48 protein-coding genes (1 of these 48 running past the window's edge) are annotated in these 57,671 nt (G+C 61.5%); 13 read left to right on the forward strand and 35 right to left on the reverse strand.

The features are described 5' to 3' along the window. Positions 1–176: 176 nt before the first annotated feature. Together MLD24_RS13490 and MLD24_RS13495 are read right to left on the reverse strand one after the other, a co-directional pair. The gene (locus tag MLD24_RS13490) at positions 177–1,712 is read right to left on the reverse strand and encodes a fatty acyl-CoA reductase (RefSeq protein WP_248167121.1); all 1,536 of its coding nucleotides are present in this window, start codon (positions 1,710–1,712) and stop codon (positions 177–179) included. A 377-nt stretch (positions 1,713–2,089) separates the two neighbouring features. Continuing rightward, positions 2,090–3,403, reverse strand: coding sequence for an AAA family ATPase (locus tag MLD24_RS13495; protein WP_227172049.1), 1,314 nt, complete (start codon positions 3,401–3,403; stop codon positions 2,090–2,092). A gap of 411 nt (positions 3,404–3,814) precedes the next feature. Between MLD24_RS13495 and MLD24_RS13500 the strand changes: the two genes are divergently transcribed. Together MLD24_RS13500 and MLD24_RS13505 are read left to right on the forward strand one after the other, a co-directional pair. Continuing rightward, the gene (locus MLD24_RS13500) at positions 3,815–5,776 is read left to right on the forward strand and encodes an HDOD domain-containing protein (RefSeq protein WP_248167123.1); all 1,962 of its coding nucleotides are present in this window, start codon (positions 3,815–3,817) and stop codon (positions 5,774–5,776) included. Then, positions 5,769–7,949, forward strand: a complete 2,181-nt coding sequence (locus MLD24_RS13505) for an EAL domain-containing response regulator (RefSeq protein WP_248167125.1) — start codon at positions 5,769–5,771, stop codon at positions 7,947–7,949. The genes MLD24_RS13500 and MLD24_RS13505 overlap by 8 nt, the downstream gene beginning before the upstream one ends. Positions 7,950–7,977: 28 nt before the next feature. Here MLD24_RS13505 and MLD24_RS13510 read toward each other — a convergent pair whose 3' ends face one another. Next, on the reverse strand, positions 7,978–8,775 hold the full coding sequence (locus MLD24_RS13510; protein WP_227172052.1) for a substrate-binding periplasmic protein: 798 nt from the start codon (positions 8,773–8,775) through the stop codon (positions 7,978–7,980). Between the two features lie 460 nt (positions 8,776–9,235). Between MLD24_RS13510 and MLD24_RS13515 the strand changes: the two genes are divergently transcribed. Both MLD24_RS13515 and MLD24_RS13520 read left to right on the forward strand, forming a co-directional pair. Then, positions 9,236–9,889: a class I SAM-dependent methyltransferase gene (locus MLD24_RS13515; RefSeq protein ID WP_248167127.1), complete on the forward strand. Its 654-nt coding sequence runs from the start codon at positions 9,236–9,238 to the stop codon at positions 9,887–9,889. Between the two features lie 54 nt (positions 9,890–9,943). Continuing rightward, positions 9,944–10,951, forward strand: a complete 1,008-nt coding sequence (locus tag MLD24_RS13520; RefSeq protein WP_248167129.1) for a DUF2156 domain-containing protein — start codon at positions 9,944–9,946, stop codon at positions 10,949–10,951. A 14-nt stretch (positions 10,952–10,965) separates the two neighbouring features. Here MLD24_RS13520 and murI read toward each other — a convergent pair whose 3' ends face one another. Together murI and nudC are read right to left on the reverse strand one after the other, a co-directional pair. Further along, the gene (gene murI, locus MLD24_RS13525) at positions 10,966–11,778 is read right to left on the reverse strand and encodes a glutamate racemase (protein ID WP_248167131.1); all 813 of its coding nucleotides are present in this window, start codon (positions 11,776–11,778) and stop codon (positions 10,966–10,968) included. Next, the gene (gene nudC, locus MLD24_RS13530; protein ID WP_282450652.1) at positions 11,775–12,590 is read right to left on the reverse strand and encodes an NAD(+) diphosphatase; all 816 of its coding nucleotides are present in this window, start codon (positions 12,588–12,590) and stop codon (positions 11,775–11,777) included. Before nudC ends, murI begins: the two co-directional genes overlap by 4 nt. 153 nt (positions 12,591–12,743) lie before the next feature. Here nudC and plsB point away from each other — a divergent pair, with 153 nt between their 5' ends. Beyond that, positions 12,744–15,209: a glycerol-3-phosphate 1-O-acyltransferase PlsB gene (gene plsB / locus MLD24_RS13535; RefSeq protein WP_248167135.1), complete on the forward strand. Its 2,466-nt coding sequence runs from the start codon at positions 12,744–12,746 to the stop codon at positions 15,207–15,209. 19 nt (positions 15,210–15,228) lie between these two features. Here plsB and MLD24_RS13540 read toward each other — a convergent pair whose 3' ends face one another. From MLD24_RS13540 to ppc, 7 genes are all read right to left on the reverse strand, one after another. Beyond that, positions 15,229–16,026: a class I SAM-dependent methyltransferase gene (locus tag MLD24_RS13540; protein ID WP_248167137.1), complete on the reverse strand. Its 798-nt coding sequence runs from the start codon at positions 16,024–16,026 to the stop codon at positions 15,229–15,231. Next, a complete protein-coding gene (locus MLD24_RS13545) occupies positions 16,026–16,385 on the reverse strand; it encodes a UDP pyrophosphate phosphatase (RefSeq protein WP_227172059.1) in 360 nt (119 codons plus the stop codon). Before MLD24_RS13545 ends, MLD24_RS13540 begins: the two co-directional genes overlap by 1 nt. Before the next feature lie 179 nt (positions 16,386–16,564). Beyond that, the gene (locus MLD24_RS13550; RefSeq protein ID WP_248167139.1) at positions 16,565–17,362 is read right to left on the reverse strand and encodes an undecaprenyl-diphosphate phosphatase; all 798 of its coding nucleotides are present in this window, start codon (positions 17,360–17,362) and stop codon (positions 16,565–16,567) included. Positions 17,363–17,391: 29 nt separating this feature from the next. Continuing rightward, complete coding sequence (tsaB, locus tag MLD24_RS13555; RefSeq protein WP_248167262.1) at positions 17,392–18,090, reverse strand: tRNA (adenosine(37)-N6)-threonylcarbamoyltransferase complex dimerization subunit type 1 TsaB; 699 nt, start codon at positions 18,088–18,090, stop codon at positions 17,392–17,394. Positions 18,091–18,106: 16 nt separating this feature from the next. Next, a complete protein-coding gene (adk, locus tag MLD24_RS13560; protein WP_248167141.1) occupies positions 18,107–18,757 on the reverse strand; it encodes an adenylate kinase in 651 nt (216 codons plus the stop codon). Positions 18,758–18,930: 173 nt separating this feature from the next. Further along, positions 18,931–20,295, reverse strand: a complete 1,365-nt coding sequence (locus MLD24_RS13565; protein ID WP_248167143.1) for an HDOD domain-containing protein — start codon at positions 20,293–20,295, stop codon at positions 18,931–18,933. Positions 20,296–20,405: 110 nt separating this feature from the next. Next, entirely contained in the window at positions 20,406–23,051 is a 2,646-nt protein-coding gene (gene ppc, locus MLD24_RS13570; protein WP_248167145.1) for a phosphoenolpyruvate carboxylase, read from the reverse strand. A 168-nt stretch (positions 23,052–23,219) separates the two neighbouring features. Here ppc and MLD24_RS13575 point away from each other — a divergent pair, with 168 nt between their 5' ends. Further along, positions 23,220–23,453 carry a hypothetical protein gene (locus MLD24_RS13575; RefSeq protein ID WP_227172064.1) on the forward strand — a complete coding sequence of 78 codons (234 nt, stop codon included), beginning with the start codon at positions 23,220–23,222 and terminating at the stop codon, positions 23,451–23,453. Between the two features lie 126 nt (positions 23,454–23,579). On the opposite strand, the gene MLD24_RS13580 is transcribed toward MLD24_RS13575, so the two are convergent. The 5 genes from MLD24_RS13580 to cysM form a co-directional block, all read right to left on the reverse strand. Continuing rightward, positions 23,580–23,924, reverse strand: a complete 345-nt coding sequence (locus MLD24_RS13580) for a pilin assembly protein (protein WP_248167147.1) — start codon at positions 23,922–23,924, stop codon at positions 23,580–23,582. 164 nt (positions 23,925–24,088) lie between these two features. Beyond that, positions 24,089–24,943 (reverse strand): nucleoside triphosphate pyrophosphohydrolase, encoded by an 855-nt coding sequence (gene mazG, locus MLD24_RS13585; RefSeq protein WP_248167149.1) that lies wholly within the window; start codon positions 24,941–24,943, stop codon positions 24,089–24,091. Beyond that, positions 24,940–27,177, reverse strand: coding sequence for a GTP diphosphokinase (gene relA / locus MLD24_RS13590; RefSeq protein ID WP_248167151.1), 2,238 nt, complete (start codon positions 27,175–27,177; stop codon positions 24,940–24,942). The genes mazG and relA overlap by 4 nt, the downstream gene beginning before the upstream one ends. A 57-nt stretch (positions 27,178–27,234) precedes the next feature. Further along, the gene (rlmD, locus tag MLD24_RS13595; protein WP_248167152.1) at positions 27,235–28,584 is read right to left on the reverse strand and encodes a 23S rRNA (uracil(1939)-C(5))-methyltransferase RlmD; all 1,350 of its coding nucleotides are present in this window, start codon (positions 28,582–28,584) and stop codon (positions 27,235–27,237) included. A 127-nt stretch (positions 28,585–28,711) separates the two neighbouring features. Continuing rightward, positions 28,712–29,605, reverse strand: a complete 894-nt coding sequence (gene cysM / locus MLD24_RS13600; RefSeq protein WP_227172069.1) for a cysteine synthase CysM — start codon at positions 29,603–29,605, stop codon at positions 28,712–28,714. 321 nt (positions 29,606–29,926) lie between these two features. On the opposite strand from cysM, the gene MLD24_RS13605 reads away from it, so the two are divergent. Then, a complete protein-coding gene (locus MLD24_RS13605; RefSeq protein ID WP_248167154.1) occupies positions 29,927–32,803 on the forward strand; it encodes an ATP-binding protein in 2,877 nt (958 codons plus the stop codon). Between the two features lie 59 nt (positions 32,804–32,862). Here the strand turns inward: MLD24_RS13605 and pdxJ are convergent, their stop codons facing one another. From pdxJ to rpoE, 13 genes are all read right to left on the reverse strand, one after another. Next, positions 32,863–33,615 (reverse strand): pyridoxine 5'-phosphate synthase, encoded by a 753-nt coding sequence (gene pdxJ / locus MLD24_RS13610; protein WP_248167156.1) that lies wholly within the window; start codon positions 33,613–33,615, stop codon positions 32,863–32,865. Between the two features lie 10 nt (positions 33,616–33,625). After that, entirely contained in the window at positions 33,626–34,333 is a 708-nt protein-coding gene (gene recO, locus MLD24_RS13615; RefSeq protein ID WP_248167158.1) for a DNA repair protein RecO, read from the reverse strand. Positions 34,334–34,340: 7 nt separating this feature from the next. After that, a complete protein-coding gene (gene era / locus MLD24_RS13620; protein WP_227176151.1) occupies positions 34,341–35,258 on the reverse strand; it encodes a GTPase Era in 918 nt (305 codons plus the stop codon). Beyond that, positions 35,258–35,950, reverse strand: a complete 693-nt coding sequence (rnc, locus tag MLD24_RS13625; protein WP_227172073.1) for a ribonuclease III — start codon at positions 35,948–35,950, stop codon at positions 35,258–35,260. Before rnc ends, era begins: the two co-directional genes overlap by 1 nt. After that, on the reverse strand, positions 35,947–36,354 hold the full coding sequence (locus MLD24_RS13630; RefSeq protein ID WP_248167160.1) for a DUF4845 domain-containing protein: 408 nt from the start codon (positions 36,352–36,354) through the stop codon (positions 35,947–35,949). Before MLD24_RS13630 ends, rnc begins: the two co-directional genes overlap by 4 nt. A gap of 24 nt (positions 36,355–36,378) precedes the next feature. Then, a complete protein-coding gene (gene lepB, locus MLD24_RS13635) occupies positions 36,379–37,185 on the reverse strand; it encodes a signal peptidase I (RefSeq protein WP_248167162.1) in 807 nt (268 codons plus the stop codon). An 11-nt stretch (positions 37,186–37,196) separates the two neighbouring features. After that, entirely contained in the window at positions 37,197–38,999 is a 1,803-nt protein-coding gene (gene lepA / locus MLD24_RS13640; protein WP_227172076.1) for a translation elongation factor 4, read from the reverse strand. Positions 39,000–39,148: 149 nt separating this feature from the next. Then, complete coding sequence (locus MLD24_RS13645; protein WP_248167164.1) at positions 39,149–41,875, reverse strand: bifunctional diguanylate cyclase/phosphodiesterase; 2,727 nt, start codon at positions 41,873–41,875, stop codon at positions 39,149–39,151. 189 nt (positions 41,876–42,064) lie between these two features. Beyond that, a complete protein-coding gene (locus MLD24_RS13650; RefSeq protein WP_248167265.1) occupies positions 42,065–43,420 on the reverse strand; it encodes a DegQ family serine endoprotease in 1,356 nt (451 codons plus the stop codon). A gap of 155 nt (positions 43,421–43,575) precedes the next feature. After that, positions 43,576–44,043: a SoxR reducing system RseC family protein gene (locus MLD24_RS13655; protein ID WP_248167166.1), complete on the reverse strand. Its 468-nt coding sequence runs from the start codon at positions 44,041–44,043 to the stop codon at positions 43,576–43,578. After that, a complete protein-coding gene (locus tag MLD24_RS13660) occupies positions 44,040–45,074 on the reverse strand; it encodes a MucB/RseB C-terminal domain-containing protein (protein ID WP_344816410.1) in 1,035 nt (344 codons plus the stop codon). Before MLD24_RS13660 ends, MLD24_RS13655 begins: the two co-directional genes overlap by 4 nt. 13 nt (positions 45,075–45,087) lie before the next feature. Then, positions 45,088–45,678: a sigma-E factor negative regulatory protein gene (locus MLD24_RS13665; RefSeq protein ID WP_227172079.1), complete on the reverse strand. Its 591-nt coding sequence runs from the start codon at positions 45,676–45,678 to the stop codon at positions 45,088–45,090. A gap of 56 nt (positions 45,679–45,734) precedes the next feature. Beyond that, positions 45,735–46,346, reverse strand: coding sequence for an RNA polymerase sigma factor RpoE (gene rpoE, locus MLD24_RS13670; protein WP_227172080.1), 612 nt, complete (start codon positions 46,344–46,346; stop codon positions 45,735–45,737). A gap of 215 nt (positions 46,347–46,561) precedes the next feature. Between rpoE and nadB the strand changes: the two genes are divergently transcribed. From nadB to MLD24_RS13695, 5 genes are all read left to right on the forward strand, one after another. Beyond that, positions 46,562–48,166, forward strand: coding sequence for an L-aspartate oxidase (nadB, locus tag MLD24_RS13675; protein WP_248167167.1), 1,605 nt, complete (start codon positions 46,562–46,564; stop codon positions 48,164–48,166). Positions 48,167–48,200: 34 nt separating this feature from the next. Continuing rightward, entirely contained in the window at positions 48,201–48,455 is a 255-nt protein-coding gene (locus MLD24_RS13680; RefSeq protein ID WP_248167169.1) for an FAD assembly factor SdhE, read from the forward strand. Then, positions 48,439–48,879 carry a hypothetical protein gene (locus MLD24_RS13685; protein ID WP_248167171.1) on the forward strand — a complete coding sequence of 147 codons (441 nt, stop codon included), beginning with the start codon at positions 48,439–48,441 and terminating at the stop codon, positions 48,877–48,879. The genes MLD24_RS13680 and MLD24_RS13685 overlap by 17 nt, the downstream gene beginning before the upstream one ends. A gap of 58 nt (positions 48,880–48,937) precedes the next feature. Next, positions 48,938–49,918, forward strand: a complete 981-nt coding sequence (ygfZ, locus tag MLD24_RS13690) for a CAF17-like 4Fe-4S cluster assembly/insertion protein YgfZ (RefSeq protein WP_248167173.1) — start codon at positions 48,938–48,940, stop codon at positions 49,916–49,918. A gap of 154 nt (positions 49,919–50,072) precedes the next feature. Beyond that, the gene (locus tag MLD24_RS13695; RefSeq protein WP_248167174.1) at positions 50,073–50,906 is read left to right on the forward strand and encodes an HDOD domain-containing protein; all 834 of its coding nucleotides are present in this window, start codon (positions 50,073–50,075) and stop codon (positions 50,904–50,906) included. A 78-nt stretch (positions 50,907–50,984) separates the two neighbouring features. Here the strand turns inward: MLD24_RS13695 and ung are convergent, their stop codons facing one another. From ung to prfB, 3 genes are all read right to left on the reverse strand, one after another. After that, positions 50,985–51,725 (reverse strand): uracil-DNA glycosylase, encoded by a 741-nt coding sequence (ung, locus tag MLD24_RS13700; RefSeq protein WP_248167176.1) that lies wholly within the window; start codon positions 51,723–51,725, stop codon positions 50,985–50,987. A gap of 2 nt (positions 51,726–51,727) precedes the next feature. Then, the gene (gene lysS / locus MLD24_RS13705; protein WP_248167178.1) at positions 51,728–53,263 is read right to left on the reverse strand and encodes a lysine--tRNA ligase; all 1,536 of its coding nucleotides are present in this window, start codon (positions 53,261–53,263) and stop codon (positions 51,728–51,730) included. 62 nt (positions 53,264–53,325) lie between these two features. Then, positions 53,326–54,421 (reverse strand): peptide chain release factor 2 gene (gene prfB / locus MLD24_RS13710; protein ID WP_227172088.1). Its coding sequence is split into 2 segments (ribosomal slippage): positions 53,326–54,348 and positions 54,350–54,421, totalling 1,095 coding nucleotides; the frame shifts between segments, so codons are not numbered across the junction. Between prfB and MLD24_RS13715 the strand changes: the two genes are divergently transcribed. Continuing rightward, positions 54,420–54,587 (forward strand): hypothetical protein, encoded by a 168-nt coding sequence (locus MLD24_RS13715; RefSeq protein ID WP_248167180.1) that lies wholly within the window; start codon positions 54,420–54,422, stop codon positions 54,585–54,587. The two genes, prfB and MLD24_RS13715, sit on opposite strands and share 2 nt — an antisense overlap. A gap of 12 nt (positions 54,588–54,599) precedes the next feature. Here the strand turns inward: MLD24_RS13715 and recJ are convergent, their stop codons facing one another. Together recJ and thrC are read right to left on the reverse strand one after the other, a co-directional pair. Next, positions 54,600–56,330: a single-stranded-DNA-specific exonuclease RecJ gene (recJ, locus tag MLD24_RS13720; protein ID WP_248167182.1), complete on the reverse strand. Its 1,731-nt coding sequence runs from the start codon at positions 56,328–56,330 to the stop codon at positions 54,600–54,602. 31 nt (positions 56,331–56,361) lie between these two features. Further along, a protein-coding gene (gene thrC, locus MLD24_RS13725; protein ID WP_248167183.1) for a threonine synthase crosses the window boundary here: on the reverse strand, positions 56,362–57,671 show its 3' portion. Its footprint extends 91 nt past the window's final position; 1,310 of the gene's 1,401 nt are visible here — the last part of the coding sequence; its start codon lies beyond the right edge, outside the window — the gene reads right to left on this strand; it ends in the stop codon at positions 56,362–56,364.

The raw sequence follows: 57,671 nt of genomic DNA on the forward strand, positions 1-57,671 counted from the left end.
TCTTACAGGCATCAATCCTGGCATGGACTCAAAAACGGGTTGATAGGAAGTATCGACGAGGAAGGCTGACTCAAGCGGCCGTCGGCTGAAAACAGAACGACCAAATGCAACAAACCCCGGAAAACCGGGGTTTGTCAGCAGTCTGGGGCCCCCGATAACGGGGGCCTGCCACGGCATCAGGCGGCCTGACGGGTACGGCGGGACTTCAGGCTGTAGAGCTTGCGCTCTTTGAGGGCGTACTGGTTGAGACCGGCAAGATGGATCTTGCGCAGGTAATACTCCCAGTCGATGCGACGGGCATCCACCGGGAACAGGGCCTGATCAGCCAAACCCATGCGCTCGGACAGGGCCAGCAGCTGATCGTTCTGGAAAACGTAGTCAGGTGCCGTGTAGAACCCGAAGATCGTTGCCAGGGATCGGGTGGTGTCCAGATTCTTCAACAGCGTCAGTTCCCGGGTGTGGCCAATGAACCTGAGCAGCCGGCCAGCCACCGACAATGGCAGGCGCGCACCGCTGATCAGGGCATCGAACAGACGCTGATCGATGGCCATGAACGGCTTGCGGGGCTGCCGATAGAACAGTTGATCGTAGGCGGCGTGATTGGTGCGGGCCTCTTCCATCAGGTGGTCAATGAACTCGCCCAGGGTGATGGGATTACGACCGCCGCTGCAGCACTGGTAGATGCGGTGCTGCCCCGGCTCAGCGAGGGCTTCCGCCAGCGACAGGATGATGCTGTTGGCCACCAGATCCACTGGGATGACATCGATGACACCAGTGCGCTTGCCCGGAAATACCGTTACCTTCTCGCGGGCATAGGCCAGGATAATGGCGTCCGCTACCTTAACACCCTCAATCCAGCCCGGCGCCGGCTCTTCCAACGCACTTTCAATAATGGAGGGCCGGAGGATGGTAAGTGACTTTCCGGCCAGGGCTTTCAGCAGCAACTGCTCTCCCAGCCACTTGGTAAAGGTGTAGGTGTCACTCCAGCCGTAGTGGTTTGCTTCGCGGATGCCAAGGTCCACCAGTTTGCGCTCCAGAACCTTGCCGGTGTAGCGGGCGCGGACATCGGCAATCTTGTCCTGCAGCAGTCGCACCAGGTCGTCAATCTCGTAATAGCCATCGTCATGACGCGGGATGTCGTCACCGGCTGGTGCCACCACCTGCTCCAGTGCGCTGCCGCTGTTCTTGCCATAGACATAGCAGGTCGAAACCTGAATCACCGGCACATCGCCACCCGCCTGGGCAAAGGCGGTGATGTTGTTCAGACACAGGGTGTTGATGGCCAGCGCCTTGTCGAGCTCTTCCCGGAAATTGACGCTGGCGGCTGAATTGATCACCGCGTCAACGCGCCCTGCCAGGGCGGTATAATCCTTTTCTGACAGCCCGAAGCGGGGCTCGGTCACTTCTCCGGTGACGCAATGGAGGCGGTTCTCGACAAAGTCGTCAAAGCCGTCCGCATCTTCCAGCCGCAGGCGCTCAAACACCGAAGAGCAGGCAATTTCGTTCAGAAAGCGGTCACGGGCATCGGGGTGACGCTTGTTGCCCCGGATCAGCAGGTGAATGCCACCGATGTCCGGAACCGAGCGGATCAGCTTCTCCAGCACTACCTTGCCAAGAAAGCCGGTGGTGCCTGTGATCAGCACCTGTTTGCCCCGTAGCCGGGTCAGCACGTTGGAACTGGCTTCGTCAATCTCACAGGACGGTTCAGTCATGATGTGGAACTCCTTCTCTATAAGAGGTCAGTGTTTCTGGAAAATCGTCATGCATTCCGGTCATCCCTGAGCGTCGCTCGACCGGAAAGGTTTTGTTATCGCCGGGAGTCTCTTGATGGATCCCTTACTCTCTCGGGAGTGGCGCAGACTGCGGCGACAGGCCGCGGCATTCCGCAACGTTTGCCGGGCGCTTGCCAGAAAAGCGTTTGCAGAAAGCAGGCCAGCCCCGTCAGATCAGACCAATATTTGCACAGTGTGCATGACATTGCGGTGACATACAGCAAAGAAAAGCACCAACCCGGATTAAAGATTGGAGAGCCGTGACAAGTGTCTGAAAATCAAGCGTGGCGGGCCGCAGAGCGGTCAGTGACAGGGTATCAATCCTCGCCCGGCTCGCGATTGCCGGAGGGTGACAGGGTCTGTAGAAACTCATCGAGGGAAACATCCGAAGGCTGCTCCCGCAACGCCCGGGTCAACTGGCTCTGGTCGCCAAAGCGAACCCGGTCATAGCGTGGTTCCAGCGGTTCCGACATTGATTTCGATGCGGTTTCCGGCATTGGCGTCGCCGTCTCGCCCGGGGCCACCCGGTCTGCCAGCTGGCGCAGGTGAACGGCCAGATGGGCGCGCTGATCGGCCGCCAGCGCTTCCCAGTCAAGGGCGGCGAGCCCAGTCTGCACGATCTCGATGGATTCGCTGTCCAGGCTGCGCCCCAACAGGGCAAACACGGCATTGAACGCCTCATAACGAAGCACCGCGGCATCCCCCTCGGCCGCCAGCAGGTCGCCCAACTGGCGCACCAGATCCCGACATTGCGCCTGAGGATCTTGAGGCACAGCGGCAACGTCACGACGCCCACGACTGGAGACCCGATGCCAGTAGGCTGCGACGCCGGCCTTGCGGGCAGGCAACTGGGCAAACCGCACCCCCAGCATGTCGGCCAGTGACCGGAACTGGCGGCACGACGGATCACTCTCCGGCAGCAGTGCTACCGGGCGCTGGGTTTGAATCGATTGCTGCAGGGTCTCATCCCGCCATACCGCCCCCAGGTAATGCAGGCGCACCCCAAGATGACGCTGCGAAGCGGCATCCAGTCGCTGGAACACCGACTGGGCCTGGCTCGCCCCCCGAGCCATATTGACCACCACGCTGGGCGTGCGGCCATAGCCACGACGCTTCAGGACCTTGAGCAGGGAGAAGGCATCTGTCAGTGAGGTCGGGTCCGGCGTCACCACCACACAGGCCAGAGCCGCAGCGGCAATCATGTGCAGGTTGACCGCCTGCAGACCAGCGGCGGTGTCGATCACTACATAGTCGTAGTTACGCTCCAGGCGCGCCAGCCCCTTCAGCAGTCCCAGGCTCTGGTCAGCATTGAGATTGAGGCACTCCTGAACCCCGGACGCCCCGGGGACAATATCGAGACCAAAGGGCCCCGACATCACCACGTCCTCCAGCTCACACTCACCGGCAACCACCTGCGCCAGACTGCGTTCGGGATAGCGCCCCAGCATGATGCTGACATTGGCAAGGTCGGTGTCACCGTCCAGCAACAATACCCGCACCCCCTCCCGGGACAGGGTCAAGGCCAGATTCAGGGCAATCGATGTCTTACCAACCCCACCCTTGCCACCAGTCACCGCCAGGATGCGGGGAATGTGGGTCCTGGTCGCAGAGGGTCTGGAAGATCCAGCCATGAGAGAAAGTCCGTTACCGCGAGTCATAGAACATCCAAAATCAGGTAACCCGTTTCCCGACCGTATGGCCGCGGGCCGCCCGCAACCGAGTGTAACGCGACTTTTTGACAACCGGTAGGCAACCTCAGGCCAGATTAGCGTCAACGCCAAAGAATTGACATGAATTTACAGTTCCGTTGCGCCAGAGTTTTGTTCACATTGTGATCAGATAGGTGGTTATAAGGAATGCAAGTGTCACAACTATAATTTATGATTTGCGGAGCCTCAGATGAAACCAGCACACAATAAAAGTGAACGAAGCGTCACATAAGACGCCAATGGTGAGGGGCGCCACTGACCCTGGCAACACACCCCAGGACCGGCGCATTCCACGCCCTATTTTCTGAAGACTCGGCTGCGCAACCATCAACCATGGATCAGACCACACTGCCCGCTATTGACCTTCCAAGCCTGCCGGAGGTCAGCCTGAAAGCGCTGGAGGCTTGCCGTAATGGTGAAGGCCATCGTGCCATTGCGGCCATTCTGGCCAGCGATACTGGCCTTACGGCAAGGATACTGTCCCTCGCGAACTCATCCCTGTACGGCCGTTGCGGCACCATCCGCAGTCTGGACCAGGCCCTGTTGAGACTGGGCACCCGCCAGATCGAAACCCTGGTGCTGACCGCCGCCCTTCAGCAGCTGATGCAGGAGTTGGGCAGTGAACAATGGCAACAGCTGCGGGATTTCTGGCGCCACTCGCTGACCTCTGCCCTGCTGGCGAAAGCCCTCGCCACCCTGACCCGGTATCCCGAGCCCGCCGAAGCGTTCCTGCTCGGCATGCTGCACAACATCGGTGAACTGGTCGCACTGCGAGAGCCAGACCCGGACCGGCGACAGCGGCTGCTGCAACAACATCCCTTGCTGGCCGCCCGACTGGCCGAGGCCTGGGGGCTTGGTGCCATGGCTGCCGATGCCATGCGTCACCAGCAGGCACCACCAGACGACATTGGCGATGCCAGCCATCTGGTAAAGCTGATCAATCTGTCGACCCGTTTGGCCCTGTCCGACGCCGCCGGACTGCACTCAGCGATGACTGTCTTCGATCTGGGCGAGGAACTGACGCTGGAAATCAAGCGCCGCATCGATCATGAAGTAGACGCATTCGCCTTAACGCTTGATATCCCATTGGATGGCGACTATTCCCCTACGTCTGGCCGCCAGGCACTGCGACAAGCCGTGGCCGAGCAGGCGTTACTGGAACAGGCGCAGCCAGCCGCCAGCCTGCAGCAAGCGGCGGCAACACTGACCCTGATCACCGGCCTGCCAGCCCTGAGCTTTGGTATTCAGGATGACGCTCTGGTGCTACTGGGGCGCAGCCACGGCGACCTGCCCACCATGACGCTGGATGCCGAACCGGCGCACAGCGCGCTCACGCGGGCTTACGCAGACGGCCAGCCCGCCCCGATCAGCCCCGACTCAGCCACCGTGCTGGACCAGCAACTGCTCGGCCTGCTGGGCACTGCCGCGCTTATTGCCCTGCCGGTGGCCACAGAGGGCCAATCCTTCGGCGTCCTGGTTCTGGGTCTGAGCCAGCCAGATCAGCCAGCACCACCGCTGGCGACACGGTATTGCCAGCGCCTGGCTCGAGCCCTGGCCCTGCCCCAGCCAAGCCCGAGCGCTCCCCCTGCGGCAACCTCCGCCCTGCAACGCCAGATTCACGAAATCAGCAACCCGCTGACCATCGTTCGCCAATACGTACACCAGCTACAGCATCGCGCTCTGACGGATGACCTGCAGCAAGATCTTACCGTTATCCGCGAAGAACTTGAGCGCGCCAGCCGGTTACTGTTGCAGATGGGCCAGCCGGATACCCCGGACACCCGACCCGCCACCGACGCGGTGGAACTGAACAGCGAGCTGGTCGCCCTACAGCCACTGTTCCGGGACAGCCTGTTCAGCGGCGACGACCGGGTGCTGGCTCTGGACCTGTGCCCTGTGGCCGCCGATATCACCGTGCCTCGCAGTCAGTTGCGCCAACTGATCATCAACCTGGTCCGCAACGCCGCCGAAGCGCTTGGTGAACGCGGACGGGTGTGGCTGCGCACCATTACCCCGGTCTGGCAGAATGGCCAGCGCTGGGTTGAGTTGTCGGTGGAGGACGATGGCCCGGGGTTGCCGCCGGGCGTTCAGCAACGCTTGTTCCAGCCGGTATCCAGCACCAAGGGCTGCGGCCATAGCGGTCTTGGCCTTAGTATTACCAAACAGCTGGTGGATGACATGGAAGGCCACATCAGTTGCCGAACCGGAGACAGCGGCACTCAATTCCGGATACTGTTACCGGCAGCCGACCTTCCCGACCATTCCCGACAGACACAGGCCAGCGCAGATGACTAGGGACCTGCCCACCCACCTGAGCAGGGCTGATCGCCCCGCCCAACTTCTGGTTGCAGACGATGACCAACGCCTGCTGGCAGGCCTTGCAGATCTGCTACGCGGCGCCGGCCACACCGTCACCGAGGCCCTGGGGGGCCCCGCCGCCTGCGAAGCCCTGGACAACCAGGACTTCGACCTGGCCCTGCTGGATCTGCACATGCCGGAGATTGACGGCTACGAAGTAATGGCCCATGCCCAGGATGTTCAGCCGCACTGCGGAGTCATCGTGATCAGCGGCGAGAGCACCTTTACCTCAGTAAGTCGCGCCCTGCGCCGGGGTGCCCTGGATTACGTAAAGAAGCCCTTCGCCCCGGATGAGCTGCTGGAAACAGTTCGCAACGTGCTGGGGCAGCGCTCACTGATCCGCGACCACGCCAAGGTCCAGCATCGACTGAAAAAATCCGAGGCCCTGCACCGCTACCTGGTCAACAGCTCGCCTGACATCGTCTTTGTGCTCGACAAGGCCGGCCGCATCTGTTTCATCAACAACAAGGTCAACTCACTGCTTGGCTACACCCCGACCGATCTGATCGGCGAGCATTTCGGCCTGCTGCTGGATGACCAGGACATCACTCGCGGCACCTATGCCCTCCAGGACGCCAGCGTCAGTGCCGACAACCCCCGCACGCTGGAGGTGCGGATGAAGACCCGGGGCAGCCGCCGGGCCAACCGCCACTTTGAGGTCACCGCCTTTCCCATCGACCCGGATACCTGGCCTCACACCAACGACCCGGAGGAACGCGCCATTGGCCAACGAGCCCGCATCTACGGCACCGCCCGGGATGTTACGGAACGCAAAGAGGCGGAAGCGTTCATCAATTTCCAGGCCTACCACGACCTGCTGACCCGCTTGCCCAATCGCGCGCTGTTCAAGGACAGGCTGAATCTGGCCATCACTCAGGCCCGACGCAACAGTCAGAAGCTGGCGGTGATGTTTCTCGACCTGGACCGTTTCAAGGTCATTAACGACACTTTGGGCCACGCCATGGGTGACCGGCTGCTGCAGGCGGTCACCCGCCGGCTGGAAGAGTGTTTGCGTCGGGGCGACACCCTGTCCCGGTTTGGTGGTGACGAGTTCACCCTGCTGCTGCCCGCAATTCACGGCAAGGAGGATGCCCGCCAGATTGCCAACAAGCTGATCCGTGCGCTGCAGCCGCCATTCCAGCTGGGCGATCACGAGGTCTTCGTCGGCATCAGCATTGGCATTGCCGTGTTTCCGGATGCCGGCGACTCTCTCGACCAGTTGATCCAGAACGCCGATATCGCGATGTATCACGTCAAGGGGAAAGGCAAGGGAGACTACCGCTTCTACTCCGACACCATGAGCATCGATACCGCCAACCGGCTCAGTCTGGAGCGGGATCTGCGGCTGGCGCTGGACCGGGACGAACTGCGGGTCCATTACCAGCCCCAGGTTTGTGCCAATACCAACCGGATTGTCGGCCTGGAAGCACTGGTTCGATGGCAACATCCAGAGCGCGGCCTGCTGTACCCACCGGATTTCCTGCCCCTCGCGGAGGAGACCAAGCTCATTGACGACCTCAGCGAACGGGTGCTGGCCAAGGCCTGTCATCAGGTGGGCCAGTGGATTCACGATGGTCACGACGACCTGCGGCTGGCCGTCAACCTGTCACCGATCCAGGTTGAACACCCGCGTTTTGTTCATACACTGATGGAGCAGCTGCGCACCTACCAGTTTCCGCCTCACAACCTGGAGATCGAGATCACCGAAAATGTGATCATGAACGATCTGGAACAGATCAGCCAAAAGCTTCGGGAGCTGGCAGACTATGGCGTGCGCATTGCCATTGATGACTTCGGTACCGGCTACTCTTCCCTCAACTACCTGCATCGGCTGCCAATCCACACCCTGAAAGTGGACCAGTCGTTCATCCGGGGCATTCGCAACAGCGAGGACGGCGCCTGCATTGTCAACGCCATCGTCGCCATGGCTCACGGCCTGAAACTGGAGATTGTGGCGGAAGGGGTCGAGACCGATGCCCAGTTGTGCTATCTGCGCCAGTTGGGCTGCCATCAGGTCCAGGGTTTCTTCTACGGCCCGGCCCAGCCGGCGGAGTTCATCCGCCGCAGTCTCAGCAGGGATCGTCTGGCGCAGAACGTCACTGCGGTGTAATGGGCAAAGCAAAGTAGACAGCAGTCGACTAGTCGTGAACCTTGACCTGGATGTCCGAAGGCAGGGTGACCGGCACATAGCGCTGCCAGATCCGCTGCATCTCGCCGGAGGCAACCAACGCCTCCAGGCGGGTGTCCAGCATGGCAATGAGCTCCGCCGGCATGTCCTGATCAACGACGAGGTAGACCGGGTAGTTGGGCACCACCGAGCTGATGTCCACCTCCCGCATGCAATCCCGCTGACCGTCGAAGTGACTCAGGTGATAGCGCAGCCGGGACGCCATTTCGACAAAACCGTCCACCCGCGACAGACTCACCAGTTCCAGTCCGGTCCTGAAGTTATCGGCCGGCACCAGGCGCAGCGTCTCGTCCGCTGACTCCAGCCCTGGGTAGCGGAAGTTCCGTAACGTCACCACAGAACGACCATGGAGATCCCGGACGGATCGAATCGGGCTGTCGATGGTCGGATTGCAGGTCAGCATCACGTGACGGGTAAGGAACAACGGCTCCATCAGGTATCGCCCCTTGCCCCGAAACGAATCCCAGACCGGCGCATCGAAGGCGATCCAGTTCTTGACCCGCCCCCTGGCAACCTCATGAAGCAGGCGATTGACCGGAAAGACATGATGGCGAACGGTTATCCCGGAACCTTCCACCAGCCGATCCACCACATCCGAGATAACCCCGCCGTGGCTTTGTCCTTCATGAACCACCTGAAAAGGCCCAGTCTTGTCCGCCACCACCAGATAATTGATGGTTGACTCAGAGCCCGCGTCATCGGGGAAAGTGCCCTCATCATCAGCAAAAACTCCCGCGGCGGCCATCATTCCGACCAGCGCCCAGCAAAACAATCTGTTTCCGGCTCGACTCACACAACGCCTCCAACGGCTCAGCAATCCTCCCGGATTGCCTTGCGCCTGGTAATTTCGGGGTCGGTCAGCCTCACCTGGCCGCAGTCAATGCCTGGAGCGCCCGCCCACTCCGAGTATAGTTGGCCTGATCGCCGATCACACACGGCACAGAGGCTCTGGCACATCTCACCCGGATTGTCGGACACTTGGAGTGCAAACGTTGAAGCAGTTTGCAAAGCGTAGCGAAACGTAACGCAATGTATCCGAAAATGAGGCCTGCTACACAAAACTCCTGCCATTGCTTCTCTAAGCTGCCAGCAGACACTCGCCACAATGGCAGAAAAAACCCGTATCCCAGACAACGCCGATACGGATCTGGCGCCAACGAAACCCTAGGCGCCACTGCTACTAACCACAACAACAGGCGGACACCAACATGCGCGACAAGTACAAATACATTGGCCCGGTCTACGACTTCCTGAGCAACCTGTACAGCGGCAAGAACATCCACCATTGCAAAACCGCGATGCTGGATGTGGAAACCGTCAAACCGGGCGACCGGATTCTGTTTGCCGGCGTAGGCCATGGCCGTGACGCCATTCGCGCCGCGGAGCTGGGCGCAGAGGTCACCGTGGTGGACCTGTCCGAAACCATGCTGCGCAAGTTTGCCGATGCACTCCAGACCGACGCTCCCAATCTCAAGATACGCCGGGTCCATGGCGACATCATGAAAGTGGACGAGGTGGGACAGTACGACATGGTCGTGGCCAACTTCTTCCTCAACGTGTTCGACGAGGAGATGATGGTCAAGGTCCTCGAGCATCTGATCAAACTGGGCAAGGCCGACGCCAAGGTCGTCGTTGGGGACTTCTGTTACCCCACGGGCAACCTGTTGTCACGCCTGTTCAAGAAAGCCTACTGGTATCTGGCGGTGTTCATTTTCTGGCTGTTCGCCAACAACGCCTTCCACAAGATCTACAACTACCCCGAGCACATGCAGCGCCTGGGACTGCAGGTCACCACCAAGAAACACTTCAAACTGCTGAACATGGACTGCTACTGGTCAATATTGGGTCAGAAACAGGCCTAACCGACCGCCTCCCCTTCCCATCCAACAACAAGAGACACCGTGGGGACAGCAACAATGACGAATCAGATCCTGACGCTTGAAGCCGCGGACGGGCTTCAGGAGGGTAAGCTGAGTTTCACCGAGCGGGTGGACTACCTCAAGAAGTTCGGCACCCACTCCCAGTCCTTTTCAACCCTGCAACCGGACATGGATTACTTTGACCTGCCCGGGATTGGCTACATCGGCTTCATGCGCAAGTGGGGAATGACCTTTGTCCTGTCCGACCCGGTGACGGCTCCAGAGCATTTCGAGCTGATACTGGAACGCTTTCACCAGCGGTATCCGAATGCCTCCTACGTTCAGGTCACCGAGCCGGTGGTGGAGATCCTTCATCGACGCTTCGGACTCTATGGCACCCAGTTCGGCAGTGAATCACGGATCGACCTGGCCGCCTGGAGCCTCAAGGGCAAGAAGAAACAAACCATCCGTACCGCGCTCAACCAGGCAGAAAAGAACGGCATCACCGTCAGGGAACGTTTCAGTGACGATCATACCCGGGAAATCTCCGAGGCCTGGATTCGCACCCGCAAGTGCAAGAGCAATGAAATCCGCTTCCTGATCCGTCCCATGCAGATGACGTATCGGGAGAACGAGCGTCACTTCTATGCCTACCAGGACGGCAAGGCGGTGGGGTTTATCTACTTCGATCCGATCTACCACAACAACCGGATCATCAGTTACGTGCCTAACATCAGCCGGGCCAATGCCAACTTCCGCCAGGGCATCTTCTACACCCTGATGGCGCACGCCATGGAGGTATTCCAGGCCGAAGGGGTACCCTATCTCGATCTCGGCCTGATTCCACTGTCTCTGGACGACTCGCTTGAGCGCCAGGAGAGCAGGCTGCTGAAACGACTGTTTCACCGACTCTACCAGCAAGGCAACTTCCTCTATAACTTCAAGGGCCTGGAGTTCACCAAATCACGCTTCCGTGGCGATGTCAGCAAGACCTACTGCAGCCATCGCCGCAGCGTTCCGGTGCTGGAGTTCCTTGCCATGTTCAAGCTGACCCGGCTGCTGTAGCCGGGCCGCCCCGATCACGCCGACTCAGGCTGCCAGTCAGCGATAAACGGGCCGCCGGCCAGATCCAGTCCAGCCATGAAGAACTCAACCCCGGTGGGAACGGCACCGGTGAACAGCGCCGCGACCAACGGTTGCGCCAGCACCGACTGCTCAGCTGTCGGCGCCATGTCCAAAAGATAGGCCACACGACGGGCGATGGCGTCACCGGAATCCACCCAGTAGCGGACCGTCGGCAGCAGGGAACGCAGAGCTTCACTGATCAACGGGTAATGGGTGCAGCCCAGCACCACGGTGTCCACCTCCGCGTTGCGAAACGGCGCCAATGCCTGGTCCAGTTGCGCCAGGGGCAGTTCGGCACCACCAACCCACTGTTCGATCCAACGCACCAGTTGCGGATGACCAATGCGGGTCAGTTGGCAATCGGCAGCATAATCCGCCACCAGCTGATCCAGGTACGGCCGACGAATCGTGGCGGGCGTCGCCAACAGCCCCAGGCAACGGTTGTCGGACAGCTGGGCCGCCGGTTTGATGGCCGGAACCACGCCCACCACCGGCAAGGCAATGCGCTGACGCAGCTCTGGCAGGACCACGGTACTGGCCGTGTTGCAGGCCACCACCACCATGTCGGCAGGATACACCGCCAGGGTCCGCTCCATCAGCTGAACCGAGTGCTCGACCACCGTCTCCTCGGCCTGGTCGCCATAGGGAAAGCGGGCGTTGTCCGCCAGGTACACCAGTTCCAGGGCCGGCAGGGCCCGGCGAATACAGCCTGCAACGCTCAATCCGCCCAGCCCGGAGTCAAACACCAGCACACGGGATGGTTTCAACGGCGAGACTCCGCCTGCAGCTCGGCGATCATCGCCGCAATCAGACGACCGGCAATGGTGGTGGGCGGCGGCACCGGCGGCAGGCTGTCGGGGTGGTACCAATCCGCTTCCACCAGCTCATCCTCCTGCAATACCAGTTCCCCACTGTCGTAATCGGCAAAGAAGCCGAGCATCAACTGATGGGGAAAGGGCCAGGGCTGGGAGGCCTGGTAACGCACGTTGCTGACCCGGAGTCCGGTTTCCTCCAGCACCTCCCGCTGCACGGCGGATTCCACCGACTCTCCCGCTTCCACAAAGCCGGCAATCAGGCTGAACATACGCTGCTTCATGCGCGTCGAGCGGGCCAGCAGGAAGCGGTCGCCTCGACGGATCACCACGATCACACAGGGCGCCAGACGGGGATACCAGGGAATTTCACAGCTGCCACACCAGCGTGCCCGTTCGTGACTGTGGAAACCGGTTTGCTGACCGCAGCGGCCGCAGAAACGGTGATCCTGAAACCACTGCTGCACCTGAAATGCGGTGCCCAGCAGTTCCGCGGGCGCATCCGGCTGGAACAACAGCGCATCACGCAGCGCCACCAGCTCCGCCGCCCCAGGCAGGCGATCTTCCGCCAGTTCCACCACATAGACCGGGCGATCTCCCAGCTGGCCCACGTGCACCGGCTCGGTTCCCTCCGCCAATGCCGGCTGGGCCTCCGGCCAGTCCAGCAGCCAGCGTTCACCGACGGTCACGACCCGGCCGTGACAGAAGCCGGCGACCACCGCATCGGGCCCGGGCGATACCCGGGTCCAGCCCGGCTCAAAGTCCATTGTCACCAGGATTCTCCCCTGAGGAATCGAAGCAGGCAATGTACCACAGCCGCTGCCGGGGCCTGAAGGCGCGACGACCCATGCTGCGGCTTTCCGCTACCGCCGCAAGCAAGTAAACTTAGCCCCTGTTTTTAAGACCGGAGCACACAACTTATGCGACTCTTCCCGAAAATTTGGGGCCTTTTCCTGACGGTTTTCCGGAAAGTTCTGTTTCTCTGGGTCCGGACCGACGTCAGTGGCGCTGACCGGGAAGAACTGGCGCTGGAGGACGGCAAACCGGTCTGTTACGTGCTCCAGTACAGCTCCCTGTCCAGCCGCCTGGTGCTGGAACAGGAAGTCCGACGGGCCGGCCTGCCCAGAGCAGAGGTGCCTTTGCCGCTGGAACAGGGCCCGGCCCAGTCCTTCGTGTTTCTGTACCGGCGGGTTGGCGGTCTGTTCAGCCGCCGCCAGGCTCCGCGACTGACACCTCAGATGGAGGCCCTGGTGCAGTATGGCCTGGCCCACCCCGAGCAGGACATCCAGGTGGTGCCAGTATCGCTGTTCTGGGGCCGCTCGCCAGACAAGGAAAAGTCGCTGTTCAAACTGCTGCTGTCAGACACCTGGTCGGTGGCCGGGCGCCTGCAGAAGCTGTTGATCATCCTGGTCCACGGCCGCAACACCTACGTCCAGTTCAATCGCCCGGTGTCCCTGCGACAGGTGGTGTCGGAGTACCAGGACAACGAGCCTAGAGCGATCCGCAAGCTGGCCCGCATCCTCCGGACCCATTTCCGCCGGGTGCGTCAGGCGGTCCTCGGGCCGGATCTTTCTCATCGCCGCACGCTGGTTGAAGGCCTGGTCCGCACCCAGGCGGTCAAGGAAGCGATTCGGGAGACCGCCCGTCGCGACGACATTCCCCCAGAGAAGGTTCGCGCCAAGGCTCGCAAGTACGCCGATGAGATCGCGGCCAGCATGTCCATTGTCACCATCCGCTTTCTGGAGGTGGTGCTGAGCTGGCTGTGGAACCGGATCTACAACGGCATCGCCATCAACAACATCGAAGTGGTCAAGGACGTGGCTCAGGACAACGCCGTGGTCTATGTGCCCTGTCATCGCTCCCACATCGACTATCTGCTGCTGTCCTACGTGCTCTACAAGAATGGCCTGATGCCACCGCACATTGCCGCCGGCATCAACCTCAATATGCCGGTGGTGGGCCCGATCCTGCGTCGCGGTGGCGCCTTTTTCATGCGCCGCAGTTTCCGTGACAACCCGCTCTACGCCACCGTGTTCAACGAGTACATGCACGTGATGTTCTCCCGCGGCTATTCGGTGGAATACTTTGTCGAAGGTGGCCGCAGCCGCACCGGTCGCATGCTGCCGCCGCGGCCGGGCATGCTGTCGATGACCGTGCGCAGCTTCCTGCGCGACCACCGCAAGCCCATCGTATTCGTACCGGTTTACATCGGCTACGAGAAAGTGATGGAAGGCCGCTCCTATCTGGGCGAACTCCGGGGCAAGAAGAAGCAGAAAGAAAGCGTGCTGGGGCTGGCCAAGACCGTGCGCAAGCTCAGCAATTCATTTGGTCGGGTTGCGGTCAACTTTGGCGAGGCCATCCACCTGTCCGACGTGCTTGATGACACTCACGCCAGCTGGCGTCAGGAGGCTTACGACGCCGACTATCGTCCCAGCTGGCTCAACCAGGCGGTGGAAAACCTGTCGCTTCAAGTGGCCAACCGCATCAACGCCTCGGTGGCCGTCAACCCCATCGGCATGACCGCCACCGTACTGCTCAGCACCGAGCGCCTGGCGATGGACGAGCGCCAACTGGTACGGCTGATGGACCAGTTGGCGGAGCTGCTCAAGGCCTTCCCCTACGCTGACACCGTGACCCTTCCAGACGGCAGCGGCCAGGACTGGCTGGCCTACTGTGAAAGCATGGGGCTGGTCACCCGGCAACCCCAGAAGCTGGGTGACATCATCGGTCTGGAGGGCAGCAATGCCATACTGATGACCTACTACCGCAACAACATCCAGCACCTGTTTGCGTTACCGGCGCTGATCGCCTGCCTGTTCGAGAACAACCGCTCCCTGTCCCGGGACAAGGTGGTCACCCTGTGCACCCTGGTGTACCCCTACATCCAGTCAGAGCTGTTCCTGCACTACCCCGCTGACAATGCCGAGCCGGCGTTCCACCAGTGGATCGACATACTGGTGGACAAGGGTCTGTTGCGGGCTGATGGCGATCGGCTGTGCCGTCCCGAAGAAGGCACCGACGCCATGCTGCGGTTGCGCAGCCTGTCCCGCTTCATCATCCAGACCCTGGAGCGCTACCACATCGCCATTGCTATTCTCAGGCGTTACGGCTCGGGCAAAATCAGTGCCGCGGAGCTTGAGGAACAGAGCACCCTGCTGGCAGAGCGGATGTCGATTCTGTTTGGTCTCAACGCACCGGAATTCTTCGACAAGACCCTGTTCCGCAACTTCATTGCCAACCTGCAGAAGAATGGTGTACTGACCACCGACGACAACGGCCAGCTGTGTTACTCCGAGGGATTGGATGAAGTGGCGGAAGACGCCCGACTGGTGCTGACAGTGGAAAAACGCCAGGCGATCCAGCAGGTCACCATGCTCGGCGCCTGAAGGCGACGGTGACTGTCGATTACTGAGGCAAGGCCTTGATCGGATAGATGTCGTAGCGGCTGCTTTTGCCTTCCAGGCGGGTGACCGGTTCCGGGCCCTCAATGGCTGGCGCCTTTCGCGGCCGCTTCACCACCACCCGGTAGCGCGCCGCCGCCAATGCGGCCGTCAACAGGGCCGGCGCGTCATCATCGTCGCCCACCACCGGCCGAAATAGCTGCATTTCCTTTTTCACCTGTGCCGCCTTGTCGCGGTGAGGAAACATCGGGTCCAGGTACACCACGTCCGCGACCGGCGCATCGGCCTGGCTGAGCCAGTCGATACTGCTGCCAGCCTGGAGCGTCATTCGGCTCAGTACCGGCGCAGCCTGCTCGTTCAGCAGCCCCCGCTGCAGGCCATCCGCCAGCAGGGCATGAATTATCGGGGAGCGCTCAAACAGCGTCATCTCGCAGCCCAGACCCGCCAGCACGAACGCATCCTGGCCCAGACCGGCGGTGGCATCCAGCACATGGAGGCTGTGACGGGTTTTCTGCAGCCCGACGGCACGGGCAACCAGTTGCCCGGTGCCACCGCCGTGTTCGCGACGATAGCCGGCCTTGCCTCGGGCAAATTCCGCCCGCACCGGACCCGGTGCTTTTTTTCCGGTCAGCTGCAGGCCAAGCCCCAGATCGTCGAAGAACAAGAGAAGGGCATGACTGCTGACGTGGCGAGGCTCGACCTTGCCAAGGAATGGCAGGTCAAGCTGTTGGGCGAGGGACTGTGCGGCCCGCGCATCCCCCAGGGGGCCGCAGGCGACGGCAATGGAACCAGGATCGGGCATCAGACGCGGATATCAATCCCCGCCAGTTCCACATCCCGGCCTTCACGTTGGGACGCAACATCGGCAAAAGTGTTCAATGCCTTGGACGCATTAAGGGGCAGCTCGTCAGCGCGGAAACGCTCCAGCTGAACATCTTCGGCCGCACGACGGGCTTCCACCCGACGGGTACCCAACTCACCACGATCGTCCGCCGGTCCCTGGGCCGCGTTTACCGCGGGCGCAGCAAGATCCTGACGGACCTCCTCGGAGCTCTGATCCGGGGTGGCCGCCGGCGTTCGCGCCGCATCCGAGCGCTCACGCAGCTGCGCGTTGCCAGGTTGCAGGGGATAATTGGCGCCGGAACCGATTCCGTTAATCATGGGATTCTCAACCAATAGATGCCGGCTTGAACATCAAAAGCCGTGTCCAGAATGAACGGCCTGACCGCCAGGCTGGAGATAGCTCTCCTACACCGACAAACGTCAGACCACTCCAGTATGAAAGGATTTGACCAAAAACGGAAGCCCAGCGTTCAATTTTTAACCAAACAGAAAGCACGCTACCACAACATGAGCAGTAGCAGGCCGCCCAGCAATAACCGATAAATGACGTAGGGCATCAGCCCCAGCCGCTCCAGAAACTTCAGGAACAGATGGATGCACAATACCGCGCTGACAAAGGACAGCGCGGTGCCCAGACCGATCGACAGCCAGTCGGCACCCTCGCCCTGCCCGATCAGCTCTACGGTCTTGAGCATGCCGGCGGCCGCGATCAGCGGTATCGATAACAGGAACGAGAAGCGGGCGGCGGCATCCCGGCCAAACCCCAGGAACAGCGCCGCGGTCATGGTGATGCCGGAGCGCGAGGTCCCAGGAATCAGGGCCAAAGCCTGGGCCAGACCGATGATAAGAGCATCACGCCAGCGCAGGCTCTCGATCCCCCGCTGTCGGCGCCCAATCGCATCGGACCACCAGAGCACCAGACCAAAGCCAATGGTGGACGCCGCAATCACCAGACCGGAACGCAGCTGGGACTCGATCAAACCTTCAAACAAAATACCGGCAAGCCCTGCCGGAATGGTGGCGACAATGATGGCCCAGGCCAATCCACTGTCCGCGCCAATGCGGCCACGGGCGGTATCGCCCAGCCAGTGTCCGGCCAGCCGCCATACGTCCTGACGAAAGTACCACACCACCGCGGCCAGGGTGCCAACATGGACGGCAACGTCAAACGCCAGGCCCTGGTCGGGCCAGCCCAGCAGTTGCGACGGCAGGATCAGGTGGGCAGAGCTGCTGATGGGCAGGAACTCGGTAAGCCCCTGAATGATGGACAGCACGATGATGTGCCACAGTTCCATGGCGAGGATCTCCGAAAGGCCGGGGTGGCCTAGCGGCCAGGCAGTTTTTTCCAGGCAACAGTGTTACGCAGATACACCGGCTGGGCGTCATTGGCCGCCACGCCGGATTCACCACGGGCCAGGCTCTGTGCCGCCAGTCGAGCCACCCAGCCTGCGCGGGGAACGAGACGGTCATCAATCCGGGCCATCGCGGCCGGCACCGTCTCGGGCATCCGTTCGCGATACTGCCAGCCAGACCCTACGCCATACCACCGTTGCGGGCCGTCTGGCAGCGCGACCTGCTCCGGAGCGCAGACCCGCTCCTCGGCAATGGCCACCGGAAAACCATCCCGGATCTCGAAGCCACCGAGGTACACCTCGTCCATGCGGGCATCGAAAGCAACGGCAACCCCGTCGCCTTCCGCCAGTGACAGTTGCTCACCGGCATCTGCAGCCACTGCCGCCAGCGAAGACACTGGCACCACCGGCACCTCCAGCCCATAGGCCAGGCCCTGAATCACCCCGGTGGCAATGCGCAGGCCGGTGAAGGAACCGGGGCCCCGGGCAAAGGCCAGGGCGTCCAGGTCCGCCGGCACCAGCCCCGCGTCCGCCAGCAACTGCCGGATCATCGGCATCAGCAGGCGGGTATGGCCCCGTGGCGCGAGCTCAAATCGTTCACTGAGCTGGCCGTTGTTCCAAAGAGCTGCGGAGCAGCCCTCAGACGACGTGTCCAGCGCCAGCAGGGTCAGGGTCTTGGTCACAGGGTTACTTCAACTGGCTGAGGATGGCGTCACGGATGTCGTCAAGGGAACCGATACCCTCAACCCGGACGTACTTGGGAGCGGCATTGTCCTTGCCAGCCCAGTCCTGATAGTAGTCCACCAGCGGCGCGGTCTGGCTGTGGTATACCTCAAGGCGCTTGCGAATGGTGTCTTCCTTGTCGTCTTCACGCTGGATCAGCGGTTCGCCGGTCTCGTCGTCCTGGCCTTCCACCTTGGGGGGATCGTACTTGACGTGGTAAGTGCGGCCACTGGCCTCGTGCACACGACGACCGGACAGACGACTGACAATTTCTTCGTCCTCAACGGCGATCTCGACAACGTAATCGATACCAATTCCCTGATCCTTGAGCGCCTCGGCCTGGGGGATGGTGCGCGGGAAGCCGTCCAGCAGGAAGCCATTCTTGCAGTCTTCCTGTGTTACCCGCTCCTGGATCAGGCCAATGATGATGTCATCGGACACCAGACCACCAGTGGCCATGATTTCCTTGACCTGCAGACCCAGCTCGGACTCGGCCTTCACCGCGGCTCGCAGCATATCGCCGGTGGAGATCTGGGGAATGTCGAAGCGCTCGGTAATGAACTGGGCCTGGGTTCCCTTGCCGGCTCCTGGCGCGCCTAACATGATCACTCGCATATCGTTGTGCTCCCGTTGTCTTGATTATCGTTAAAAAGCGGTTGCAAAACCCTGGGGCTTTGCGACCGCCTCTTGGACGTACTGAGGCAAAGTGAAGCCGGCATTATACGAAGTCCACCCTGTGAGAGAAAGTGGACCTCCGTCGCATGAATACGGTCGCTTGTGCCAGGACATCACGCCGTGAGGGATCGGGCCAGGGTATCGAGGTCGCCAGAGACCCGATCCATCTCCTGGTTGAGGCGGTTCAGGTCGGAATCATCCAGCCCCAGACGCGCCATAAGAGGGGCACTGTCCTCAGGGTTGAACTCGTCACCGATACCCTGTTCCTTGAGCATCGCATTGGCCAGCTGGACCATCAGCACGTAGTTCTCGTGATCGCCGTGATAGTCCGGCTGCTGATGCACCCCGGCGGCCTTGACGACAGCATCGGGCAACTGCCACAGACGATGGAGAATGCCGCCGATCGCACCGTGGCCGACGGTCAGCATGTCATGCTGCTGGCTGCCTCCGAACACCTGCTGCTCCAGTGAACGCATACTGGCTTCGGGATTGGCCTCCCGCATCGCATTCAGCTCATCGAACTCGGCCGGGAACAGGTGGCCGATCAACAGCAACCCGAAGTTGTGCAGCAGCCCGCAAAGGTAGGCCAGACTCTTGTCACACCCGCAACGCTGCGCCAGATGCTGGCACAGGAAAGCGCAGTACAGCGAATGGCGCCAGAACTGGTCCATCCCCAGCATGCCCTCACGCGGGACATCAAACGCCCGCACCGAGGCGATACCCATGGCAATGTGGGCCACCCGGTCAAAACCGAGCACCCGGGTGACCGCTTCCTGCACCGATTGGATCTGGCCGGGGTAGTTGAACAGCGCCGAACGGGCGTAGCGAAGAATCTGGGCGGTGAGGCTGGGATCAAGTTCAATCAGGTCCGCCAGTTCCCGGGCCGATGCCTCAGGGTTTGCGGTCAAGCGCAGAATCCGCAGCGCCAGCGCCGGCATCGGCGGCAACCGGTAGAGCTTCTGCAGCTGGGTAGCGACATCGTCAAGACTGAGCGCGGTCTGGCTGCCAGCGCCACGGATCACCACATGGGCCTCATGGGCGTCCGCCAGCGCCAGCTTCAGGTTGCGACGATCCAGACGCACCAGGGAACGGTCGGTGCCGGAGCTGAGCAACGCATGTTCCAGGGTGAGCACGTCCTGGTCCACCAACACGGTCAGACCATAGGCCGCACCGACAGGCGGGTGAAACCCGGGATCACAATCGCTGAACAGCCGATCTGCCTGCTGACTGCTCAGGGGCTGCAAGCGGCGCCCTGTCAGCTCGGTCATCAATTCCTCATCGAGGGCGGTATCGAATGGATGTACCACCATCACTACGCCCTGCAGGTCTATCATCAGCGTGGCCTGCAGGATGTTGCCCTGGGCCTCACCACTGGCAATCACCGCTGCATCGAGGTTGGCCATCGGCTCAAGGGCAATGTCCTCAAACGCGATGCCCTTGCGGGTCAGGTACTGTTGCAGTCTCGGGGCCAGTGCCAACGCTGTCTCCTGATTGTCATCTCCGGCGGTCGGCCGATACTACCAGCGCCCCGGGCCGGCTCCAAGCGTCGCCGGCCTGGGCCCATTGGTGCCAGCGTCCCGTCTGGATGCTAACCGGTGTTACGCATACCGGCGGCGATGCCGGCCATGGTGACCTTCAAGGCCTGGGCCACAGTTTCCGGCACCTGCTGACCACGCTCTTCGCAGTCCCGATCCCGGCGCAGCAATTCCGCCTGCATGTAGTGCAAAGGATCGGTGTAGGGGTTACGCACTCGCATGGAGTGGGCAAACACCGGCTCGCTGGCCAGCAGTTCGTCCTCCTCCTTCAGCGCCTTGACCAGCGCGATGCAGCCATCCAACCGCTGCTGCAGGTCCTCGCCGAGGGGGCGCAGGCGGTCCTCCACCAGGGTTTTCTGGTAATAGTCGGCTATGCGCAGGTCAGCTTTGGCCAGGACCATTTCCAGCATGTCGACGTAGGTCCGGAAGAACGGCCAGCGTGCCATCATTTCCCGCAGCACTGGCAATCGTCCCGACGACTCAGCGGCGGCCAGGGCGACATCGCTGCCCAGCCAGCTGGGCAGCATCAGGCGCATCTGGGTCCAGGCGAAAATCCAGGGAATCGCCCTCAGGCTCTCAACCCCACCGGAGGCCTTGCGTCGAGCCGGACGGCTGCCCAAGGCCAGTTTGCCCAGCGCCTGTTCCGGGGTGGCCTGTCGAAAATAGGGAACAAAGTCCGGATTCTCACGCACCACCGCCCGGTAGGCAGCCAGGGAGCGTTCGGTCAACCAGTCCATAGTGTCCCGCCATTCTGGTTCCGGCGCCGGCGGCGGCGCCAGAGTTGCCTCAACCACAGCCGTGGTATACAGCGTCAGACTCTGTTCTGCCAATCGTGGCAAACCAAATTTGAAGCGGATCATTTCACCCTGCTCGGTGATCCGGAAACTGCCGTTCACCGAGCCTGGCGGCTGGGACAGGATCGCCCGGTTGGCCGGACCACCACCCCGCCCGACCGTGCCACCGCGGCCATGGAACAGGGTCAGGTGAACGCCGAAACGGCCGGCAACCTCGGTGAGCTTTTCCTGGGCCTGGTATTGGGCCCAGGCCGCCATCATCTGGCCCGCATCCTTGGAGGAATCGGAGTAACCAATCATCACTTCCTGACGGCCCTGGCAATATTCCCGGTACCAGTCGATGTCGAACAACGCCGCCATGCTGTCAGGAGCGCCACTGAGATCAGCGAGGGTCTCAAACAATGGCACCACCCGCATCGGGTGCTGCATGCCAGCCTCCCGCAGCAGCAGGATCACATTGAGTACGTCCGAAGGCTTGCTGGCCATGGAGATGACGTAGGAACCCAGTCCCTGGGGCGTCTGGGCCGCCACCACTTCGCAGGTAGCCAACACCTCCCGTACCGACTCCGAAGGCTGCCAGTTACGCGGAGTCAGTGGCCGGCGGCCCTGCAACTCCTTCACCAGGAACGCCTGGCGCTCCTCCTCCGACCAGGACAGGTAGTCCCCCAGGCCAACATACTCCACCAGCTCGGCGACCGCTTCGGCGTGCCGCGTCGCCTCCTGGCGGATATCCAGGCGCACCAGCGGCAGCCCCAGCGAGTGGGCACGACGCAGGGTGTCCAGTAATGGCCCCTTGGCGATGCTCTCCAGGCCGGAATCCACCAGTGAGCGATAACACAGCTCCAGCGGATCGGTCAGGTCACGGTTCTCGAACAGGATGTCACTGGCGTCCGCCGGCTCGCCCTTGATGCGGGCCTCCGCCCAGTCCCGGGTTCGCACCAGCCGCTCCCGCAACTGCCCCAGCACTTCCCGGTAAGGCTCGCGACTGTCGCCAACGCTGGCCCGCAATTCGTCACTGGCCTGCCACATCGACAGCTCCGCCCGCAGCGCCTTGATGTCCCGCAGGTAAAGATCCGCAGCCATCCAGCGTCCCAGCAGGAACACCTGTTGGGTGACCTGATGGGTGACGTTGGGGTTACCGTCCCGGTCGCCGCCCATCCACGACGCAATCCGGATCGGCGCCGCATCCACCGGCAGGCCATGTCCGGTTGCCTGTTGCAGGGCCTGGTCCAGACCTCTGAGGAACCTGGGCAAAGCCTGCCACAGGCTGTTCTCGATGACGGCAAAGCCCCACTTGGCCTCGTCCACCGCGGTTGGCCGTTCATGGCGGATCTCGTCAGTGTGCCAGGCCTCGGTGATCAGTTGTTGCAACCGATCCGTGAGCTCTTCGCGCTCCGCCGGCAGCAGGTCGTCATGGTCCAGACCCGCCAGGCACTCGGACATCTCGTCGTATTTCTGGATCAGGGTACGGCGTGCGACTTCCGTCGGGTGTGCGGTCAGCACAAACTCGATGCGCAGGTCCGCCACCTTGCGGTGCAGCTCTTCAGCACTGACACCACCGTCCATCAGCCGCTGGAACACTTCCTCCAGCGATTCCACCATCAGGTCTGACTGATGCCCGCGTTTGCGACGGATGCCGTGGTACTGTTCCGCCAGGTTGGCCAGGTTGAGGAACTGGTTGAACGCACGGGTGACCGGCAATAGCTGATCATCCTCCAGGTTGCTCAACAGCTGCAGCAGCCGCTGCCCGGAGCCACTTTCCTGGCGACGGTCCGCTTTCGCGGCCGCACGGATTTCCTCGATCAGCTGGAAGGTCTGTTCCCCGGGGTGCCGGCGAATGCTGTCACCCAGCAATTCTCCGAGCAGGCGAACGTTGTCTCTGAGGTCGGGATGTAGCTCTGTCACATCGGCATCCTTTTGAATTGACTAAGGCCAAAGGTTGTATCGATACTAATAAAGACTTTGGAGCCTGAGAACAACCGCCGAATGCACCACACACTTGATCAACGCGATCGGGCCGTGGTCACCCAGCCAGTTCGGGCTCCCCGACGCCTGTGCCGCAAGGAGTTATCCATGAAAGTAACCGAACTGCCCCAGCACTGGGAATCCGAGAAGGACCCGGTGGAGCGCAATCACGACTACAACCTGCGTCTGCCACTGGAGGATGCGGCCCGCATTGCCGCCCTGGCCGAGTTGTACCCGGACCGCAGCGAAACCGATATCCTCAATGACATGGTGTCCGCTGCCCTTGACGACCTGGTGCGTCAGAGCCCGTTGAAGGACAAGCTGGCGGACAAGAGCAAGTAAGCGCAATGAAGGTAAGACGGCGTGAACCGAGCGGTCACGCCAGCCTGGCGGGCAGGACGCCCGCCCGAGCAAGAAAATCGCTGAACTGAACGGGGCGCAAGCGGCCCCGGGCACAGGCCGGCTGGATCAGGCCACGGAGTCCAACTGCCGGGCCTTGAGCGACTGGATATGCTTCTGGCTCAGACTGATGAAGCGGGGTGTCAGGCCCTGATCCTCATAGATCTCAAACCCATCCTCGTCGATCGCCACAACCTTGCTGCCCTGAACGTAGGGGAAACTGGTTTCCAGCTCATCCAGCGACGCGGAGATCAGGTCCCGCAACAGATCCTGGGGGGATTTCATCGGATACAGCGCGGCCAGTTTTTCCAGCCGCTGATGGTGCTGATCGGACAGTGCCAGGAAGTAGCCATCCCGGGTCAACCGACCCCGTGCATGCTTATCCCAGTATTTGACCAGATCTTTGATCTTCATAGTGCTGCAACTCCTGCTGTGCTTGGCCCGGATGACAGACACCCTTCCCCGCCGGGACGGTGCATCCGTTTCCCCAAAGTTTAGACGATGCCCCAACACGGGGCGCGCCAAATTGGTAACGGATTGTACCTATCGCCCGGCACTGGCGCCCGCACTGCCACCGATCACTGAGACTGCTTTTCCACGCCCTTGACCGACTGCCACAGCGCATCCAGTGCTTCCAGGGATTCCGCATCCATGTCGCGCCCCTGTTCCGCCAACCGCTGTTCAATGGCCCGGAACCGGCATTCGAACTTGCGGTTGGTTCGCTTCAGGGCCTGCTCAGGGGTTACCTTCAGGAAACGTGCCAGGTTCACACAGACAAACAGCAGGTCGCCCAGCTCGTCTTCCACCGCGTCAACGTCGCCAGTGCCCGACTGGGCCGCCTCCCAGGCTTCCTTGAGTTCGTCAATCTCCTCATGGAGCTTGTCGAACACCGGCCCGATGGTGGGCCAGTCAAAGCCGTGACGGGACGCCCGACGTTGCAGCTTGTCTGCCCGGGCCATAGCCGGCAGGGTACGGGCAATGCCGTCCAGACGGCTGGCGGGCGGTGCATCCGCATCCGGCTCCGACGCCTGGGCTCGCTCTTCCGCCTTGATCCGCTCCCAGCTGGCCTTGATCTCATCGTCGGTCGGACGATTGTCCGGGTCCACTTCACTGCTCAGCTCGCCATCCGGAAACACATGGGGATGACGCCGCACCAGCTTTTGCACCAGACGATCCACCACCGAGTCAAACTGGAAATGGCCTTGCTCGGCCCCCAGCTGGCTGTAGAAAACCACCTGAAACAGCAGGTCGCCCAGCTCATCCTCCAGGTGTGGCCAGTCTTCCCGCTCAATGGCGTCAGCGACTTCGTAAGCCTCTTCCAGAGTGTGAGGGACGATGCTGGCGAAGGTCTGCTTGAGATCCCAGGGGCAGCCGGTGTCGGGTTTGCGCAGCCGCGCCATCAGGTACTTGAGATCGTCGAGGGTGTAACTCATTTGCGCTTCCGCCTGACATCCACGATGTTGGACAGGTTCCGGATCTGCGCCAGCAACCGGGCCAACTGCTCCAGGCTGCTGATTTCCACCGTCACCGTCATGGTGGCAGTGTTGTCGTCCGGATTGGTGATGGTATTGAGGGCCAGCACGTTGCTTCGGGAGGCCGTCAGCACCTGCGTAATGTCGCGCAGCAGGCCAGAACGGTCGTAGGCCTCGATTTCGATGTCCACCGGGTAGACCGATTCCTGTTTACCGCCCCAGCTCACTTCAATGATGCGGTTGGGTTCCAGTTCCCGCAGGTTCAGGAAGGTGATGCAGTCCTGACGGTGCACCGTGACCCCACGACCGACGGTAATGTACCCCCCAATGGGATCGCCCGGCAGCGGCTTGCAGCATTTGGCCACCTGGGTCTTGAGCTTGCCAACACCCTGGATCTGGATATCCGACTCGGTGTCGTAGGTCTTCTTACGATCCCGCACCAGTTTGAGATCGAGCTGACGATCCCGGGGTTCGAGCATCTGTTGCGCCACATTGGCAACGTGGGTCGGTCGCAGGTCACCGGCACCCACAGCGGCGTACATATCCTCGGCGGAATGGTAGTTGACCTTGGCCGCCAGCTCAGTGAGATCGAGCTCGTGGATCGACAGACGCTTGAATTCGTCCTCCAGAATCGCCCGACCGTCAGCGACATTGCGATCATGGTCCTGCAGCTTGAACCAGTGGGTAACCTTGGCCCGGGCCCGGGATGTCTGAATGTAGCCCAGGCTGGGATTGAGCCAGTCACGACTGGGTGCCGGATTGTTCGAGGTGAGGATAAACACCTGCTCACCGGTCTTCAGCGGGTAGGTCAACGGCACAATGCGGCCATTCACCCGCGCACCACGACAGGCATGGCCCACCTCGGTGTGGACCCGGTAGGCAAAATCCACCGGTGTCGCGCCCTGAGGCAGATCCACCACATGCCCCTCAGGGGTAAAGACATAGACCCGATCCGATGACACATCGGTCTTGAGGTGATCAGCCAGGCCGGAGAGATCGCCCAGATCCTCCTGCCAGTCCAGCACCTGTCGCAGCCAGTTGATCTTGGCGTCATAGCCACTGGATTTGTTGCCCTGGTCCATGCCCTTGTAGAGCCAATGGGCACACACCCCGAGTTCCGCTTCTTCGTGCATCTTGTGGGTGCGAATCTGCACTTCCATCACCTTGCCCTCGGGGCCCACCACCGCGGTATGCAGGGACTGGTAGCCGTTTTCCTTGGGATTGGCGATGTAATCGTCGAATTCGTTGGGAATATGGCGCCACAGGCTGTGGACGATGCCCAGGGCGGCGTAGCAGTCACGCACCTCCGGCACCAGTATGCGCACGGCGCGAACGTCATAGACCTGGGAAAAGTCGATGCCCTTGCGGCGCATCTTCCGCCAGATGCTGTAGATGTGCTTGGCCCGTCCGGTGAGTTCACCCTCGATACCGGCGTCCTGCAGTTCGTCTTCCAGCGTTTTCAACACCCGCCCGATGTAACTGTCCCGGGCCAGGCGTTTTTCATCCAGCAGCTTGGCAATCTTCTTGTAGGCGGACTCATGGAGATAACGGAACGACAGGTCCTCCAGCTCCCACTTGATGTGGCCGATGCCCAGACGGTGAGCCAGCGGGGCGTAGATATCGAACACTTCACGGGCCACCCGCATGCGCTTCTCGGCCGGCGCATCCTTTACCGCCCGAATGGCACAGGTCCGCTCCGCCAGTTTGATCAGCGCCACCCGGACGTCGTCGATCATGGTGACCAGCATCTTGCGGACATTGTCCAGCTGGCCCTGACTCTGCCCCAGCACGTTGCCCTTGAGCGGATGATGAATAGCGGAGATCGCCGCCATCTGCTGAACACCGTCAATCAGGTTGGCCACCTCCTCGCCGAAATCCGCGCGAATGGCCTCCAGCCCGACCTTTTCCTCACGGACGGCCCGATAGAGGATGGCCGCCACCAGGCTGGCCTGATCCAGATGCAGTTCCACCAGCACCTGGGCCATCTCACAACCAGTCTTGAAGCTGCTGGCACCGGGCGCCCAGAGACGATCATCCTGGACCGCCTGCAGGTCGATTTCCGCGGCCGTACGGCAGGCGCGGCGAAACTGCTCAACGTCCTGCAGGTGGGTCTGGGCTTCAATGTGATGAATCCAGCGGTCGAGATCCAGCTGGCCATCGGGATTGACTACAACGTCTTCGCGAACTTTTACCATGCCGTTTTTGTTATCCCCGTTCCTTGTGCCGACCATCCCTGGCCGGACTGTCTGCCCCTATCCCCGTGACCCCTTGCTGTCACGCTCGAACAGGGCAATCGATTCCACATGGGTGGTGTGAGGGAACATGTCCATCACCCCGGCCCGCACCAGCCGGTAGCCATTGCGCACCATCACGCCGGCGTCCCGCGCCAGCGTTGCAGGGTTGCAGGAGACGTAGACAATGCGGTTGGCGCCGAAGGCGGTCAGGTACTCACACACTTCCTCCGCCCCAGAGCGGGGGGGATCAATCAGAATCTTGTCGAACCCTTCCGCCGCCCAGGCCTCAGCGGTGAAATCACCTTGCAGGTTGGCTCCGTAGAAGCGGACATTATCGATGCCATTGCGTTCGGCATTTTCCCGCCCCCGAACCACCATGGCGTCATCACCTTCAACCCCAACGACCTCACCGGCCCGACGGGCGATGGGCAGAGTGAAGTTGCCAAGCCCGCAGAACAGGTCCAGAACCCGCTCACCCGGCTGAATGTCCAGCCAGTCCACTGCCCGTTCTACCATTTGCTGGTTAATACCCGCATTGACTTGGGTAAAGTCCATCGGATGAAAGGTCATCGTCAGGTCGAACGCGTCCAGTCGGTAATGCAGCCGTTCTTCCCCGCCTTCCGGCCAGATCCGGTGGACCGTGTCCGGTCCCTTGGGCTGGAGGTAGATATGCAAGCCCTGGGCCTGGCCAAACTCAATCAGCCGCGCACGGTCTTCGTCATTCAACGGGTCAAGATTACGGAATACCAGGGCCGCTTCATCATCTCCGCAGGCCACTTCCACCTGGGCGATTCGCTGGTACGCATCGAGGCTGTGGATCAAGGTCCGCAGGCCAGTGATCTGCTCACCAATCCGTGGGTCGAGCACCGCACAGTGGTCGATGTCCGCCAAGAAACTGGTGCGCTTTTCGCGGAACCCGACCAGCACCGACTCCCGCTTATGGACGTATTTGACGCCAAGACGCGCCTTGCGGCGATAGCCCCGGTCCACCGAGCGCAGGGGTTCAATCCACTGCTCCGGCTCGATGCCCCCAAAATGGGCAAAATGCTCCCGCAGCGTGCCTTCCTTAAAGGCGATCTGGGCGTCACCGCTCATGTGCTGCAGGCTGCAGCCACCACAAAGGTCGGCGAAATCGCAAGGCGGCGTGGCGCGATCGGCCACAGCCTCCAGAACTTCCACGGTACGGACTTCATCAAATTTGCTGCGGGTGCTGACCATCTTGGCCATCACCGACTCGCCCGGCAGCGCGCCGTCGACGAACTGGATCTTGCCATCGAGGTGGGCGATGCCACGACCATCGTGACTGAGTTTCTCTACATCACACCGAAGTGGCTCGGTGGGCAGGGCCTTCCTGCGTCTTCTGCTCATACTGCATTAACTCTGACTGAATATGGACGGCGGCTCCACCGGGCTGGAGGCCGGTGGATTCCACCCTGGCCGCGCCGACAACAACCGGCCTGCGGCGACGGATAGGGATGAATCCGGTGACTGGAAATCAGGCTCCGGGGAACACCCCGGTCGACAGGTAACGATCACCCCGGTCACAGATAATGGCCACGATCACCGCATTTTCAACCTGGGCCGACAGCTGAAGCGCCCCGGCAATGGCACCGCCGGAGGACACACCGCAGAAGATGCCTTCCTCACGGGCGAGAGCCCGCATGGTGTCCTCAGCCTCTTGCTGACCAATGTCCAGCACCTGATCCACCCTTGTGGCATCGAAGATAGACGGCAAATAGGCTTCCGGCCACCGGCGGATTCCGGGAATCGAAGCGCCTTCGCGCGGCTGAAGGCCAACGATTTCCACGTCCGGGTTACGTTCCTTGAGGTAGCGGGAGACACCCATGATGGTACCCGTGGTCCCCATGGAGCTGATGAAGTGCGTGACCCGACCGGCCGTCTGTTCCCAGATTTCCGGCCCGGTGGTGCGGTAATGGGCCAGCGGGTTGTCCTGGTTGCCAAACTGGTCCAGCACCAGTCCCTGACCTTCCTGCTGCATGCGATGGGCCAGGTCGCGGGCCCCTTCCATGCCCTCTTCCCGGCTGACGGTGATGATTTCCGCGCCATAGGCCCGCATGGAGGCCCGCCGCTCCTCGCTCATGTTTGCCGGCATGATCAACACCATGCGGTACCCCTTGATGGCAGCCGCCATCGCCAGGGCAATGCCGGTATTGCCACTGGTTGCCTCAATCAGGGTGTCACCCGGCCGGATATCACCACGACGTTCGGCCTCCTGGATCATGCTCAGGGCGGGACGATCCTTGACCGAGCCGGCGGGGTTGTTGCCTTCCAGTTTTGCCAGCACTACGTTGCTGGTCTCGCCGGGCAGCCGCTGCAGCCGCACCAGGGGTGTGTGGCCGACATAGTCTTCAATGGTGGGGAAATGCATGATCAACGTCTCTCCTGTCACCCTGGGGCGTGCCCCGCCTGGCCGACGGGCTGTGTTACACTGTCTGGCACTTGGCGCGGCAGCACCGGCACGCATTGGGTTCGACATCATACGCGTTCCGGCCTCCGGCGCCCAATACAGGTTGTAGCTATTACCATGACGAACGGCTATAACCGGGTGAGGATCACACCCTGGCTCAACGCGTTAGGCTAACCTCTGTTTGATCAGAACAGGGGTGGCTCTACAGGAGTCATCAGGGCAAGAGTCACTTGCGCAAAGGGACCCTTGGGACAGGACGGTCAATTACTTCGGAATCAGGGCATGCGTCGCTGGGGCATCCGCAAAAAAGTACTGGTGGTGACGCTGGTTCCCACCCTTCTCACCACTCTGATGCTGGGTCTGTTTTTCTCCCTGAGCTGGGTCAAGAACATCGAACAGCTGCTCCAGGACCGGGGGGATTCCCTCTCCCGGCAGCTGGCCGCAGGCTCAGAGTACGGCATGTTCACCGCCAACAGAAGCCTGCTGAGCAGCCTGTCCAACGCGCTACTGGAAGAGCAGGACGTACGCTCCATTACCTTCTACGACGCCAGTCGTCAGCGTCTGCTTCACACCGGCCCGGGCTACCGCGAACCGATCGACAGCTCCGCCCTGACCCAGTCCAACGCACTGCGCCACCAGCGCCGCAACAGCACCCTGTTCATCACTCCGGTGTTCCTCCAGGACCTGATGATCGAGAACATGCTGGAGCTGGAACCGATTCCCGGCAATCCCCGCAGCAGCGACCCCATTGGCTGGGTGGCGGTCGAGATGTCCCACATCCGTACCGAGAAGGAAACCTACAAGGCCCTGCTGATCTCGCTGCTGCTGGTGCTTGCCGGAGTGGCGGCCAGCCTGCTGATTGCGGTGCGTCTGAGTCGCGCCTTTACCCACCCGATCTTTGAGCTCAACGAAGCCGTGGCCCGCCTCAAGGAGGGCAAGCTCGATACCCGGGTCTACACCGAAGCGGGACCGGAATTCGAGCAGCTGGAATCGGGCCTGAATGCCATGGCCGCCGAACTCAGCAAGGCCCAGGCGGAGATGCAGCAGAACATCGACCAGGCCACCGAAGATCTGCGGGAAACCCTGGAAACCATCGAAATCCAGAACATTGAGCTGGACCTGGCCCGCAAAGAGGCGCTGGAAGCGAGCCGCATCAAGTCGGAATTCCTGGCCAACATGTCCCACGAAATCCGTACCCCGCTGAACGGCATCATCGGCTTCACCGAACTGCTGCTCAAGGGGCCCATGCCCAAGCAGCAGCGGGACCACCTCAACACCATCCGCAAGTCGTCCGAGATTCTGCTCACTATCATCAATGACATCCTCGACTTCTCCAAAATCGAAGCAGGCAAGCTGATCCTGGACCGGGTGCCGTTCCAGCTCCGGGATATCGTGGAAGAGGTAATGGTGATGCTGGCACCGGCCGCCCACGGCAAGAATCTGGACCTGGTCCCGCTGGTATACGCTGACGTGCCGGACAACCTGATGGGAGACCCTTTGCGGGTGAAACAGGTGATCACCAATCTGGTGAACAACGCCATCAAGTTCACCCAAACCGGCGAAGTGGTGCTGCGGGCCAGCCTGGAAGACGAAGACCCGGAAAATCACCGGGTCACCTTACGACTGAGCATCAGCGATTCCGGAGTTGGTCTGTCCCGGGCGCAACAGCAATCCTTGTTCAACGCCTTCAATCAGGCCGACGCCTCTACCGCCCGGCAGTACGGCGGCACCGGTCTGGGGCTGGCAATCTCCAAGCGGCTGGTGGAGGAGATGGGCGGCAACATCGGCCTTGAAAGCGAACTGGGCAAGGGCTCCACTTTCTGGTTCACCCTCTCCACCGACCTCTCCGCCACCGTCGGCTCCGCCCCTCCCCGGGATGCTCTGGGAGGCGAACGACTGATTTATCTGGAGCACCAGAAAACCTCTGGCCTGGCGGTGGAACACCTGTTGCGGGACTGGGGGCTGGAGGTGGACCGCGCCGGTTCTCCGACGGAGTTGCGGGAGAAAATCGCCGAGGCGCAGCAGAAACAGGCTGGTTATGCCCTCGCCATGGTGGGTATTACCCGCCACCTGCTGCATTCCAGTCAATACTGCAGTCTGATCCGGGATCTGGAGCTGGAACGGGATTGCCGCACCCTGTTACTGACCCCAACCCTGGAAACCCAGGACGACCCGTTGTCCAAACTGGCCAGCGGTCACCTGACCAAGCCGGTCTGCCGCGATACCCTTTATGATGAGCTGCTCCTACTGATCCACGGCATCGAGAACACCAAGGCGAAGCCAGCCGTCAAGAGCGGGCCGATACTGCTTGAGCACGACACCACACCACGGGTGCTGGCGGTGGACGACAATGAAGCCAACCTGAAGCTGGTGTTGACGCTGCTGCGGGACCAGAACATTGAAGCCGAGGGCGCAGCCAGTGGCTTTGAGGCGCTGAGCAAGGCACGCCAAGGCCGTTTCGATCTGGTATTCATGGACCTGCAGATGCCTGGAATGGATGGCGTTGAAACCACCGAACGGCTGCGATCCCTGGACAGCAAAGGCAAACGACTGCCCATCATTGCCCTCACCGCCCATGCCCTGGCGGACGAGCAGGCCCGCCTGGTGGCTCAGGGGTTTGATGGCTACATCGCCAAGCCCATCAGCAGCCGCCAACTGATGGAAACAATCCGCGATTACACCGGTTTCCAGAGCCAAAACCTTCCAGATCACCAGAACGTAGCGGAAGTCAGGGATACACGACGGGGCATTCGCCCCTCAACCCGCAAGAAACAGCAGGACTGCGTCAGTGTCGAGGAAAGTATTCAGCTGGCGGCTGGCAAGACAGACCTTGCGGAGGAGCTGTTCAGCATGCTGCTGGAGCAGCTCCAGGGGGATCGTCAGCGCATCCGTGAGCTGTGGCAACAGCAGCAGCTGGACGAACTGCTGGAATGCGTCCACAAGCTCCATGGCGCCGCCCGCTACTGTGGCGTGCCGGAACTGCGGGCGATGGCGGAACAGCTGGAAACCGGCCTGAAACGACAATCCCCGGAGCTGGAATCACTGACCGAACAGATGCTGGCGGCGATGGAGCGGCTGGAAATCTGGAGTGATCAGACCGACTGGCAGTCCCAGTTCCGGGCCTTCGACACCGAAGCGACCGCCCACCCGGAAACCTGATACCACCGCAGCGCCGAAATTGCAGCTTTCAGAGCGGCCCTGAGATCCTCAGAGGCGGCCTAGAGTTGACGAGCGCGATCCAGAATCGCCCGCATCTCTTTGACGGCGTCCTTGAGACCGGAGAACACTGCGCGGGCGATGATGCTGTGACCAATATTGAGTTCGTTGATGCCGTCAATCGCCGCTACCGCTTCGGTATTGTGATAGTGGAGACCATGGCCGGCATTGACGATCAATCCCCGCTGGCGAGCGTGGGCAACGGCTGCCTGCAACACCCCCAGTGTTGTGGCCACCGCCTCGGGCGTTTCCGCTTCCGCGTACTCCCCGGTGTGCAGCTCGATCACCGGCGCGCCACAGCGCACAGCGGCGTCAATCTGCTCCGGATCGGGGTCGATAAACAGCGACACTTCGGCGCCAATGGCCGCCAGCCGCTCACAGGCTTTGGCCACGCGAGCCTCCTGCCCGACCACATCGAGCCCACCCTCAGTGGTCAACTCCTCACGTTTCTCCGGTACCAGGCAGACACAGTGAGGGCGCACCTGTTCGGCAAAGGCCAGCATGGCGTCCGTGACGGCCATTTCCAGGTTCATCTTACTGTTGAGCATTTCCCGCAACAACAGTACGTCCCGATCCTGAATGTGGCGACGGTCTTCCCGCGGATGGATGGTAATACCATCGGCCCCCGCCTCCTCAGCCAGCAGCGCGGCCTGGACCGGGTCCGGATAACGGGTACCACGGGCCTGACGCAGGGTCGCCACATGGTCAACATTGACCCCCAGCAGCACTCTCTTGGGTAACGGATTCGAACTCATCGGGCTCTCCTCAGCCTTTGTGGAACAGGGACCGGCTATGCAGGGGCCGTCCCTGCAACAGATGATCGACCAGAACGCGCATGACCCGCTTGGCCAAACGGCGCGTATCTGCAGACCCATAGTCGCCGGCGGCCAGCCCCAACAGGGTATCACCGGCAAGAGACTGCAACCGGGTCTCCGGGGTTGGGTGAGCCAGGATACCCTGGCCAGGATCATAGCAATAGTGTCCCCGGGGCTCGACTTCCCGCCCCAGATCGGTCACCCAGCCCCAATCAAAGCCGTAGCCCAGGGCCTGGGCAAATGCTATCTCAAAACGTCGCAGTACCGGCTCCACATCGGTGGTATCGGCCAGCGCATGAAGGCTGTCGATGTAGCAGGCAAACAGTTCGGGGAGTGGATCGCCTTCCGGCACCAGACGTTGCAGCAGTTCGTTGAGGTACAGTCCACTGTAGAGTGCAACGGTTCCTTTCGGCGCGGGGCCATCACGGACCTCCAGTTGCACCAGGGTCTTCAGATCGCTGCGGCCCTGCCAGTCCAGCAACAGAGGCTGAAAGGGCTGCAACTGGGCCTTGAGCGGACTGCGGGCGCTGTTGGCGCCCCGGGCAACCAGGCCCAAACGGCCATGGTTGAGGGTGAGCACATCGACCAGCAGACTGGTTTCTCGGTAGGGTCGGCGATGCAGCACATAGCCTGGCTCGCCTTGTACGGGAGCGGCCATGGCTGCCTCAGAGGTCGTTCATTCCCAGGCTCTTCAGAGCCCGGTCGCTGTCCGACCAGCCCCGCTTGACCTTGACCCACAGGCGCAGCATCACCTTGGAATCGAACAGCCGCTCCATATCCTGGCGAGCCTCCTTGCCAATCTGGCGCAACCGCTCACCCTTGTCGCCGATCACGATCTTCTTCTGGCCCTGCCGTTCCACCAGAATCAGGGCAGAGATGTGCAAAGTCTTGCCATCCTGACGGAATTCCTCGATTTCGACGGCAGCGGAATAGGGCAATTCGGCGCCCAGCTGACGGGTGATCTTCTCCCGCACCATTTCAGAGGCCAGGAAGCGTTGGCTGCGGTCAGTGATCTGGTCGTCCGGGTAAAAGTGGACACTCTCTGGCAGGAACCGGCCGACGGCCTCTTCCAATGGCGCCAGGTTCTGGCCCCGAAGCGCCGACAGGGGAATGATTTCTGCGAACTCCCGCTTCGCAGCCAGCATCTCCAGATGCGGCAGCAGGGTTTCGCGACGCTCGGTCTTGTCGACCTTGTTCACCACAAGAATCACCGGGCAGGTCAGCCGCTCCAGCTTGTCCAGGACCATCTGGTCGGCACTGGTCCAGTGCGCCTGATCAACCACGAATACCACCACATCGACATCAATCAACGCCGAACTGGCGGCCTTGTTCATGTATTTGTTGATGGCGCGCGGCTCATCTTCGTGCATGCCCGGAGTATCCACATAGATCGCCTGCACCGGGCCCTCGGTTTTGATCCCCAGCACCTGGTGACGGGTCGTCTGGGGCTTACGCGAGGTAATGCTGAGCTTCTGGCCGAGAATGTGGTTGAGCAGGGTCGACTTGCCCACATTGGGGCGGCCCACGATGGCGACAAAGCCACAGCGGCTGTCCGGATTTTCAGGGCGGGTGGGGTCCATCATCATTCCTCACTCTCCACGCCCAGCGCCTTGAGTGCACTGCGGGCAGCCTGCTGTTCCGCCAGTCGGCGACTGCTGCCGACACCCGTGGTTTTGCGGTCCAGCGACGGCAACGCACAGGAGACATGAAAGGTCTGGGCGTGGGCTTCGCCATCCACCGAAATCACCTCGTACTGGGGCAAGGGGTATTGCCGCGACTGCAGGAATTCCTGCAGTCGGGTCTTGGGATCTTTCTGGGTGTCCTGCAGATTGAGGTTTTCCAGCCGCTGCCGAAACCAGATCAGCACCTGCTCCCGGCAGGTATCGAAATCGCTGTCGAGGTAGATGGCACCAATGATGGACTCCACCGTATCCGCCAGGATCGAGTCCCGTCGAAAACCACCACTTTTGAGCTCACCGGAACCCAGACGCAGGTACCGGCCAAGATCAAACTCGCGGCCAATTTCGGCCAGGGTGACGCCCTTGACCATACGGGCCCGCAGGCGACTGAGCTGGCCTTCACGGGCTTTCTCGAAGTTCAGGAACAGGTGCTCCGCGATTACCATGTTCACGATGGAGTCGCCAAGAAATTCCAGGCGTTCGTTGTTCTGGTTACCATAGCTCCGGTGGGTCAGAGCCAGCAGCAAGTACTCAGGCTGCTTGAACTGGTAACCAAGGCGGCGTTGCAGCCTGTCTAGGTCGGGTTGGGAACTCACTGGCCCCTCATCTCATACTCATGGTTAAAGCTGACGACGGCGTCGATGTTACTGATGATGGGTGCGCGCATCTCGTACGCCACCGTGATCATGACCAACTCACCGTCCTTCTCGATACTTATGTTTTCAGAGTCAAAGTCGCGTACGTTATTCACCAGTAAACGCTTATCAACAAGCGCACGAACAGCTACTGGAGACATTTGGGATAGGCCCGCTGTACCGTCCAGGCTTTCAATGGCTTCCTGTATGGTCACATCGTCCAAATAAAGAGGTCCAAGCTTTATTACTAAGGTCAACAGACCACCAAAGAACAACACCATGACCAACATGGTCAACATCGAAGCGCCACGCTGGTGCCCTGGCATCTTTTGCCCACCCTTCATCATCGCTTGCATACCTGTCATATCAGTTGTTCATCCCTTGCGCGGTCAATCTATCGCTCCCACCCGATCAAAGGTGGGCAGACTGGTCAGCGACTTCCAGTGCATCCAGATGGCAAAGGCCTTGCCAACCACCAGTTCATCAGGAACGGTACCCCAGAACCGACTGTCGTTACTGTTGTCCCGATTGTCACCCATCATGAAGTAATGCCCTTCCGGCACCACCCACTCGCCCTCACCGGCGCCACTCTGCCGGCCCAGGGTCAGGAAGATGTCATGTTCCGCATCCCCCAACTGTTCCCGCCGTAATTCCACCGGAGGCAGCTTGGCGACAAACTGACTCTCAACCTCCTCACCGTTGATGTAGAGGGTCTTGTTACGGTAGCGGATGCGATCACCCGGCACTCCGATCACCCTCTTAATATAGTTGGTCTCGCCATCCTCCGGCACTTTGAACACCATGACATCCCCTCGCTGGGGATCACCAATGTCCACGATCTTGGTGCCGATGACAGGCAGGCGCAGCCCGTAGGCGAATTTGTTGACCAGGATAAAATCATCGACTTCCAGGGTCGGCAGCATGGAGCCGGAGGGAATGGTAAACGGCTCGACCAGAAACGATCGCAGGACCAGGACGATGGCCAGCACTGGAAAAAACGAGCGGCTCAGGTCCACCAGATAGGGCTCCCGGCTTTCCTCGCCGTCGTCATCCAGGGCCGTGGTTTCCGCATTGGCCGCCGATGCCGCGCCATGGCTGGCCAGCCGTCGCGGCTTGAAAAACACCACGTCCGCCAACCAGACCAGCCCGGTGGCGAAGGTCAGCACCACAAGAATCAGCGGGAAATTGATATCCATCGGGGAGGTCCCTAGTTGTCCACTTTCAGTACGGCAAGGAACGCTTCCTGGGGTACTTCCACATTACCCAACTGTTTCATGCGTTTTTTACCTTCTTTCTGCTTCTGCAGCAGCTTTTTCTTACGGCTGACATCGCCGCCGTAACACTTGGCGGTGACGTTCTTGCGCAGCGCCTTCACGGTGACCCGTGAGACAATCTGGTTGCCAATCGCAGCCTGGATCGCGATGTCGAACATCTGCCGCGGAATCAGCTCTTTCATCTTTTCCACCAGCGCGCGACCACGGTAATGAGCCTGCTCGCGGTGCACGATCAGCGCCAGCGCATCCACGCGGTCGCCGTTGATCAGCACATCCAACCGTACCAGGTTGGCCGGATCAAACCGCACAAACTGGTAATCCAGAGAGGCGAACCCTCGGCTCGCCGACTTGATACGGTCAAAGAAATCCAGCACCACTTCCGCCATCGGCAGCTCATAGGTGAGCTGCACCTGGGTCGCCAGGAAGTGCATATTCTTCTGCACTCCGCGCTTTTCCTCACACAGCGCGATGACGTTGCCCAGATGCTCCTGGGGAACCAGAATGTTGGCTTCGACAATCGGCTCCCGCATCTCTTCAATGGAGCCAATATCCGGTAACCGTGAGGGGTTATCCACCGACACGGTCTCACCCTGGGTGGTGACCACTTCATAGATTACGGTAGGCGCTGTGGTGATCAGCTCGAGGTTATACTCCCGCTCCAGCCGCTCCTGGATAATCTCCATGTGCAGCATACCCAGGAAGCCACACCTGAAACCGAAGCCCAGGGCATCCGAGCTCTCCGGCTCGAAGAACAGTGAGGCGTCGTTCAACGTCAGTTTTTCCAGCGCGTCACGAAAATCGTCGTAATCGTCGGAACTGATCGGGAACAGACCCGCATAAACCTGGGGTTTGACCTTCTGGAAGCCCGGCAGCGGCGTGGCCTCTTCCGCGCCTTTCTGATGCACGATGGTGTCCCCCACCGGCGCACCGTGAATATCTTTGATGCCAGCCACCACAAAACCGACGTCGCCGGTGCTCAGTTCGCCGGTATCGGTCAGTTTGGGGTTGAAGATACCAACCCGGTCAGCGTTCCAGGCGCGGCCAGTGGACTTGATCACAATCTTGTCGCCCTTGCGGAGTCTGCCCTGAGTGACGCGAACCAGCGACACCACGCCCAGGTAATTGTCAAACCAGGAGTCGATGATCAACGCTTTGAGGGGGGCGTCAATCTCTCCGGCCGGGGGCGGAATACGCTTGATGAGGTCTTCCAGTACGTCTTCAACGCCGAGGCCGCTCTTGGCGGAACAACGCACCGCATCGGCCGCTTCTATACCGATGATGTCCTCAATTTCCTGAGCCACCCGCTCAGGCTCAGCCTGGGGCAGGTCCATCTTGTTGAGCACCGGGACAACTTCCAGCCCCTGCTCAATGGCGGTGTAACAGTTCGCCACGGACTGGGCCTCAACCCCCTGTCCCGCATCCACCACCAGCAGCGCCCCTTCACAGGCATACAGGGAACGGGACACCTCGTAGGAGAAGTCCACATGCCCAGGAGTATCGATGAAGTTCAGCTTGTACTCGATTCCGTCACGGGCCTTGTAGTTCAGCGTGACGCTCTGGGCCTTGATGGTAATGCCGCGCTCACGTTCAAGATCCATCGAATCGAGCACCTGGGCGGCCATTTCCCGCTCGGTCAGACCACCGCAGATCTGAATAAAGCGGTCTGCCAGCGTGGATTTGCCGTGATCAATATGGGCAATGATGGAAAAGTTACGGATTCGGCTAAGATCAGTCACAGACAATGGGTACTCGTGTAGGACGATACAGACGAGCCCGCATGGCCAGACAGACGCCTGACCGTGCCGCCGGGATGTGTAGGGCGGCGGATGCCCTGCGGGCTCAGCAACGCGCTGATTCTACCGGTTACCGCCCGCCATTGCCATGATCAGGACATCAGTGGCCGCTCATACTGCCGTACCAGGAAGCCGATCAGTGCATCCTCATCCAGCGGATGGCTGAACAGGTTACCCTGGCACTGGGTGCATCCGGCAGACTTGAGGAAACTCAGTTGCTGCGGTGTCTCCACCCCTTCTGCCACCACCGTCAAATGCAGCTTGCGGGCAAGCGCGATGACTGCCGAGGCAACGTCGGTGGCACTGACGTTGTAGGGGATATCGCGGATAAAGCGGTCGTCGATCTTGACCACATCCAGCGGCAACTGTTGCAACGCCGCCAGCGAGCAGGCCCCGGTGCCAAAGTCGTCCAGGATCAAGCACACCCCCAGATCGTGCAACGCCCCCAGCAATTCCTGAAGCCGCCGCGGGTCCTCATTCAGCAGTTCCGCCGGCAGCTCCAGCTCCAGCCGTTCCGGAAACACACCGGTCTCGGTGATTACCTGACGGAACATGTCCAGAAAACCGCTGTCGGTGACCTGGCGCGCTGACAGGTTGACCGCCACCTTGAGGTCTTCAAACCCGGCCCGCTCCAACGCCTGAATCTGGATACAGGCCTGGCGCAGTGCGACCTCACCGAGGCGCACGATCATTCCGGTTTCTTCTGCCAGGTGAATAAACTGCTGCGCGGACACCAGCCCCTTCTCCGGATGCTGCCACCGCAAAAATGCCTCTACGCCGAGCACTTTCTCTGTCGCCAGATCCACCTTGGGCTGGTAGTGCAGGACGAACCGGTCAGCCTCCAGCGCCGTGGCCAGCTCTTCCTGCTGCAACAAGCGCCGAGCCGCCTTGATGTTCATCGCCGGCGTAAAGAACTGAAAGTTATTGCGACCGCATTCCTTGGCCCGGTACATCGCCAGATCGGCGTATTTCATCAACGCACTCGGGTCTTCACTGTCGAACGGAATCATGGTGACCCCAACGCTGGCGGTTACACCAACCTCATGCTCATTGAGACGGATGCGCTGGCACAGCCGCCGGAGCACCGTCTCCGCCACCTTGGCGACGGCCTCCGGGCCACTGATTCGTGACAACAGCACCACAAACTCATCGCCGCCCAACCGGGCCACCGAGTCCTCCTCCCGCACACAACCGGTCAGCCAGCGTGCCACCTGTTTCAGCAGTTCGTCTCCGGCGTCGTGGCCCAGGGTGTCATTGATCCGCTTGAAACCATCCAGGTCCAGCAGCATCAGCGCCGCCGGCTCTTCGGTGCGCCGACTGCTGCGTACCACATGGCTGAGACGATCCCGGAACAGCTGGCGATTGGCCAGACCGGTCAGCGGGTCGTAGAACGCCAGTCGATGCAGTTCTGACTGGGCCGCTTTCAGCTGCGTCAGGTCCCGCAGACTCAACACTACCCCGTCCACGCCGGGCACCGCCAGCATCGAGGTGTAGGTCCCTTCCATCACCCGCCACTCGCCACCGGCATCCCGAACCCGTGCCCGCACCATCGGCAGAGACTGTCCCGAACTGGACCGGGCCTCGCGGAAGCCGGCTTCCAGCCTGGGCCAATCCTCCCCGTGCACCAGCGCCGACAGTTCCATGGCCTGAACCTGTTCCGCGTCGAAGCCCAGAATGTCCTTGCTGGACGGGCTGACGTATCGGGCACGGCCATCCTCAGTCAGCACCAGAGTCACATTGGCCGCGCCCTCGGTGATGGCGCGATACTGTCCGGCGCTGATCTGCGCCAGCAACCTCGAGCGGATCAGCACGAGAGCGAAAGCAAACAACAGCAAACTGATCACGACCCCGGCCAGCAGCACGATGGGGGGACGAGGGTCCGAGGCCAGGTAGTCAAAAGCCGGGGTGGAGCGGGTTTGCAGCAACCAAGTTCGGCCGCCATGGACAATGCGCTGGGTCTTCTCAAAGCTGAACTCGTTGTCCAGCGACCCCAGGTTGGAACCGTACATCAAGTCGTCACGGCTGGCCGCCTCGGCATCGTAGATGCGCACGTCGAGAAACGGTGAAATCAACCCGACAATGCCGTCAATCAGGGTATTCATACGAAACGCACTGAACACAAATCCCTTGAGCAGGGCCTGACGCTCGGTTGCGTTATCCGGCGTGCGCCCACCCTGGTAGATCGGGTAATACATCAGGAAACCGGCCTGGTCTTCGGCCACTTCCTCCTGCACCAGGACCAGCTTGCCGGTAATCATCGGCTGGCCCCGATCCCGAGCCTGCGCCATCGCCCGCCGGTGCACCGGATCGGTAAAGGAGTCGTAGCCATTAGCCCGTCGGTTCTGGAGACTGGCCGGCTCCATGAATACGATCGGATGATATTCATCGCGCTCACCGATGGGCTGGATGGTGTAATCCGGCATGCCCTGCCCCCGCGCCCACGCCAGATGCTGGTCAAGATTCCAGGACTTGACCCGCTCCGCATAGCCAATGCCCTGAATCCCCGGGTAGTAACGCTCAATGTCGACACTTTCAATGTAGGTGTGCCAGTCCAGGCGATTGAGCTCAGGCGATACCGCAAACAACCCGGCAGAACCCGCCAGCACCTGCTCGTAGTTCAGCAGACGCTCTTCAATGGCAGTTTTCAGCTGCAACGACTGGGTGCGGAAACGGGCCTCGGTGCGATCCTCAACCAGCCGCACCGACACATGCCACAACACCGCAGTGGCCAGCAGGCAGATGGTTAACAGACACCAGGCAATCCAGGCATGACGAACCCGCAACAGGTCACCGAGGGAAAAATCCTTGGAATTCATCATGGCGGTGGTCCCGGTCCTTGGCGATAGGGCGCAACGCGACGAGCTTTAAAGGTCGGTGGCCGATGGGCAGAGGGGGAGCCGACCAATCCAGGCGGGCACAGGCTCCTTAGCGCCTGCAACTATAACAAAAAGACCCGCTGGCCGTCGCCTTTGACGACAGCCAGCGGGGACTGCTTCTCATACGCCGGATTAGGGTTTCATCACCAGGTAGATAGCTCGACCCTGGCGAATGACCCGGACCGACACCGCCTTGCCCTGGGGCAGATCGCTGATGGCAGAGCGGAACTCACTGACGGAGGTCACCGGCTGACGATTGATCTCAGTGATGACATCCCGCGGCCGGATGCCGGCATCCAGCGCCGCACCACGGCCAACGTCGGTGACCACCACACCACCTTCGATGCCGAGGTCGTTGCGGAGTTTATCCGGCAGTGACTCAATCACCAGCCCCAGCGGCGCGGTGGACGATCCCTGGGCCGGCGCTCCGGTGTTGCTGCCCCCCTCATCGGGCAACTGGCCGATGGTGACCTCCAGCTCAATCCGGTCACCGCCGCGCAGCACGTCCAGTATGGCGGACTCGCCCACCGGGGTACGCCCGACCATCGGCGGCAGATCCGAGGAAAGACTGATCTCGTCATCCTCGTAGGCAAGCACGATGTCACCAGCCCTCAGCCCGGCCCGCTCTGCCGGTGATCCTGGCATCACTTCCGCCACCAGGGCACCACGCGGTCGGCTCAGACCGAACGACTCGGCCAGATCCCGGTTGACCTCCTGGATCAGCACGCCCAACCAGCCGCGAGACACGGAGCCGCTGTCGCGCAGCTGACGGAACACGTTCATGGCATCGTCGATGGGAATGGCAAAAGACACCCCCATAAAGCCACCAGAGCGGGTGTAGATCTGGGAATTGATCCCCACCACTTCACCGTCCAGATTGAACAGCGGCCCACCGGAATTACCCGGATTGATGGCCACATCGGTCTGGATGAACGGCACGTAGTTCTCTGATGGCAGCGAACGCCCCAGGGCACTGACAATGCCCGCAGTTGCGGTATAGTCAAAGCCAAACGGGGAGCCGATGGCAAGCACCCATTCGCCGGTCTTCAGATCGCTGGAGCGACCGATCTGCACCACCGGCAGATCGTCACCGTCATTGATCTTGAGCACCGCCAGGTCCGAACGTGGATCGGTACCCACCAGGGTGGCATTGAGTTCGCGGCGGTCACTCAGGCGCACCACTATCTCGTCCGCGCCTTCCACCACATGGTTATTGGTCAGCACGTAGCCATCCGACGAAACGATGAAGCCAGAGCCCATGGACTGCCGGGGCGCTGACTGTCCCGGCCCGCGACCGAAGGGCGCGCCATGACCACCGAAAAAGTCCTGGAAGAACTCCGGTAACTGCTCAAACTGGCGTTGATTGAAGGGGAGGCGACGCCCTTGGGCGGAAGGTGCCTGGGTGGTACTGATGTTCACCACGGCATCGGCGTTGTCCTCAACCAGGTCGGTAAAATCCGGCAGCCCACGGGCGGCGGAGGCAGGCATCGCCAACAGCGATGCCAGGGAAAACAGCAGCAGCGCAAAAACTGCGTGAGGGTGTCGGCAGGAAACCACAGATTCAAACCAAGATCTTGACATCTCGAACTCCCCAGTGATTTGTTCTGCTTACCTATTCTGTGTCCGGAGCAGCAATTTTCAACTTACGGATCAGTAGGATTTATCGTCAGAACCTGATCGTGGCCCGCGTCGATGCGGAGCAGCCGCGGACAGGCCTGAGCAGACAACCGCCGCCCCCGCCGCCGGGCGAGCACAAAGCCCACGCCCAGGCCGGCCAGACCGGAAACCACCGCCGCACCGTCCACGTTGGGTAGCAACCAGTCACCGCAAAGGGTGCCTGCCACAAACAGCACCAGGGGCAGGCCGTAGACCAGCAACGACGCCTGCAGCAACGCCGCTTCCGGAATCCCCAGAGTCACCCGGTCTCCCACCCTGGCGCCCAGGTGGTTATCCACCGCCACCTGATTGGCACGACCACCGCTGACTTCCGCCAGCAGTTTCTGGCCACACCCCTGACGGGCCCGACAGCTTTGGCAGGCACTCTGGCGAATGGTCTGCACCCACACCTGATCGCCCTGCTCAGCCACCACCTGGCCAGACTCGGTGATCATGGCGCCGCGGCTCCAAAGGCTCCGGCGTCCTGCACCGCGACGGATTCCGCGACCTTCATCGCGGTCTGCGGCGGAATCTCGCCAATGACCGTCACAAGAAAGGCTTGCTCACCGGCTTCCAACGGGCGCATGTAGGCGGTTGTCGCACCGATGCGAGACGCCCCGGTGGGCATATCCAGACGTCCGGCGGGCTCAACGAACACCGAAAACGCCGCCAGGCCATCAGAGAATGCCACCGCCTGCCCATCTCCGGATACCGGCGCCGCAGCCGGCAGGAATCCATCCGGCCGCCAGCCCAGATACCAGCCATCCATGCGGGGCGGCGGTGCCTCGCCTGCTGTCGCCGGCGGGACCCGTTGGCGGATTTCCTGACCATCCAGCTGTATCTCGAACTCACTGTCTGGCAGTGAGTCGGTAATCTCCAGATCGGTAAACTGAAAGCTCTCCAGTACGCTGCCGTCCTGCCCCCGGACATGGCTCTTGAGCAGCAGTCCAGTGTCTTTCTCCAGCCACAACCGGTAGCTGTACCGGTCGCCATCGCGGGCATTCAGGCCGACCACCTTGGCGCTGTAGCCGGCCACCCGGTCCTCACCAAGCAACTGGGGCTGATACCAGTCCCGGGTCAAGACCCGCTGGCTGGCGAAGGTATCGGCAAACGGCCCGGAGGGGGTCACCTGATCCAGCTTGACCCGACCATGATCAGGCAAAACGCACACCACCTGCGTGCCCTTGCGAACAATTTCACCACTGGCGCCATCCTGCTGCACCAGGCGCTCCTCCACCTGACCGTCGCGGTAACGATGGGCAATGCGCATGGAGCTGACCTGGTCGCCCCGGGAATACACGAACACGCCCCGATAGGTGGTCATGTTCAACGCCGGCCCCAGCCGAGACAGCCAGGCCTCGGCGTCGTCACCAGCCGCTGACGACGCCGAGGCCAGCGATGGCAGCGTCACCATCACCAGCAGCCACAGGGCCCACCGCCGACAGCGGAAGCCCCAGGACACAGAGCTGATTACATAGTTACTCATACCAACCAAGATCTCAGTAAGCCGGCGCGGAAACACTGGCCAGGCGGGCATACCCCACCGCGCCACGGCCCGCGGCCACGCTGTTATGCTGGGCGTGCTCCAGCAGGTAGCGGCTCAGCTGCTCCCACTGCGCATCATCCAGCCGCTGCAGGGCAACCTCCGGTACCGCAACACCGGCACCAACACCTGCACCACGGGGCTGTTCGCTGACCACCGGCACATAGCCGTCGGCGCTGTAGGGGCCCCAACTGCTGCCCATGCCAAAACCCACCAGCAAGCCGGCAAACACCATCGCTACCGCTGTCCAGTGCCAGTTCTTGCGCCGGTCACCGGTCACCGCAACAGCCACATTCGTGGCAGCATCGGTTTCATCAACCTGCGGTCCGTGCAGGGCCTGCCGCACCTGGGCACTGATGTCGATAGCGTCAGTGTTGATACCGTCAGACCCGTGACCGTCATGGAGCAGGTCACGCACGGTCTGCCACCGCTGCCACTGCGCCCGCACCTCGTCCTGGTCGGGGCAGGCAAGCACACGCCGGACCGACAGCTCATCGGCCTGGTCGTCCAGCATGGCTGAGAGTGATTCCTTCAGACGTTCATCCATGGAATGGCACCTCGCTTACCACTTGCCGTATCGGCGTTTGATTCATACACATGTCCTCAGCGCCCCTCCAGCAGGGGCCCAAGTTGTCGATCCACCGCATCCCGGGCCCTGAAAATCCGCGACCGTACGGTACCGATGGGGCACTCCAGAATCCGGGCGATGTCCTCATAGCTGAGCCCGTCGTATTCCCGCAACAGGAAGGCGGACCGCAACTCCTCCGGCAACCCGGAAATCGCCTGACGCAATGCCTGCTGAAGCTGCTCGCGCTGCAACAGGCCTTCGGGAGACGCGTTGTCCCGCAGCCGCACACCATCATCGAAGTTCTCGGCTTCGGACGAATCGGCGCTGCCTTGGGGACGTCGCCCACGGGCTTCGAGGTAGTTCTTGGCGGTGTTGACCGCAATCCGGTAGAGCCAGGTATAAAAGGCACTGTCGCCACGGAATCGGTCCATCGCCCGGTAGGCCTTGACGAAGGTTTCCTGGGCCAGATCCATGACTTCCTGGCTGTCGTAGACGTAGCGGCTGATGATGGAGGCAACCCGCGACTGGTACTTGATCACCAGCAGATCAAACGCCGACCGGTCGCCGTTGCGCACCTTGCGGACCAGTTGCAGATCCGTCTGGCTGGTGGAGGTTTCCTCGCCGTGCTGGTCAGAGTCCGGGGTCATGGATGGGCTGCCAGGGGTCCGTCGGTTGATGGCCACAGGGCCTGAAATCTGTCGGTTCGAGAGCGTCATACTGATGTCGTATCCGGCGAAACAGAAAAGCAATCAAGAGCTTCGACAGCCTCACGGAGAAGGCTGCCACCCATCTGGCCAAATAGACAGCACGCGCAAAGTTTAGTTCAATACACCTCTTCATTATGGCCCGTGACCCCGACCCGATGCCACAGTCTTACGAATACGATGTTCTGATCATCGGCAGCGGCGCTGCCGGACTCACTGTCGCCCTCAACCTGCCCCGACACCTGCGGATTGCCGTGATCAGCAAGGCCGATATCAGCAGCGGAGCCACCCTGTGGGCCCAGGGCGGCATTGCCGCCGTGCTCGACGATGAGGACTCGGTCGAACACCACATCAGCGACACCCTCAACGCCGGAGCCGGCCTCTGCCACGAAGACGCCGTTCGCTTTACCGTGGAGAATGCCCGCGAAAGCATCGACTGGCTGGTGGACAGCGGCGTCGACTTTACCCGCGATGAAAACGCCGAACTGCACCTGACCCGGGAGGGGGGACACAGTCACCGGCGGATCATTCATGCCGCCGACGCCACCGGCCACGCCGTTTCCACCACCCTGACCGAGCAGGCCCAGGCCCGCGACAACATCGACCTGATGTCCCGCCGGGTGGCGGTGGACCTGATTACCAACCGCAAGCTGTCGCTGCCCGGCAACCGCTGTGTCGGCGCCTACATTCTGAATCTGGACAACAACCACGTGGAGCTGTTTCAGGCCCGCTTCACGGTGCTGGCCACCGGTGGTGCCAGCAAGGCCTACCGCTACACCACCAATCCGGACGGCGCCTCCGGCGATGGCATCGCCATGGCCTGGCGCGCGGGCTGTCGGGTGGCCAACATGGAGTTCAACCAGTTCCACCCCACCTGCCTGTACCATCCTCACGCCAAGTCGTTCCTGATCACCGAAGCGGTACGGGGCGAGGGTGGCCACCTGCTGCTGCCCGATGGCAGCCGCTTTATGGAGCGTTTCGATCCCCGTGCGGAACTGGCCCCGAGGGACATCGTCGCCCGCGCCATCGACCATGAGATGAAACGCCTGGGGGCCGACCATCTGCTGCTGGATATCAGCCACAAGCCCGCGGACTTCATTCGCCAGCACTTCCCGACCATCCATGAGAAGTGCCTCGGATTTGGCATCGACATCACCCGCGACCCGATCCCGGTGGTACCGGCGGCCCACTACACCTGCGGTGGCGTGGTGACCGACGATCGCGCCAGGGCAGATATCAGCCAACTCTACGTGGTGGGCGAAGCCGCCTTTACCGGTCTCCACGGCGCCAACCGGATGGCCAGCAACTCGCTGCTGGAGTGTCTGGTGTATGGCCGTGCCGCAGCCGCCGACATCGCCAGACGCGAGAGCGACATCCCGCCACCTCCGCCGGCGCCGGACTGGGATGAATCCCAGGTACGGGATTCCGACGAAGACGTGGTGATCTCCCACAACTGGGATGAACTGCGTCACTTCATGTGGGACTATGTCGGCATTGTCCGCACCACCAAGCGGCTACAGCGGGCCAAGCACCGGGTGGACCTGCTCGCCAGTGAGATCAGCGAGTTCTACTCCAACTACCGGGTCTCCAACGATCTGCTGGAACTGCGTAACCTGGTGACCGTGTCGGACCTGATCATCTGCTCCGCCCTGCAACGGCGCGAGAGCCGCGGCCTGCACTACACCCTGGACTACCCAGGGCTGTCTCCGGATGTCCGGGATACCCTGCTGGTCCCCACCAACTACCGGACCGACACGCCCTGAAGCGTGCCATCCCCGAACCCGAACAGGATCACCGATGTCTGACAATACCGAATTCAACCGCCTCTTCTGGCACAGCCGCCGTGGCATGCTGGAGCTGGACGTGCTACTGCTGCCGTTCCTCAAGGAGGTCTACCTGGACCTCCCCGCCGAGGACCAGGCCCGCTACCGCAAGCTGCTGGATTGCGAAGACACCGACATGTTCGAGTGGTTCATGCAACGCAGCCGCCCCGAAGACCCCGACCTGCAGCGGATCGTTGACATGATCCTGAACCGTGTCCAGCCGGACTGAGCTGCCCCTGATGCCTTCCCGGGCAGCCGGTACGCTGGCTGCCCTGCCCTGGCTGGTGCTGGCCCTTGTTGCCCTGGCACTTGGCCTGACCCAGACCGCCGTGTTACTGGTATTGCTGCCGCTGACTCTGGCTGGTGCGGCAGTGGCATTTCGTCGTCAGGGCCTGCTGCTTGGCCGCAAGGCTGTGCATACCCTCAGCCTGCGCCAGGGGCAACTGTGGGCCGAAGACGGCAGCCAGCCACCAGTGGCGGTCACCGTCAGCCCCGAGAGCCGCATCAGCGCTCGCCTGGCGCTCTTGAAACTGACGCCACTCACCTCCAGATCAGGCAGCAAGACCCTGCTGCTCCTGGATCTTGGACCTCATTGCCGCAACGTTCCCCGGGAGCCCTTCCGTCACCTGCGCACCTGGCTCAGGTTGGGGTAGCCGCTGCCCCGGAGAGATCCCCGGTAACCGGGCAACGTACATTCGCAAGGAGACCGACATGACCGACAAGACACCGGCGCAGGCCGACCAATCACTGCCGACCCCCGCATTCGCCGCTGTCAGCGACCACCTGGTGGCGCGGGTCAGTGGTCCCGACGCCCGCAGCTTTCTCAACGGCCAGCTCAGCCAGAGCCTGGATGAGGTGACAGCCGCACACTCACCACGGGCCGCCGCCAGCACCCACAAGGGCCGCGCGTATGCCCTTTTCCGCTTGGTCAGTGACGGCGATGACATCCTCCTGAGCCTCCAGCGCGACTGCGCCGACGACGTCATCAAGGCTCGCCTTGGGCGCTTCCTGATGCTCTACCGTGGTACCGGGATGGCGGAAGCCGAAAACATCACCATCCTCGGTCTGCTGGGCGCGGAATGGGCCCAATGGCTGGCCCCAGATGCCAACCTGGAAGCAGCTGGTGACACCGTCCAGATCCATGGCCATCACCTGATTCGGACCGAGGACACCGCGGACGGTCTGGCGCGCTTTGAGTTCTGGCAGCAGGGCCCGCTCACCGACGAGTTGGCCCGGCCGTTCAGCGATGACCGTCTGACCACCCTCGCCAACTGGCAGGCCTCGGAGATCGCAGCCGGTGTCCCCGCGCTGACCCCTGACAGCCAGGAGCAGTACGTCGCCCAGATGCTGAACTGGCAGCACCTGAACGGGGTCCACTTCAAGAAAGGTTGCTATACCGGCCAGGAAGTGATTGCCCGCATGCATTTCCTGGGACAGCTCAAGAAAAGCCTGTTCCGCCTGAAGGCTTCGGGCGGCACTGCTGCCCCCGTCACAGGCACCCCGATCCTGGCCGGTGACAAGGCGGTCGGCGAAGTGGTCAATGCGGTCGGATTCAGCGATGGCAGCGCGGAGTTACTGGCAGTCCTGCGACACGATGCGGCCCAGGGTTCCCTGCAACTGGCCGAGAGTGGCCAGGAACTCGCCGTGATGCCACTCCCCTACCCGGTACCCGAGCGTGAGCCAGATACATAAGTTGACAGGCAAGCGACTCAGAATTTGCTATAAATGAAGGTAGCTTAGGGGGTCTTACCGACGCCCCTCAGGGGTGTGACATAGACCCCGCAGACTCGCCTGTCGGCAGCTGCCACGTCCCTCCGATGATTCTTTGCCAAGGAACCTGTAGCCCATGTCAACCATCGCCGAGACCATCAAGAACGATCTTGTCGACGCCATCGAAAACGACAAACTGGTACTGCCAACGCTGCCAGAGGCGGCCCTGCAGGTTCGCGAGATCGCCGAGTCGGACGATTCCTCCATTGCAGACCTGGTCAAGGTGATCAGCAACGACACCGCCCTCTCCGCCCGCCTGATCCGGGTCTGTAACAGCCCGCTGTTCCGGGGCGCGCGGGCCATCGAAAACCTCAACATGGCGGTCAGCCGTCTGGGCATGGCCTACACCAGCAACCTGGCAATGGGCCTGGCAATGGAGCAGATGTTCCAGGCCACCTCCGACATGATCGACAAGCGCCTGCGCGCCACCTGGCAGAGCAGCACCGAAGTCGCCGGCATCTGCCACGTGCTGGCCCAGCACTACACCCGCCTCAAGCCGGACCAGGCGACCCTGGCCGGTCTGGTGCACCTGATTGGCGTGCTACCGATCCTGCGCTATGTCGAGGATCAGGACCTGCAGATCAGCAGCCTGATGCTGGACAACGTGATCGAGGAGCTGCACCCCCGCATCGGCAGCCTGATCCTCAAGAAATGGGATTTCCCGGCAGAGCTGCAATCCGTGCCCGAGGAATACCAGAACTTCCAGCGTCAGGTTCCCAGCGCCGACTACGCCGACCTGGTCATGGTGGCCAACCTGCAGCGGGTGGCCGGCAGCGAGCATCCCTGGACCGAACTGGACTGGAGCACCATCTCCGCCTTCGACCGCCTGGGTCTCGATCCGGAGATCGATATGAGCGAAGAGGAAGATCTCAACGCCCAGATGGAAGCCGCCATGGCGTTGCTGCAGTAACCACAGCCCCGCCAGACAGCAAAACGGGCGCCATTGGCGCCCGTTTGTGTATCCGTCCCATTCGAAATCGCCAACAGGCTATTCAGGGTGTTTGCGATAGCGCGCCAGCAGTTCTGCCTTGGTTGGCAATTGCCAGTTGACCGGCGGCCGGCCCTGCTGCTGCAGCCAGGCGTTGGCCTGGGAAAAGTGGCGACAGCCGAAGAAACCACGATAGGCACTGAGCGGTGACGGGTGTGGCCCTTCCAGCACCAGGTGGCGCTCACGGTCGATCATCTTGCCCTTCTTGCGGGCATAGCTGCCCCACAACAGAAACACCACACCCTGCCGCTCACGGTTGATGATGTCGATCACGCGGTCGGTAAAGGTCTCCCAACCTCGCCCCTGATGGGCCCCGGCCTGGCTCTGGACAACGGTCAGCACGCTGTTGAGCAGCAGCACACCCTGCTCCGCCCAGGGCTGCAGACAGCCATGGTCCGAGATGGTGATACCCAGATCCTGCTGCTGTTCCTTGAAGATGTTCACCAGCGACGGCGGCGGTGGCACATCCGGCCGGACGCTGAAACACAGGCCATGGGCCTGGCCCGGGCCGTGGTAGGGGTCCTGCCCCAGAATCACCACCGCCACCTGCTCCAGCGGCGTGCTGTTGAGGGCATTGAAGCAGTGCTGGCTGGCGGGGAACAGGACCTTGCCGGCCTCCTCTTCGGAGGCCAGAAACTCCGCCAGCGACCGCATGTACGGCTGCTCAAACTCCGCCGCCAGGTGCGGGTACCAGCCACGGTCCTGCCGCAGCTGAGCCGCCAGGGTTGCGACCGGATGCACGCTCAGTCCTCAGCCTGTGACCCGGCTGCCTTGTGCTCCGGACGCATGGCAGGGAACAGGATGACATCACGGATGGACGGCGAATCGGTCAGTAGCATCGCCAGTCGATCGATACCGATGCCCTCGCCGGCGGTCGGCGGCAGGCCGTACTCCAGCGCGGTGACGTAGTCCTCGTCGTAGAACATCGCCTCATCGTCACCGGCGTCCTTCTCCGCCACCTGGGCACGGAAGCGCTCCGCCTGGTCCTCGGCGTCGTTCAGCTCCGAGAAGCCGTTGGCGATTTCCCGGCCACCCACGAAGAACTCAAAGCGTTCGGTGACAAACGGATTGCTGTCCAGACGACGGGCCAGCGGCGACACCTCGGTGGGGTACTCGGTGATGAAGGTCGGCTGCATCAGCCGGTGCTCGGCGGTCTCCTCGAAGATCTCGATCTGCACCTTGCCCAGGCCCCAGCTGTCCTTCAGCGAGATGCCCAGATCCTTCGCCACCTGGCGGGCACTGGCGTCATCCGCCAGCTGCTCAGCGGTCAGCTCCGGGTTGTACTTGAGAATGGCTTCCACCACCGTCAGGCGTTCAAAGGTCTTGCCAAAATCGTACTCAATGGTTTCTTCGCTGCCATCGGCCAGAGTCCGGGTATTGCTGACGATATCACCACCCACAACAGCCCTGGCGGTCTCCCGAAGCATGTCCTCGGTCAGGTCCATCAGGTCGTTGAAATCAGCGTAGGCCTGGTAAAACTCCAGCATGGTGAACTCGGGATTGTGCCGGGTGGACAGCCCCTCATTACGGAAGTTGCGGTTGATCTCAAACACCCGCTCAAAACCACCGACCACCAGACGCTTGAGGTACAGCTCCGGGGCAATGCGCAGGTACATGTCGATGTCCAGGGCATTGTGATGGGTAATGAACGGCCGTGCCGTGGCACCACCCGGGATCACCTGCAACATCGGCGTCTCCACCTCGATGAAGTCGCGAGCGGCAAAGTAGTTACGGATGCAGTTGATGATGCGGGACCGTGCCAGGAACACCCGGCGGCTGTCCTCGTTGGTCATCAGGTCAACATAGCGCTGACGGTAGCGGGTTTCGGTGTCAGTCAGTCCCTTGTGCTTCTCCGGCAGCGGCCGCAGCGATTTGGTCAGCAGCACATACTCATCCATGGTGACGTAAAGGTCGCCCTTGCCGGATTTGGCGAGGGTGCCCCGAACCCCGATGATGTCCCCCAGATCCCAGTGCTTGGTCGCTTTCTGGACATCCTTGGTGGCGTACACCTGAATACGGCCAGACATGTCCTGCACCACCTTGAACGCCTTGCGGTCCAGCATCAGACGGCCAGCAATCGCCACCTGGATACCCAGCGATTCCAGCTCTTCCTTGCTCTTGTCACCGTATTTCTCCTGCAGTTCGGCAGCGGTGGCATCGCGACGGAAATCGTTGGGGAACGGCGAGCCCTGCTCCCGCAGTTCCGCCAGCTTGGCGCGGCGTTCAGCGATCAGTCGGTTCTCTTCCTGCTGGACGTCGGTCGGCGTTTGCTCAGTCATGGTTTCTCACTAACACTCTGGTAAAAGGAGGGATTGGGTGACCGCTGCGGCCACCCGTCCGGTTACAGCGCCATCTTCAGGCTGGCTTCGATGAACTTGTCGATGTCGCCATCAAGCACCGATTGGGTATTGCTGGTTTCAACCTTGGTGCGCAGATCCTTCACCCGGCTGTCATCCAGCACGTAGGAGCGGATCTGGCTGCCCCAGCCGATGTCGGCCTTGGCGTCTTCCTGCTTCTGCTTCTCGGCGTTGCGCTTCTGCATCTCGAACTCGTACAGCTTGGCCTTCAACTGCTTCATGGCCTGGTCTTTGTTCTGATGCTGGCTTCGCCCGGCCTGACAGGCCACCACAATACCGGTGGGGTTGTGGGTCAGACGGACTGCGGATTCGGTCCGGTTTACGTGCTGACCACCGGCACCGGAGGCGCGATAGACATCCACCCGCAAATCGGCCGGATTGATCTCGATCTCGAAGCTGTCGTCCACTTCCGGCGACACAAAGACCGATGAAAACGAGGTATGACGACGGTTGCCGGAATCGAACGGCGACTTGCGAACCAGACGATGGACGCCGGTTTCGGTACGCAGCCAGCCATAGGCGTACTCGCCCTGGAAGTGCACCGTGGCACTCTTGACGCCCGCCACTTCACCGTCCTGGGCCTCGACAATCTCGGTCTTGAAACCGTGACGCTCGCCCCAGCGCAGGTACATCCGCAGCAGCATGTTGGCCCAGTCCTGAGCCTCAGTGCCACCGGAGCCCGCCTGGATATCCAGATAGGCGTTGTTGGCATCCATCTCACCGGAGAACATGCGACGGAACTCCAGCTTCTGCAGGTCGCCATCGAGGCTTTCCAGATCGGCGACGATGTCGGCCACGGTGCCTTCGTCGTCCTCCTCAACGGCAATCTCCAGCAGCCCCTCGGCGTCATCGAGACCGGAGGTGAGATTGTCGATGGTCTTGACGATCAGTTCCAGGTCAGCCCGTTCCTTGCCAAGGGCCTGGGCCCGGTCCGGCTGATCCCAGACAGAGGGATCTTCCAGTTCGCGCTCAACTTCGACCAGTCGTTCACTGCGATGGTCATAGTCAAAGGTACCCCCTAAGCGCATCAGTGCGCTCACGAAGCTCTTTGATCTTCGTCACTATGGGATTGATTTCCATGAAACCGCTACTCATTGTCGAGAAATGGACAGACGTTCCCGCCAGGCTGGTCAGCCGTCAGCCGGAACGTAAAAAACAGAGGCGGCATTTTACCGGAAATCCGCCGTCAGATCAGCCAGGACAATACAGCGATCTCCGGATCACGCTCAGTAACTCGCTCGGTTAATTCGCTGACCGGTCAGGCCGGTTCCAGATAGTCGATCAGCAGCTGCAGATTGGTACGACCACGGAAGGTATTGGCATCGGGCTTATAAACGATCCAGGCGCCAGTGCGGGTATAGTCCGGTACCTCGGGGCCGGTGTTGAAGGCAATGCCGTCCACCACCTCACCACCATGATCCGGCCGCAACACCAACTTAAGGTGGTTCTCGCCGACGATGCGCTGACTGATGACCTCGAACCGGCCATCGAACAGGGGCTCGGGAAAGTGCTGACCCCAGGGGCCGGCGCGCCGCAACAACAGCGCGGTGTCCAGAGTCAGCTCCTGCGGTTGCAGCGGCCCGTCGGTGGTAATCACCGCTTCCAGGTCTTCGGCCTGCAGGCTGTCCCGCACCGCGGCGTCAAAAGCCGCCACGAAGGTGTCTAGATCTGCCCGGGCAATGGTCATTCCCGCCGCCATGGCGTGACCACCGAATTTCTTCAGCAACCCGGGATGCCGGGCATCGACCACCGCCAGGGCATCGCGGATATGCAGGCCGGGGATGGAACGGGCCGAGCCCTTCAGCTCCTGGCCGTCTTCGCCCGGTGCGAACGCCACCACCGGCCGGTGGGTCTGTTCCCGCACCCGCGCCGCCAGAATACCAATCACTCCCTGGTGCCAGTCGGGATCAAACAACGCCAGCCCCCAGGGCAGCCCGTCCTGATCCAGCGAGAGGTCGGCCAACAGATCCTGGGCCTGGCTCTTCATCTCCCGCTCGATGTTGCGACGCTCACGGTTGAAGGTATCCAGCTCAGTGGCCAGCCGGCGGGCCTCATCGCGACCATCTGCCAGCAGGCAGGCAATGCCCACGCTCATATCATCCAGCCGGCCGGCGGCGTTGAGCCGCGGCCCCACCACAAAGCCCAGGTCGGTGGCGCTGATCTGGGAGTGATCCCGCCCCGCCACCTCCAGTAGCGCCAGAATGCCCGGTCTGGCCTCACCCTGGCGGATTCGCCGCAGTCCCTGCTCCACAAAGATGCGGTTGTTGTGGTCCAGCGGCACCACATCGGCCACCGTGCCCAGTGCCACCAGATCCAGCAGGCTGCCCAGATTGGGCTCCGGCTGGGGCAACAGGCCCTGCTCGCGCAGGTGTCGGCGCAGCGCGGTCAGCACATAGAACATCACGCCAACGCCGGCGGCATTCTTGCTCAGAAACTCACAACCAGGCTGATTGGGATTGACGATGGCATCGGCATCGGGCAACTGTTCACCCGCCAGGTGATGGTCGGTGATCACAACCTTCACCCCCAACTCACGCGCCACCCGCACACCGTCGAGGGCAGCAATGCCGTTGTCCACGGTCACCAGCAGATCCGGCAACGAGCCATCCTGCTGCAGCCGATGGAGGATGCCAGGGGTCAGGCCATAGCCGTCGGCAAACCGGCTGGGCACCCGGAAGTCCACCTCGCGCAGCCCCAGCATCGACAACCCCAGCATCGCCACCGCGGTACTGGTGGCGCCATCGGCGTCAAAATCACCGAGGATTATCACCGACTGCTGCTGACGGATGGCCTCCGCAAGCAGCTCTACAGCCCGCTCGATACCCCGCAGCTGCATCGGCGACGCCAGGTGTTTGAGGGTGTAGCTGAGCTCGGCATCAGAACGGACGCCTCGGGCCGCATAAAGCCGCCGCAGCAGTGGCGGCAGCTGTTCCCCCCACGCCGGTGGTTGTGCCGGCATGGGGCGTCGCAGAATCTTTCTGGAAGTCATAGAAACGGGGGGCAGGAGCCTGACCGCAAGGTCAGGCGTGTTTCCAGTGGTCAGCAATAAACGACTGCACAACGGAAAGATCATTCTCCAGAACGGAACAACGCTCTTCCCGCTCGAACAGATCCGCCATATGCACCGGCAGCTCAGGCTTGATGCTCAGGCCGGACTCCGCAATGGCATCCGGGAACTTGGCCGGATGAGCCGTACCCAGAGTCACCATGGGCACCGCCGGGTCACGGCGGCAGTTGCGGGCAGCACGAACACCGATGGCGGTGTGGGGATCCAGCAGGTACTCGTTACGCTCAAACACTTCGCGAATGGTATCGCAGGTGAGCTTGTCATCCACCGCATCGCTGTCAAACAGCTTGCGGGCATGGCGCCAGCGGTAATCCTCGATACTGACCGGCCCCTGCTGGGCACGCTCAAGAAGATCCTTTACCAGCGCACCGTCGCGACCATGCAGATCGAACAACAGACGCTCGAAGTTGCTGGAGACCATGATATCCATGCTCGGCGACAGGGTGTGCTCCAGCTGATGCTGCTCGTAGCGATTGCCACTCATGAAGCGGTGCAGTATATCGTTGCGGTTGGTGGCGATCACCAGCTGGGAGATCGGCAGCCCCATCTTCTTGGCCAGGTAGCCGGCGAAGATGTCACCGAAATTTCCGGTCGGCACGGAAAACGCCAGACTGCGGTCAGGGCCGCCAAGAGCCAGGGAGGCATGGAAATAGTACACAATCTGGGCCATGATCCGCGCCCAGTTGATGGAGTTGACCGCCGCCAGCTGGGTCTTACCCCCCAGGAACGACTGATCGCCGAAGCTTTCCTTGACCATACGCTGACAATCGTCAAAGTTGCCACGCACAGCGATGTTGTGGATGTTGTCCCCCAGCACCGTGGTCATCTGCCGACGCTGCACCTCGGAGACCCGTTCATGCGGGTGCAGGATGAAGATATCCACATGCTCGCAACGGCGGCAACCCTCAATGGCCGCCGAACCGGTGTCACCGGAGGTCGCCCCCATGATCACCACGTGCTGCTTGCGCTTCTCCAGCACATAGTCCAGCAGGCGACCGAGCAACTGCAGGGCAAAGTCCTTGAACGCCAGGGTCGGGCCCCGGAACAGCTCCATCACCCATTCGTTGGTGTCGAGCTGGACCAGTGGCGCTACCGCCTGATGAGCAAATTCCTTGTAGGTATCCTCCAGCATGGCGCGGAAGTCGTCGGCCGGAATGGCGTCGTCAACGAACGGGTGCATGACGTTGAACGCCAGTTCGCTGTAGGACAGGCCACGCCAGCTGCGAATTTCCTCAATGCTGAAATGCGGCAGCGATTCCGGCA

It is taken from the genome of Marinobacter xestospongiae, from assembly GCF_023156385.1.
Classification (GTDB): Bacteria; Pseudomonadota; Gammaproteobacteria; order Pseudomonadales; family Oleiphilaceae; genus Marinobacter; species Marinobacter xestospongiae.

What these genes read in the sequence shown, in the direction of transcription:
- MLD24_RS13490 (WP_248167121.1), bottom strand. Translation starts at nt 1,712, where the DNA reads ATGACTGAACCGTCCTGTGAGATTGACGAAGCCAGTTCCAACGTGCTG.
- MLD24_RS13515 (WP_248167127.1), top strand. Translation starts at nt 9,236, where the DNA reads ATGCGCGACAAGTACAAATACATTGGCCCGGTCTACGACTTCCTGAGC.
- plsB (WP_248167135.1), top strand. Translation starts at nt 12,744, where the DNA reads ATGCGACTCTTCCCGAAAATTTGGGGCCTTTTCCTGACGGTTTTCCGG.
- pdxJ (WP_248167156.1), bottom strand. Translation starts at nt 33,615, where the DNA reads ATGAGTTCGAATCCGTTACCCAAGAGAGTGCTGCTGGGGGTCAATGTT.
- MLD24_RS13520 (WP_248167129.1), top strand. Translation starts at nt 9,944, where the DNA reads ATGACGAATCAGATCCTGACGCTTGAAGCCGCGGACGGGCTTCAGGAG.
- recO (WP_248167158.1), bottom strand. Translation starts at nt 34,333, where the DNA reads ATGGCCGCTCCCGTACAAGGCGAGCCAGGCTATGTGCTGCATCGCCGA.
- nudC (WP_282450652.1), bottom strand. Translation starts at nt 12,590, where the DNA reads ATGGACTTTGAGCCGGGCTGGACCCGGGTATCGCCCGGGCCCGATGCG.
- MLD24_RS13510 (WP_227172052.1), bottom strand. Translation starts at nt 8,775, where the DNA reads ATGATGGCCGCCGCGGGAGTTTTTGCTGATGATGAGGGCACTTTCCCC.
- MLD24_RS13645 (WP_248167164.1), bottom strand. Translation starts at nt 41,875, where the DNA reads ATGATGAATTCCAAGGATTTTTCCCTCGGTGACCTGTTGCGGGTTCGT.
- lepB (WP_248167162.1), bottom strand. Translation starts at nt 37,185, where the DNA reads ATGGATATCAATTTCCCGCTGATTCTTGTGGTGCTGACCTTCGCCACC.
- era (WP_227176151.1), bottom strand. Translation starts at nt 35,258, where the DNA reads ATGATGGACCCCACCCGCCCTGAAAATCCGGACAGCCGCTGTGGCTTT.
- MLD24_RS13630 (WP_248167160.1), bottom strand. Translation starts at nt 36,354, where the DNA reads ATGACAGGTATGCAAGCGATGATGAAGGGTGGGCAAAAGATGCCAGGG.
- recJ (WP_248167182.1), bottom strand. Translation starts at nt 56,330, where the DNA reads ATGACTTCCAGAAAGATTCTGCGACGCCCCATGCCGGCACAACCACCG.
- MLD24_RS13580 (WP_248167147.1), bottom strand. Translation starts at nt 23,924, where the DNA reads ATGAAGATCAAAGATCTGGTCAAATACTGGGATAAGCATGCACGGGGT.
- mazG (WP_248167149.1), bottom strand. Translation starts at nt 24,943, where the DNA reads ATGAGTTACACCCTCGACGATCTCAAGTACCTGATGGCGCGGCTGCGC.
- MLD24_RS13605 (WP_248167154.1), top strand. Translation starts at nt 29,927, where the DNA reads ATGCGTCGCTGGGGCATCCGCAAAAAAGTACTGGTGGTGACGCTGGTT.
- MLD24_RS13540 (WP_248167137.1), bottom strand. Translation starts at nt 16,026, where the DNA reads ATGCCCGATCCTGGTTCCATTGCCGTCGCCTGCGGCCCCCTGGGGGAT.
- MLD24_RS13500 (WP_248167123.1), top strand. Translation starts at nt 3,815, where the DNA reads ATGGATCAGACCACACTGCCCGCTATTGACCTTCCAAGCCTGCCGGAG.
- relA (WP_248167151.1), bottom strand. Translation starts at nt 27,177, where the DNA reads ATGGTAAAAGTTCGCGAAGACGTTGTAGTCAATCCCGATGGCCAGCTG.
- MLD24_RS13575 (WP_227172064.1), top strand. Translation starts at nt 23,220, where the DNA reads ATGAAAGTAACCGAACTGCCCCAGCACTGGGAATCCGAGAAGGACCCG.
- adk (WP_248167141.1), bottom strand. Translation starts at nt 18,757, where the DNA reads ATGCGAGTGATCATGTTAGGCGCGCCAGGAGCCGGCAAGGGAACCCAG.
- MLD24_RS13505 (WP_248167125.1), top strand. Translation starts at nt 5,769, where the DNA reads ATGACTAGGGACCTGCCCACCCACCTGAGCAGGGCTGATCGCCCCGCC.
- cysM (WP_227172069.1), bottom strand. Translation starts at nt 29,605, where the DNA reads ATGCATTTCCCCACCATTGAAGACTATGTCGGCCACACACCCCTGGTG.
- ygfZ (WP_248167173.1), top strand. Translation starts at nt 48,938, where the DNA reads ATGACCGACAAGACACCGGCGCAGGCCGACCAATCACTGCCGACCCCC.
- MLD24_RS13550 (WP_248167139.1), bottom strand. Translation starts at nt 17,362, where the DNA reads ATGGAACTGTGGCACATCATCGTGCTGTCCATCATTCAGGGGCTTACC.
- MLD24_RS13695 (WP_248167174.1), top strand. Translation starts at nt 50,073, where the DNA reads ATGTCAACCATCGCCGAGACCATCAAGAACGATCTTGTCGACGCCATC.
- MLD24_RS13680 (WP_248167169.1), top strand. Translation starts at nt 48,201, where the DNA reads ATGTCTGACAATACCGAATTCAACCGCCTCTTCTGGCACAGCCGCCGT.
- MLD24_RS13650 (WP_248167265.1), bottom strand. Translation starts at nt 43,420, where the DNA reads ATGCCTGCCTCCGCCGCCCGTGGGCTGCCGGATTTTACCGACCTGGTT.
- MLD24_RS13545 (WP_227172059.1), bottom strand. Translation starts at nt 16,385, where the DNA reads ATGATTAACGGAATCGGTTCCGGCGCCAATTATCCCCTGCAACCTGGC.
- MLD24_RS13660 (WP_344816410.1), bottom strand. Translation starts at nt 45,074, where the DNA reads ATGAGTAACTATGTAATCAGCTCTGTGTCCTGGGGCTTCCGCTGTCGG.
- MLD24_RS13655 (WP_248167166.1), bottom strand. Translation starts at nt 44,043, where the DNA reads ATGATCACCGAGTCTGGCCAGGTGGTGGCTGAGCAGGGCGATCAGGTG.
- MLD24_RS13495 (WP_227172049.1), bottom strand. Translation starts at nt 3,403, where the DNA reads ATGGCTGGATCTTCCAGACCCTCTGCGACCAGGACCCACATTCCCCGC.
- rlmD (WP_248167152.1), bottom strand. Translation starts at nt 28,584, where the DNA reads ATGAGCAGAAGACGCAGGAAGGCCCTGCCCACCGAGCCACTTCGGTGT.
- MLD24_RS13665 (WP_227172079.1), bottom strand. Translation starts at nt 45,678, where the DNA reads ATGGATGAACGTCTGAAGGAATCACTCTCAGCCATGCTGGACGACCAG.
- nadB (WP_248167167.1), top strand. Translation starts at nt 46,562, where the DNA reads ATGCCACAGTCTTACGAATACGATGTTCTGATCATCGGCAGCGGCGCT.
- MLD24_RS13715 (WP_248167180.1), top strand. Translation starts at nt 54,420, where the DNA reads ATGAAACCGCTACTCATTGTCGAGAAATGGACAGACGTTCCCGCCAGG.
- rpoE (WP_227172080.1), bottom strand. Translation starts at nt 46,346, where the DNA reads ATGACCCCGGACTCTGACCAGCACGGCGAGGAAACCTCCACCAGCCAG.
- lysS (WP_248167178.1), bottom strand. Translation starts at nt 53,263, where the DNA reads ATGACTGAGCAAACGCCGACCGACGTCCAGCAGGAAGAGAACCGACTG.